50 protein-coding genes are annotated in these 49479 nt (G+C 53.9%); 3 read left to right on the top strand and 47 right to left on the bottom strand.

What is annotated here, in order from left to right:
- Window positions 1–689 precede the first annotated feature (689 nt).
- The 35 genes from lysS to metG all read right to left on the bottom strand — a co-directional run bounded on the left by lysS (window position 690) and on the right by metG (window position 36565).
- Window positions 690–2192, bottom strand: coding sequence for a lysine--tRNA ligase (gene lysS, locus C6I21_RS15045; protein WP_105960307.1), 1503 nt, complete (start codon window positions 2190–2192; stop codon window positions 690–692).
- 101 nt (window positions 2193–2293) lie between these two features.
- Window positions 2294–2803, bottom strand: a complete 510-nt coding sequence (folK, locus tag C6I21_RS15040; RefSeq protein ID WP_105960306.1) for a 2-amino-4-hydroxy-6-hydroxymethyldihydropteridine diphosphokinase — start codon at window positions 2801–2803, stop codon at window positions 2294–2296.
- Window positions 2800–3174, bottom strand: coding sequence for a dihydroneopterin aldolase (gene folB / locus C6I21_RS15035; RefSeq protein WP_105960305.1), 375 nt, complete (start codon window positions 3172–3174; stop codon window positions 2800–2802). Before folB ends, folK begins: the two co-directional genes overlap by 4 nt.
- Window positions 3167–4024, bottom strand: a complete 858-nt coding sequence (gene folP, locus C6I21_RS15030; RefSeq protein WP_105960304.1) for a dihydropteroate synthase — start codon at window positions 4022–4024, stop codon at window positions 3167–3169. The genes folB and folP overlap by 8 nt, the downstream gene beginning before the upstream one ends.
- Window positions 4021–4878, bottom strand: a complete 858-nt coding sequence (locus C6I21_RS15025) for an aminotransferase class IV (RefSeq protein ID WP_105960303.1) — start codon at window positions 4876–4878, stop codon at window positions 4021–4023. Before C6I21_RS15025 ends, folP begins: the two co-directional genes overlap by 4 nt.
- The gene (gene pabA, locus C6I21_RS15020; protein ID WP_105960302.1) at window positions 4863–5453 is read right to left on the bottom strand and encodes an aminodeoxychorismate/anthranilate synthase component II; all 591 of its coding nucleotides are present in this window, start codon (window positions 5451–5453) and stop codon (window positions 4863–4865) included. The genes C6I21_RS15025 and pabA overlap by 16 nt, the downstream gene beginning before the upstream one ends.
- Window positions 5450–6883 (bottom strand): anthranilate synthase component I family protein, encoded by a 1434-nt coding sequence (locus tag C6I21_RS15015; RefSeq protein WP_245411665.1) that lies wholly within the window; start codon window positions 6881–6883, stop codon window positions 5450–5452. Before C6I21_RS15015 ends, pabA begins: the two co-directional genes overlap by 4 nt.
- 182 nt (window positions 6884–7065) lie before the next feature.
- On the bottom strand, window positions 7066–7998 hold the full coding sequence (gene cysK / locus C6I21_RS15010; RefSeq protein ID WP_105960300.1) for a cysteine synthase A: 933 nt from the start codon (window positions 7996–7998) through the stop codon (window positions 7066–7068).
- A gap of 118 nt (window positions 7999–8116) precedes the next feature.
- Window positions 8117–9007, bottom strand: coding sequence for an Hsp33 family molecular chaperone HslO (hslO, locus tag C6I21_RS15005; RefSeq protein WP_105960299.1), 891 nt, complete (start codon window positions 9005–9007; stop codon window positions 8117–8119).
- Between the two features lie 30 nt (window positions 9008–9037).
- Window positions 9038–9811, bottom strand: coding sequence for a type III pantothenate kinase (locus C6I21_RS15000; protein WP_181186276.1), 774 nt, complete (start codon window positions 9809–9811; stop codon window positions 9038–9040).
- A gap of 229 nt (window positions 9812–10040) precedes the next feature.
- Window positions 10041–12038, bottom strand: a complete 1998-nt coding sequence (gene ftsH, locus C6I21_RS14995) for an ATP-dependent zinc metalloprotease FtsH (RefSeq protein WP_105960297.1) — start codon at window positions 12036–12038, stop codon at window positions 10041–10043.
- A 70-nt stretch (window positions 12039–12108) separates the two neighbouring features.
- Window positions 12109–12648: a hypoxanthine phosphoribosyltransferase gene (gene hpt, locus C6I21_RS14990; protein ID WP_105960296.1), complete on the bottom strand. Its 540-nt coding sequence runs from the start codon at window positions 12646–12648 to the stop codon at window positions 12109–12111.
- 16 nt (window positions 12649–12664) lie between these two features.
- On the bottom strand, window positions 12665–13972 hold the full coding sequence (tilS, locus tag C6I21_RS14985; protein WP_105960295.1) for a tRNA lysidine(34) synthetase TilS: 1308 nt from the start codon (window positions 13970–13972) through the stop codon (window positions 12665–12667).
- Complete coding sequence (locus tag C6I21_RS14980) at window positions 13953–14405, bottom strand: threonine/serine exporter family protein (protein ID WP_105960294.1); 453 nt, start codon at window positions 14403–14405, stop codon at window positions 13953–13955. The genes tilS and C6I21_RS14980 overlap by 20 nt, the downstream gene beginning before the upstream one ends.
- A 27-nt stretch (window positions 14406–14432) precedes the next feature.
- Window positions 14433–15224, bottom strand: a complete 792-nt coding sequence (locus C6I21_RS14975) for a threonine/serine exporter family protein (protein WP_105960293.1) — start codon at window positions 15222–15224, stop codon at window positions 14433–14435.
- An 81-nt stretch (window positions 15225–15305) separates the two neighbouring features.
- A complete protein-coding gene (locus C6I21_RS14970) occupies window positions 15306–15692 on the bottom strand; it encodes a S1 RNA-binding domain-containing protein (RefSeq protein WP_181186275.1) in 387 nt (128 codons plus the stop codon).
- A 57-nt stretch (window positions 15693–15749) separates the two neighbouring features.
- Entirely contained in the window at window positions 15750–16136 is a 387-nt protein-coding gene (locus C6I21_RS14965) for an FtsB family cell division protein (RefSeq protein WP_105960291.1), read from the bottom strand.
- A gap of 85 nt (window positions 16137–16221) precedes the next feature.
- Window positions 16222–16482 (bottom strand): RNA-binding S4 domain-containing protein, encoded by a 261-nt coding sequence (locus tag C6I21_RS14960; protein WP_105960290.1) that lies wholly within the window; start codon window positions 16480–16482, stop codon window positions 16222–16224.
- Between the two features lie 15 nt (window positions 16483–16497).
- Window positions 16498–17955 carry a bifunctional methyltransferase/pyrophosphohydrolase YabN gene (yabN, locus tag C6I21_RS14955; RefSeq protein WP_105960289.1) on the bottom strand — a complete coding sequence of 486 codons (1458 nt, stop codon included), beginning with the start codon at window positions 17953–17955 and terminating at the stop codon, window positions 16498–16500.
- Window positions 17956–19497: an oligosaccharide flippase family protein gene (locus C6I21_RS14950; RefSeq protein WP_105960288.1), complete on the bottom strand. Its 1542-nt coding sequence runs from the start codon at window positions 19495–19497 to the stop codon at window positions 17956–17958.
- Window positions 19494–23042 (bottom strand): transcription-repair coupling factor, encoded by a 3549-nt coding sequence (gene mfd / locus C6I21_RS14945; RefSeq protein WP_105960287.1) that lies wholly within the window; start codon window positions 23040–23042, stop codon window positions 19494–19496. The genes C6I21_RS14950 and mfd overlap by 4 nt, the downstream gene beginning before the upstream one ends.
- Before the next feature lie 109 nt (window positions 23043–23151).
- Window positions 23152–23712: an aminoacyl-tRNA hydrolase gene (gene pth, locus C6I21_RS14940; RefSeq protein WP_105960312.1), complete on the bottom strand. Its 561-nt coding sequence runs from the start codon at window positions 23710–23712 to the stop codon at window positions 23152–23154.
- A gap of 188 nt (window positions 23713–23900) precedes the next feature.
- Entirely contained in the window at window positions 23901–24554 is a 654-nt protein-coding gene (locus C6I21_RS14935) for a 50S ribosomal protein L25/general stress protein Ctc (RefSeq protein ID WP_105960286.1), read from the bottom strand.
- 115 nt (window positions 24555–24669) lie between these two features.
- Complete coding sequence (locus C6I21_RS14930) at window positions 24670–25620, bottom strand: ribose-phosphate diphosphokinase (RefSeq protein ID WP_105960285.1); 951 nt, start codon at window positions 25618–25620, stop codon at window positions 24670–24672.
- Between the two features lie 22 nt (window positions 25621–25642).
- The gene (gene glmU / locus C6I21_RS14925; protein WP_105960284.1) at window positions 25643–27007 is read right to left on the bottom strand and encodes a bifunctional UDP-N-acetylglucosamine diphosphorylase/glucosamine-1-phosphate N-acetyltransferase GlmU; all 1365 of its coding nucleotides are present in this window, start codon (window positions 27005–27007) and stop codon (window positions 25643–25645) included.
- 224 nt (window positions 27008–27231) lie between these two features.
- Window positions 27232–27522: a septation regulator SpoVG gene (gene spoVG / locus C6I21_RS14920; protein WP_105960311.1), complete on the bottom strand. Its 291-nt coding sequence runs from the start codon at window positions 27520–27522 to the stop codon at window positions 27232–27234.
- Between the two features lie 324 nt (window positions 27523–27846).
- On the bottom strand, window positions 27847–28680 hold the full coding sequence (gene purR / locus C6I21_RS14915) for a pur operon repressor (RefSeq protein WP_105960283.1): 834 nt from the start codon (window positions 28678–28680) through the stop codon (window positions 27847–27849).
- A gap of 124 nt (window positions 28681–28804) precedes the next feature.
- On the bottom strand, window positions 28805–29659 hold the full coding sequence (gene ispE, locus C6I21_RS14910; RefSeq protein ID WP_105960282.1) for a 4-(cytidine 5'-diphospho)-2-C-methyl-D-erythritol kinase: 855 nt from the start codon (window positions 29657–29659) through the stop codon (window positions 28805–28807).
- Between the two features lie 147 nt (window positions 29660–29806).
- Complete coding sequence (locus C6I21_RS14905) at window positions 29807–30070, bottom strand: Veg family protein (RefSeq protein WP_105960281.1); 264 nt, start codon at window positions 30068–30070, stop codon at window positions 29807–29809.
- 122 nt (window positions 30071–30192) lie between these two features.
- Complete coding sequence (rsmA, locus tag C6I21_RS14900) at window positions 30193–31074, bottom strand: 16S rRNA (adenine(1518)-N(6)/adenine(1519)-N(6))-dimethyltransferase RsmA (RefSeq protein ID WP_105960280.1); 882 nt, start codon at window positions 31072–31074, stop codon at window positions 30193–30195.
- Entirely contained in the window at window positions 31067–31630 is a 564-nt protein-coding gene (gene rnmV, locus C6I21_RS14895; protein WP_105960279.1) for a ribonuclease M5, read from the bottom strand. The genes rsmA and rnmV overlap by 8 nt, the downstream gene beginning before the upstream one ends.
- Window positions 31631–31757: 127 nt before the next feature.
- Entirely contained in the window at window positions 31758–33023 is a 1266-nt protein-coding gene (locus tag C6I21_RS14890; RefSeq protein WP_105960278.1) for a resuscitation-promoting factor, read from the bottom strand.
- Window positions 33024–33254: 231 nt separating this feature from the next.
- A complete protein-coding gene (locus tag C6I21_RS16225) occupies window positions 33255–33566 on the bottom strand; it encodes a hypothetical protein (protein ID WP_142393274.1) in 312 nt (103 codons plus the stop codon).
- Between the two features lie 209 nt (window positions 33567–33775).
- Complete coding sequence (locus tag C6I21_RS14885) at window positions 33776–34549, bottom strand: TatD family hydrolase (RefSeq protein WP_105960277.1); 774 nt, start codon at window positions 34547–34549, stop codon at window positions 33776–33778.
- Window positions 34550–34564: 15 nt separating this feature from the next.
- Window positions 34565–36565, bottom strand: a complete 2001-nt coding sequence (gene metG, locus C6I21_RS14880; RefSeq protein ID WP_105960276.1) for a methionine--tRNA ligase — start codon at window positions 36563–36565, stop codon at window positions 34565–34567.
- 785 nt (window positions 36566–37350) lie between these two features.
- Here metG and C6I21_RS14875 point away from each other — a divergent pair.
- The gene (locus tag C6I21_RS14875; protein ID WP_105960275.1) at window positions 37351–37638 is read left to right on the top strand and encodes a transition state genes transcriptional regulator AbrB; all 288 of its coding nucleotides are present in this window, start codon (window positions 37351–37353) and stop codon (window positions 37636–37638) included.
- Window positions 37639–37712: 74 nt separating this feature from the next.
- Here the strand turns inward: C6I21_RS14875 and rsmI are convergent, their stop codons facing one another.
- The 8 genes from rsmI to C6I21_RS14835 form a co-directional block, all read right to left on the bottom strand.
- Window positions 37713–38600, bottom strand: a complete 888-nt coding sequence (rsmI, locus tag C6I21_RS14870; protein WP_105960274.1) for a 16S rRNA (cytidine(1402)-2'-O)-methyltransferase — start codon at window positions 38598–38600, stop codon at window positions 37713–37715.
- Window positions 38593–39321, bottom strand: coding sequence for a tRNA1(Val) (adenine(37)-N6)-methyltransferase (locus C6I21_RS14865; protein ID WP_105960273.1), 729 nt, complete (start codon window positions 39319–39321; stop codon window positions 38593–38595). Before C6I21_RS14865 ends, rsmI begins: the two co-directional genes overlap by 8 nt.
- Window positions 39322–39419: 98 nt before the next feature.
- Entirely contained in the window at window positions 39420–39731 is a 312-nt protein-coding gene (yabA, locus tag C6I21_RS14860) for a DNA replication initiation control protein YabA (protein ID WP_105960310.1), read from the bottom strand.
- Between the two features lie 51 nt (window positions 39732–39782).
- A complete protein-coding gene (locus C6I21_RS14855) occupies window positions 39783–40610 on the bottom strand; it encodes a PSP1 domain-containing protein (RefSeq protein ID WP_105960272.1) in 828 nt (275 codons plus the stop codon).
- Entirely contained in the window at window positions 40610–41602 is a 993-nt protein-coding gene (holB, locus tag C6I21_RS14850) for a DNA polymerase III subunit delta' (RefSeq protein ID WP_105960271.1), read from the bottom strand. Before holB ends, C6I21_RS14855 begins: the two co-directional genes overlap by 1 nt.
- 21 nt (window positions 41603–41623) lie before the next feature.
- Complete coding sequence (locus C6I21_RS14845; protein WP_105960270.1) at window positions 41624–41953, bottom strand: cyclic-di-AMP receptor; 330 nt, start codon at window positions 41951–41953, stop codon at window positions 41624–41626.
- Window positions 41954–42046: 93 nt separating this feature from the next.
- Window positions 42047–42679 (bottom strand): dTMP kinase, encoded by a 633-nt coding sequence (tmk, locus tag C6I21_RS14840; protein ID WP_105960309.1) that lies wholly within the window; start codon window positions 42677–42679, stop codon window positions 42047–42049.
- A 19-nt stretch (window positions 42680–42698) separates the two neighbouring features.
- On the bottom strand, window positions 42699–44075 hold the full coding sequence (locus C6I21_RS14835; RefSeq protein ID WP_105960269.1) for an aminotransferase class I/II-fold pyridoxal phosphate-dependent enzyme: 1377 nt from the start codon (window positions 44073–44075) through the stop codon (window positions 42699–42701).
- A 102-nt stretch (window positions 44076–44177) separates the two neighbouring features.
- On the opposite strand from C6I21_RS14835, the gene C6I21_RS14830 reads away from it, so the two are divergent.
- Window positions 44178–44792: a hypothetical protein gene (locus C6I21_RS14830; RefSeq protein WP_105960268.1), complete on the top strand. Its 615-nt coding sequence runs from the start codon at window positions 44178–44180 to the stop codon at window positions 44790–44792.
- A 2-nt stretch (window positions 44793–44794) separates the two neighbouring features.
- Here the strand turns inward: C6I21_RS14830 and C6I21_RS16815 are convergent, their stop codons facing one another.
- The 4 genes from C6I21_RS16815 to C6I21_RS14810 form a co-directional block, all read right to left on the bottom strand.
- The gene (locus tag C6I21_RS16815; RefSeq protein ID WP_280953460.1) at window positions 44795–46279 is read right to left on the bottom strand and encodes a methyl-accepting chemotaxis protein; all 1485 of its coding nucleotides are present in this window, start codon (window positions 46277–46279) and stop codon (window positions 44795–44797) included.
- Window positions 46272–46553 (bottom strand): cache domain-containing protein, encoded by a 282-nt coding sequence (locus C6I21_RS16810; RefSeq protein WP_105960266.1) that lies wholly within the window; start codon window positions 46551–46553, stop codon window positions 46272–46274. Before C6I21_RS16810 ends, C6I21_RS16815 begins: the two co-directional genes overlap by 8 nt.
- A 246-nt stretch (window positions 46554–46799) precedes the next feature.
- A complete protein-coding gene (locus C6I21_RS14815) occupies window positions 46800–47555 on the bottom strand; it encodes a MerR family transcriptional regulator (RefSeq protein ID WP_105960265.1) in 756 nt (251 codons plus the stop codon).
- Between the two features lie 123 nt (window positions 47556–47678).
- Window positions 47679–48560 carry a DUF5996 family protein gene (locus C6I21_RS14810; protein ID WP_105960264.1) on the bottom strand — a complete coding sequence of 294 codons (882 nt, stop codon included), beginning with the start codon at window positions 48558–48560 and terminating at the stop codon, window positions 47679–47681.
- Window positions 48561–48683: 123 nt separating this feature from the next.
- Between C6I21_RS14810 and C6I21_RS14805 the strand changes: the two genes are divergently transcribed.
- Window positions 48684–49208, top strand: coding sequence for a dihydrofolate reductase family protein (locus C6I21_RS14805; protein WP_105960263.1), 525 nt, complete (start codon window positions 48684–48686; stop codon window positions 49206–49208).
- The last annotated feature ends 271 nt before the right edge of the window (window positions 49209–49479 follow it).

Raw genomic sequence — 49479 nt, 5'->3', positions numbered from 1 at the left:
CAGACGGAATCTGGCTTAGATTCCAAATTGAAATTGAACAGAGAATGTGTCATTCTCTTTCCTTCACTTTTGTCTTTTGTTTAGTTTTCAAAGGGCTTTTCGTTTCCGCCGCTCAATTTGGCGACTTAATTAATATACCATTTGAGCTTTTCTGAGTCAACAACTTTTTTGTTGTTTTTTTCAGAAGCGCTCTGCCGCTCTGCTTTCCGCGGCGACAGATAATAATATAGCACGTTCTGTTTTGCTTTGACAAGGATTTTCTAAAATCAAATTTATTTTTTTCGTTTCTTTTTTTCTTGTTCTATATGTAGTGTCCCGCCACTGTTTTTCCTTCTATATTTCGGTCCCGTTATTTTTTCCTTATCTGCCGCTTTTCTATTTTCTTTAAAGACATTGAACGGGCGGCTCGAGTAAGAAGATTCTGCTGCTGTGCACTTTTTCTTTAAATAGAAATGCAGGTGCGGACTTTCTTTCCTTCTATATAAATTTGCGTCCGTATGAAACCCCGCTCCACCTGCGAACAAACGCTCCGCCTCATCTGACTGCAGAACGCCGTGTGCACCTCTGCTTCGTTTTATACTGACGGAAGGGTTCCCAATCGAATGGTCTACTTTCTTACCTCCAATATAAAAGACTGCCCGCAGTGAATGTTCACTACAGGCAGTCTTTCGCTGTTTCTATTCTACTGCTTACTCTTCTTCTCCAGATTTTTCACGCATCTGCGGGAAGAGGAGAACGTCCCGGATCGAGTGGGAGTCTGTCAGCAGCATGACAAGACGGTCGATACCGATGCCGAGTCCTCCTGTCGGCGGCATGCCGTATTCGAGCGACTCGAGAAAGTCTTCATCCATGCGGTGGGCTTCGTCGTCCCCCTGCTCTCGTTCCAGCAGCTGCGCTTCGAACCGCTGACGCTGATCGACCGGATCGTTCAGCTCGGTGAAGGCATTGGCATGCTCCCGTCCCACGATGAACAGCTCAAAGCGGTCGGTAAACCGCGGATCCTCGGCATTTTTCTTTGCCAGTGGGGAAATATCAAGCGGGTGGCCGTACACAAACGTCGGCTGTACCAGCTTCTCTTCTACAAACGTTTCAAAGAATTCATTTACGACATGGCCGAACTTCATCGTATCTTTGACCGGAACCTTGTGCTCTTCTGCCAGCGCGCGGGCTTCCTCATCACTCATCTGCTGCCAGAAATCAACACCTGTATGCTCCTTGACGGCGTCAACAATATGAACTCTCTTCCATTGTGGCTCCAGGTCAATCTCGACCCCATCGTATTCCACCTTCGTCCCGCCGAGCACTTCACGCGCAATATGCGCGACTAATTCCTCGGTAAGTGCCATGATATCTTCGTAATCCGCATACGCTTCATACAGTTCAATCATCGTAAATTCCGGGTTGTGGCGTGTAGAAATTCCTTCATTCCGGAATACCCGGCCGATTTCGTATACTTTCTCCATGCCGCCGACAATGAGCCGCTTCAGATGCAGTTCGATGGCGATCCGCATATAAAGGGTCATATCAAGCGCATTGTGATGGGTCATAAACGGACGTGCCGAAGCACCGCCCGGAATAGAGTGCATCGTCGGCGTTTCGACTTCCAGAAAGCCCTGGTTATCCAGGTAGCGGCGCATGGACTGAAGAATACGGCTGCGGAGAACGAATGTATCGCGCACTTCCGGATTGACGATCAGATCCAGGTAGCGCTGGCGGTAGCGCTGCTCTACATCTTTTAACCCGTGATACTTGTCCGGAAGCGGACGGAGGGACTTCGATAAAAACACGAGATCCTGTGCTTTTACGGAAAGCTCTCCTACTTTTGTTTTAAAGATCGTGCCCCGGATGCCGAGCATGTCACCGATATCCGCTTTCGTGAACAGGTCGTACTGCTCTTCGCCCACCTGATCTTTACGGACGTACAGCTGGATCTGTCCGCTGAGGTCCTGAAGGTGTGCGAATCCGGCTTTTCCTTTTCCGCGCTTTGTCATCATTCTACCGGCAATCGTAACCGTTTCTTCTTTTTCTTCAAGCTCTTCTTTGGAGAATACGTCGTAGGCTTCATGGATCGTCTTTGCATCATGGGTCCGTTCAAATTTTCCACCGAACGGATCGATCCCCAGATCCAGCATATTCTCCAGCTTTTCCCGGCGTACCTGCATTTGATCCGACGCTTCAGTTTCGTGGCTCACAATATCCTCTCCTCTGCATGTTGCAGGGGTGTCTCCGGCGCTCCCGGACACACCCTCTGCCTAACTTCTGTTATAGGACCGGAACACGCTCCGGCTCCCGCTTACTCGTTCTCTATATCATCCTGCGGGCTTCGTTTTGTGATATCACCTGCATCGGGCAGCGTCTCTTTCCACTCCGCTGCCGTCTTCCCGTCCCGCACAACTATGTCCGGCGCAATTTCTGCGAGCGGAACGATTACGAACGCACGTTCGTGCATGCGTGGATGGGGAACGATGAGCGATTCCAACTTTATATTTTCTTCTCCAAAGAGCAAAATGTCAAGGTCCAGTGTGCGCGGGCCCCACCGCTTTTCACGGATCCTGCCGAGCTCCTGCTCCACTTCCTGCAGAAAGGAGAGAAGATCGAGCGGCTGAAGGGATGTCGAAATTTCGCAGCAGGCATTGGTGAAGTCCGGCTGGTCCAAGACGCCGACCGGGGCCGTCTGATAAAAAGAAGACACGCGGACAACATCGATGTCCGCGTGTTTATCGAGCAGTTCCAGGGCTTCCTCCAGCTGTGTCACTGGATCACCGATATTCGCCCCGAGACCGATAAATGCACGGACGGTCACTGCTTTTCAAATCCCCGTTCGCGCCGTATTTCGACCGCGACGCCATCGTAATGACCCGGAATCGGCGGATCCGGCTTCGTCACCTTGATCGTCACGGCTTTTACCAGCTCAAAACGTTCCAGAATTAGTACAGCCGTCCGGTGGGTTAACGTCTCCACCAGCTTTACCGGCTCTCCTTCCAGCACTTCTTTGGCGGTTTCATACACCTGGGCGTAATTAACGGTATCGTCCAGATCATCCGAGCGGCCCGGTGTTTCGGAGTCCATTTCCATAATGACATCACAGTAAAACCGCTGGCCCAGTTCGTTTTCTTCTTTAAATGCACCATGGTAGCCGTAGAACTTCATTCCCTGCACAAAAACTTTATCCATGTTTGACGCCTCCTGTAATCGATGAACCCTTTCCAAGCATGGCATCCATCATTTTCGTCATGCGGCTCATTTCCAGTACATCGTGGACACGCACGACCGCGCATCCTTCATCAATACCTCTGCAGACGGTGGCTCCCGTCCCTTCGACACGATCGTCCACCGGAAGGTCCAGCGTTTTTGCGATGAGCGATTTGCGCGAGGTGCCGAGAAGAACCGGGTAGCCCATGTCCGTAAATTCACGCAGGTTGCGCATCACGAGAAGATTCTCTTCATACGTCTTCGCGAAACCGACCCCCGGATCCACAAAGATGAGATCTTCCCGTACACCGGCACGCAGGCAGCGCTCAATGGATTCATACAGATCCGCCTTCATATCTTCGATCAGATCGAGATACTGCGCTTCTTTCCGGTTATGCATAATGACAATCGGCACCTCAGCAGCCGCGGCGGTCTGTGCCATACGGGGATCCGCTTTCGTCCCCCACACATCGTTAATAATATCCGCTCCGTTTGCCACAGCCTCTTCTGCCACCGATGCTTTATACGTATCGATGGAAATCGGCACGTCCACGGCTCCCCGGACTTCCCGGAGCGCCGGAATCAGCCGGCTCAGCTCTTCCTGTTCACCGATCGGTGTGGAGCCGGGGCGGGTGGACTCGGCGCCCATATCGATCAGGTCCGCTCCTTCCAGCACCATCTGCTGTGCCCGGGAGGCAACCATCGAATGATCGGAAAACTTCCCTCCATCAGAGAACGAGTCCGGCGTTACATTTAATATTCCCATAACATACGTCTTCTCTGAAAAATGAAGCGTATGGTTTTTCCACGTCATTTTTTCCTGCTGTCTCATGATGATATCACCCGTATCGTTCGATTTACGCCTTCGCGGTAGAGCGCACGCAGTACCTGTGCTGCTTTTCCGTCTTTCCCTGGAAAACGACGGCCGTTCCAGGAAGAGACCGGAACGATTTCCTGAATGGAGTTTGTAAGAAGCACTTCTTCTGCATGCAGCGCGGAGGCTTCGGAAAACCTTCCGGTAAACACACGGAGACCCGCTTCTCTGGCCAGCGATGCTGTATAGTGGGCGGTTACACCCGGAAGACAGCCGCAGGAATTATCCGGAAGATAAAGAGCCCCGTCTTTATACAGCAGCACATTGGATGTGATGCTTTCGCTGACAGCACCCGCTGCATCGAGAAAAATGCCTTCATCTGTACCGTGCTCTTTCAGTTCCCGTTTTGCCAGGATGTTATTCCCGTAGTGGTGGGATTTCCGCCGGACGGTCCCTTCCGGCGTACTTCTTCTCAGGCGGAGCGTGGCCGCCGTTTTTTCCGGTTTCATCTTTTCCGGGAGCGGCTTCACATAAAGGAGAAGAAGCGGCTCCGTATACATTCCTTCCGGCAGGCCGACGCCTTCATCGCCGCCGGAGAGGTTCAGGCGGAAATAACCGTCGGAAAGTCCGTTTACTTCCAGGAGCCGGGAAATGTTTTCGCGGATCCCGGCCATACGGCTTTCCGGAAATTCGATGCCGAACTCCTCTGCTCCCTCTCTCATCCGATCCAGATGATCCTCCAGCAGAAACGGACGGCCGTTATAGGTTCGGAACGTTTCAAATACGCCGGCACCGTATAAAAAGCCATGTTCGTACGGGGAAAGGAATGCTTCCCGGCTATGCCGGATTTCATCATTTACGAGAAGGTACATACGTGATCCTTATACGTATGAAGGAAATTCCGTAAAATCTGGCGGCCGGTGTCCGTCATAATGGATTCCGGATGGAACTGCACGCCTTCGACGGCAAGCTCCCGGTGCCTGAGGCCCATGATCTCTCCTTCTTTTGTTTCAGCTGTAATCACGAGCGATTCCGGCAGGGTCTCTCTTTTTACAATAAGGGAATGATAGCGCGTGGCCGTAAACGGATCCGGCAGCCCCTGAAATACGGTTTCGCCGTTATGGTACACGTCGGATGTTTTGCCGTGCATCAGCCGCTCCGCGCGAACAACATCGCCGCCGAATACCTGGGCGATGGACTGATGGCCGAGGCAGACGCCGAAAATCGGAATTTTGCCGGCGAAAGCACGGATGACATCCATGGAAATACCGGCTTCATCCGGTGAACACGGCCCCGGGGAAATCATCAAATAGTCCGGGCTCATTTTTTCAATCTCTTCGATCGTGATCTGATCATTTCTGCGGACTTCCAGTTCTTCGCCCATCTCTCCAAGGTACTGGACGAGATTGTACGTAAACGAATCATAGTTATCGATCATTAATATCATGTAGATATCCTCCTCTGCTCTTCCTGCTCTTCTTCACTCATCTCTTTGGCACGCCACAGTGCTTTGGCTTTTTTCAGCGATTCCTGGAATTCTGCCTCCGGAAGCGAATCAATAACGATACCCGCGCCGGCCTGTACGTGCAGTTCGCCGGCTTCAGCGATCATGGTGCGGATCGTGATATTGACTTCCATATCCCCGTCGAGGCCGATCCATCCCATGGCACCGGTGTAAGCACCGCGGCGGACCGGCTCCAGCTCTTCGATAATTTCCATCGTCCGGATCTTCGGAGCCCCGGTGATGGTTCCCCCCGGAAAGGCTGCGGCGAGTACATCGACCGCGTCATGCTCCGGTGCCTTTTCTCCGCGGACGTTGGAGACAATATGCTGCACGTGCGAATACTTTTCAATCACCATTAATTCATTTACTTCCACCGAGCCGTAGCGGCACACCCGTCCAAGGTCATTCCGCTCCAGGTCGACAAGCATGATGTGCTCCGCTCTCTCTTTTTCATTTTCCAAAAGCGTCGCGGCAAGCGCTGCATCCTCCGCTTCATCTTTTCCGCGGGAGCGGGTGCCGGCAATCGGCCTTGTGGAAACAACGCTTCCCTTCACTTTTACGAGAAGCTCCGGCGACGCGCCGATGTACGTGCGTTCCGGGGTGTGAAAATAGCTCATGTACGGAGACGGGTTCAGCCGTCTCAGGCACGAATAGATGTGCTCGGCGCTGGTCGTCTGCGGCCGCGTCTCCCGCACGGACAAGTTCACCTGGAACACGTCGCCCGCTGCGATGTATTCCTGTATTTTTTCTACGGCCCGGATAAACATTTTCTCTGAGAAGGAACGTGTGACCATTTCCGGGTCCTCCAGAATACGCACTTCCGGGAACGGCGGGGCTCCGGCATGTTCCGCCTGCTGCCACGCTTCTCTCATGCGGTCGAGCCGTGTGCCGGCACGGGAGGCCTCCGTTTCCAGGACGATGTGAAAACGCCGCTTTTCCTGCGTATCCAGCACGTACAGTTCATCGAATGCCGCCAGATCAATATCTGCTGTCAGCAGATCGTCTTCCGCCTTTTCCGGCAGCGATTCGATTTCACGTATCAGGTCATAGCTGAACTGACCGGCAAGGCCGCCCTGAAAGTCAGGCAGATTCGGATCCCGTACCGCCGGATGGGCGCTCAGCCAGTTCCGGAGGGATTCCAGAAGCGGCCCGTCCTTCGTATAAACCGTGCCGTTCTCCTCGATGGTCAGCCGGCGGTTTTTTCCGTACAGCCTGGCCCACGGGCGCACGCCGATAAAAATCCAGCGGCCGCCTCTGCCGCTTTCCATCAGGACATGCTGCGGTTCGTTTTCTGTCAGGCGGCGGTACGTATCGTACCAGTCGCGCTGTGGATATGAAAATGTCTCTGCAAAGGGGAATCGCTGGTCTGCCACGGGGCATCCTCCTGTCCACGTTGTATCTTTCCCCATTATAAGGGTGCACCTGTATCGGTGCAATCTTCACCACCTGATGGGAAAAACAGGATCAGACAAGCATTTGTTTTATTCTCCGGCAGAACGGCAGCAGCATATACAGAAAAGCAGCCGGAAGCAATGTGCCCCGGCTGCAAGCTTTTTTATTCGTTTTCTTCGAACTGGTAAAGTGGTGTACTCAGGTAGCGCTCCCCGTTACTTGGGATCACCGCGATCACTTTTTTGCCGCTTCCGAGACGCTTCGCAAGTTCCAGCGCTGCATAAATAGCGGACCCGGAGGACACGCCGCCGAGAATCCCTTCTTCGCGCGCAGCGCGGCGGGCATACTCGTAGGACTTGTCTGTAGATACCTGCATGACTTCGTCGTAAATGTCCGTATTCAGAATGTCCGGAACAAAGCCGGCACCGATGCCCTGAATTTTATGCGGACCGGGGCCTCCGCCGGACAGTACTGGAGAATCCTCCGGTTCGAGCGCTACGATGTGAAGCTCCGGGAACTTTTCTTTCAGTACTTCACCGGCACCCGTAATGGTTCCGCCTGTGCCGATACCGGAAACGAAACCGTCCAGCTGATCACCGGCCTGCTCCACGAGCTCTTTTCCGGTCGTTTCGCGGTGGATTTTCGGGTTTGCCGGATTTTCAAACTGCTGCGGCATAAAGTATCCGTGCTCTTTCTGCAGTTCTTCCGCCTTGGCAATAGCACCTTTCATTCCCTTCGGTCCGGGTGTAAGAACGAGGTCGGCACCGTAGGCGCGGAGAAGATTGCGGCGCTCCATGCTCATCGTATCCGGCATGACGAGAATACTCTTGTAGCCTTTCGCCGCTGCCACCATGGCAAGACCGATGCCGGTATTTCCGCTCGTCGGCTCCAGAATGGTATCGCCGGGCTTTAAATGACCCTGCTCTTCGGCAGATTCAATCATGGAAAGGGCGATACGGTCCTTTACACTGCTTCCCGGATTGGAATATTCCAGCTTCAGGTAGACATCCGCTGCATCTTCAGGTACCATCCGCTGCAGCTTAACCAGCGGTGTTTCACCGATAAGTTCTGTCACTGAGTTCACTACTTTTACCATGTTCGAGCGCCTCCTTGATTAATCCCTAGTATTTTAATAAGATTAATTGACTATATGCTCTACCATAGCAGAGAATTCTGGGAATTGCAACTTCTGACTTTTCAGGCAGCGCCCCTCTTTATCTGGAGGCAGACTGCTTTTCGGAAAGAATATTTTCGAGCTCCTCTTTCGAGATCCAGTACTGCTCCCGGCAGAAGTGACACGTCGTTTCCGCGCCGCCGTCCTCGTGGATCATGGCGGACAGCTCTTCATCATCCAGACTGTACAGCGCTGTTACGATTCGTTCCTTTGAACACTGGCACTCAAACCACGTATCTTTCGTTTCCAGAATGCGGTAGTTGCCGCTTCCGGCAAGCTGCTCCACAATCTGTTCCGGCGTGTCGCCGCGGCGGATCATCGACGATACCGGTGGCAGTGCCTGCAGTCGGCTCTCCACTTCATCCAGTATTTCATCATCCGCGCCCGGCATAATCTGGAGAATGAACCCGCCGGCTCCTTCGACGATATCCTCTTTTCCGATCACGACACCTAATCCGACCGATGACGGTGTCTGTTCCGACGTGGCGAAATAATACGTGAAGTCTTCGCCGAGCTCTCCGGACACAAGCGGCACGTTACCGGTAAAGTGATCACGCATGCCAAGATCCTTCACGACAGAAAGCGAACCTTCCGTACCGACCGCTGCAGCGACATTCAGCTTACCGCTGTCGTAGCGCTCCGGATCGACGTGACTGTTCGTGACGTAGCCGCGGGCCGACCCCTGCGCCTGGGCATCAACAATAATCGGGCTCGCCGGTCCGTTTCCTTCAATTTTGACCGTCAGTTTCTCGTCGCCTTTCAGCATGCAGCCCATCATCGTTCCGGCAGTGAGCGCACGCCCGAGAGCGGCCGTAACTGTTCTCCACGTATCGTGGCGTCGGGCGGCTTCCTTTACCATATCAGTCGACCGGATCGCATAAATCCGGATTTTGTCATCGTAGGCAAGTGCTTTTACAAGATAGTCTTTCATGCGTATTCCTCCTCTATAGTAAGACGGTTTTCACCCATCTGCTTCCTTATTATCGTAAATCAGCGACAGTCCTTCAAGTGTCAGGTGCGGACGGACATAATCAATCAGGCGGCTTTCCCGGGCGACTGCTTCTGCATTCATTCCGGTCAGTACAACCGGCGCTTCGGTCCCGGCCTCCCGGCGGATACGGTGGATCATCCCCTCCACCTGGGCGAGCAGACCGAAGTGGGCTCCGGACTGCAGTGCCTCCACCGTACTTCTTCCAATCACACGGCGGGGCCGCACCAGTTCCACCTGCGGCAGACGGGACGCTTTTTCCGCGAGTGTTTCCATCGCTTCCTCCATGCCGGGAAGAATTGCCCCTCCGCTGTACTGCCCCAGCTCATTAATGTAGCAGAACGTCACGGCCGTGCCGATATCACAGACAATGACCGGGTACCCGTATAGTTTTTTGGCCGCGCATGCATTTGTAATCCGGTCCGCCCCTGCATCCCGGGGGTTATCATACAAAATCTGCAGCCCCGTTTTCACGCCGGGCCCGACGAAAGCGGCGCTCAGCTGCAGATGATCCTCCAGCACTTCCGCAAACAACGTTTCTGCTCCCGATACCACCGAGCAGGCCATCGCTCCGGTCAGATCGGATACAGAAATGCCGCCCCGTTCCAGCATTTGTTCAAAGAGAAGCGCATATTCGTCACCCGGCCGGTGCCGGTCCATCTTTAAAGAAAATTCATATAGCAGCTCTTCCGCTTCATATACCCCGGCATGGATCGTTTTATTACCAATATCAAGGACAAGTTTCACGCTGTCCACCTCCTCTATTCACGGATAAAAAATTGGAGAAAGCTGCTGGAAGCAGCACAGACTGTAAACAAACTCCGTTTTCATGCATCGTTATAACGAATTGGTAGTAGAGCACTTCTGCGCACAGGCTGAAACCTGCCCTTCAGCCGTAGTGTAGGAACGGGCTCTGAAAGGCGAAAAAAGAGGGGTGCTTCCGGAAAATATCCGGGAAGCCCCCTCTCTGACTGCCTTAGTCGCGCTTTTGATCATCGTCTTTCTCATCGGTATCTTCTGCGGCGCGGCGGTCCTCTTCCGGAGAAGGTGTTTCTTCGCCTTCCGGTGCAGGTGCATCCGCATCATCCGCCGGTGCTTCGACCGATTCATACGCGTCGTTCTCTCTTGACGCATAGTGGTCGTCCGGCAGTCTGCCTTCATTGACGAGGGACTCGATCTGCTTCGCGTCGAGTGTTTCGTATTCCAGAAGGGTCTCTGCCACAAGCTCCAGGCTGGACTTGTTTTCCGTCAGAATTTCTTTACAGCGTGCATAGGCATTTTTCAGAATCGACTGGACTTCCAGATCGATTTCATGCGCGATCGCATCACTGTAGTTCTGTTCATTGTTAATATCGCGGCCGAGGAAGACTTCTCCCTGCGAGCTGCCGAACTGAACCGGGCCGAGCTTGTCGCTCATGCCGTACTCCATGACCATCTTCCGGGCAATGCCTGTGGCGCGCTGGAAGTCATTGTGGGCACCGGTGCTCACTTCGTTGAACATGATTTCCTCTGCCACACGTCCGCCGAGAAGGCCGATAATCTTATCGATCAGCTCCGGCTTTGTCATAAAGTAGCGGTCTTCTTTCGGAAGCATCATCGCATAGCCGCCGGCCTGTCCACGCGGAACAATCGTTACCTTGTGAACGATATCGGCATTTTCAAGCTTCACACCGACGACCGTATGTCCGGCTTCGTGGTGGGCGACAATGTTGCGTTCCTTCTTGGAGATCACACGGCTCTTCTTGGAAGGACCGGCGATCGTCCGGTCGATCGCTTCATCGATCGAAACCATATCGATCTTTTTCTTATCCGCACGGGCTGCGACGAGCGCTGCTTCGTTCAGCAGGTTCTCCAGGTCCGCCCCGGCAAAACCAGGTGTGCGCTGAGCGATGGCTTTCAAGTCGACATCGTCTGCAAGCGGCTTGTTTTTAGCGTGGACATGAAGCACCTGCTCGCGTCCTTTTACATCCGGACGGCCGACCGTGATCTGACGGTCAAAACGTCCCGGACGAAGAAGGGCAGGGTCCAGAATATCCGCACGGTTGGTTGCCGCGATCAGAATGATTCCCTCGTTGACACCAAAACCGTCCATCTCTACGAGAAGCTGGTTCAGTGTCTGCTCCCGCTCATCGTGTCCGCCGCCGAGTCCGGCGCCGCGGCGTCGTCCTACTGCGTCGATCTCATCAATAAAGATGATACACGGCGAGTTTTTCTTCGCATTTTCAAACAAGTCACGTACACGGGACGCACCGACACCGACGAACATCTCCACGAAGTCGGAACCACTGATGGAGAAGAACGGAACACCGGCTTCCCCTGCTACGGCACGGGCAATCAATGTTTTACCGGTACCCGGAGGGCCGACGAGCAGCACCCCTTTTGGAATACGTGCGCCGATTTCCGCGAACTTGCGCGGATCCTTCAGAAAGTCGACGACTTCTTCCAGTTCCTGCTTTTCTTCATCTGCACCGGCTACATCTTTAAACCGGGCTTTCTTCTTATCTTCACTCACGAGCTTCGCCTTGCTCTTACCGAAGTTCATGACACGGCTTCCGCCGCCCTGCGACTGGCTGAGAAGGAAGAAGAAGAGAATGAAGATAATAACGAATGGAATGATCGCGGTCAGGAAGTTGACCCATCCACTCGGCTCTTCGGCTTCTTCGACGACCAGTTCACTGATCCCCTCTTCACCTGCGCTGTTTACAATCTCCTCCAGGAATACCTGAAGATCCGGTACGTTGACCGTGAAATATTCATCTTCCGCTGCACCTTCGAGCTGTCCGCGTGCAGTATAGACATCCAGCGTCGGCTGGATGGTCAGTGATTCAATGTTTTCATTCTCCAGCTCCTGCTGGAATTCATTAAACGTCATCTCTTCTGTCTCATCGGTGTCCTGCTGAAAAATGCTGACTATCCCGATAATAACAAGGAAGATCATGACGTAGAATATCGTATTACGAAATATACGGTTCATCCTGGACCTCCTCCCACGTCAAATACACTTCACACATCGTACCACACTATGAAAACGTCCTACAACGAATTTACTTCTGGTATACTTCCGGCTTCAGTACTCCGATATAAGGGAGGTTTCTGTAGCGTTCAATATAGTCCAGACCGTAGCCGACAACAAACTTATCAGGCACTACAAAACCGGCGGTATCCGGATAGATATCCACCTGGCGTCCGTCCGGCTTATCCAGAAGCGTGACAATCTTTACGGAATTCGCCTTCCGGTATTTAAACAGATCCGTTAAGTATTTGAGCGTGTTGCCGCTGTCGATAATATCCTCGACAATAATAACATCTCTTCCCTCAATGGACGTGTTGAGGTCCTTGACGATCTTTACTTCCCCTGACGTTACCAGTTCACTGCCGTAGCTTGATACATCCATTACATCGTATTCCAGGTGGCCGTCGATCTTCTGCATCAGATCTCCCATAAACGGAAGAGATCCTTTCAGAATACCAATAACCAGCGGAAAACTTCCTTCATACTCTTTCGTGAGCTGCGTTCCAAGTTCCGCGATTTTGTCCTGAATTTCCTGTTCCGAAATCAAAACTTCCAGAATGTCCTCATGCATAGTTGACTGATTCCTCCTAAAAATTAGATCCTCTTGTATACGAAAGATAGAGCGGTGTTGTTTCCGTGTTTTCCACAGAATATGGAAGCGCCCTCTCCAAAAAAGGTATCTCTAATATTGTACCATGACTGTCCGTCACTATGGGCCATTCCTGCCTCACTTTTCGGGGAATTTTGTGATCAATGAAGATCTTTTTAATTTTCCTTGTCCCCGATAAAGTCACGATACGGTCCCCGGGACGGCGGCTGCGGACATAGAGGGGCAGAGAGGAATGAGGAACTTCCCAGAAGCTGCTCTGTTCACCGCAGGCGGACATCCCGGCTGTTACGGTGCCAAACGGCAGCTCCACGGTCTCCTCCGGATCAAGCGGAAGACAAAATGGATCGGCTTCTCCTTCCTCTTTCCCTATATAAACGTCGGAATAACGACTTTCTGCCGTCCAGTTTCCCGGAAGCGTCACGGAACCGGTTGTTGAACCGCTCCCGAACAGCCGAAGAACCGCTTCCAGATGCTCACGCCCCCAGGAAATGTCCGGGTCAAGGCGGGACAGCAGCAGGTGAAGGCAGCGGAACCTCAGCGCTGCCGGAATCTGCTCCCATTCTTCACAGGAGATAAGTACACCGCCTCCGCTCTGACGGACCTCCGGCAGCAATGCCGCTGCCTCTTTCTGAAGATACGCTTCCTCCTCCTGTGCACGCTCCGCCATCCACACTGCATTCTGCGAAAACGACGGGTTTTCTTCACGGACAGCCGGAAGAATCCGCTGTCTCAGACGGTTCCGCTGATACATACTGCTGTCATTGGACGCATCCCGGGAAAAGGAAATGCTGTTTTCCCGGGCATAGGTATAGATCTCTCCCTTCGTCCAGAACAGCAGCGGACGGATCAGCGTACCGCCGGGGACCGGCCGTTTCTCCGACATTCCCGCCGGTCGGAAAAGCACACCCCGGATCAGCTGCATAAGCATCGTCTCTGCCTGATCGTCGGCGTGGTGGGCCGTTGCAAGAAGCGGGAGACGGCGTTCTTTCATGACTTCGTAACAGGCTGCGTACCTTTTCCGGCGGTAATCGGCCTGATTTTTTCCCGGAGAAATATGTTTCACGTGAAACAGGCAGCCGGCATTCTCTGCCGTCTGCCGGATCTGTTCGATCTCCGCTTCTGCTTCCTTTCGGAGATGATGGTGGACGTACACGGCTTCGATGTGTCTGCCGCTGTTCAGCAGAAGATCCAAAAGCACCATGCTGTCCGGCCCGCCGGATACCGCTGCGAGAACCGGTTCACTGCCCGCGGGAAGCTGCAGCGGTTTATTCTTTGCCTGTTTCATAGCGGTTTCCTATTCCTTTCCGGAAGGAGAAGACAGACAGTGCAAGAACGAGACCGGCGGCAATCGCTCCTGCCTGGAGCATCGTCTGCACGCCGTATTCGAGCCCCTCAAGGTAATCCCCCTCGACAAACGAGAGCATGGTGAAATAGGCGAGACTTCCCGGCACCAGCGGCAGAATACCCGGGATGGAAAGTGCTGTAACAGGAATCTGAATCCGCCTTGCCTGAATATGGGCGATGACGGCGGCAGTGAGCGAGGCAAGCACCGTCGATACGACGTTTGTCAGGCCCGCCATCAGCCCTACCTGCAGAACGAACCACGTCCACACCCCGATGAGCGCTCCGATTACGAGCGCGCGTCTCGGCACACTAAGGATAATCCCGAAGCCGAGTATGGCGGCAAACGTAACCACCAGCTGCGTAAGAAGTACCACTGTCTTCCCCCCTTTCTTTTTTGAGCTTTATAAAAATATCGATACGGCAAGCGCCACGCCGCTCGCAATCGAAAGCGACGTTAACAGTGCCTCCACCCCGCGGCTGATGCCGGCGAGAAGATCACCGGAGAGGAGATCGCGCACGGCATTGGTAAGCGGGACGCCTGGAACGAGCGGCATGAGTGAGCCGATAATGACCTGATCCATGCTGCTGCCGAGACCGAGCGCTACAAAGGCGATCGCCGACGTGCTTCCGGCAAATGCGGCCGCAAGCTCCGAGGCGAAACGGACCTTCAAGTAACCTTCGATCTGCACGAGCGTCACGCTCGCAATAACCGCAGCAAAAAAAGCGGGGATTAAATCGAAGAGACCGCCGCCGAATAAGTACGAAAAGCCGCCGCCTGCGACACCGGAGCCGATGTGGATCAGCCAGATCGGATACTGGATTTTCGCTTCGATAATCTCCTCGAGGCGGCGCTCGGCTTCCTGTACGGTTAAAAAGCCGCCTGTAAACTCGCGGGATACCTGGTTGACTTCGGTTACCTTATTTAAATCCTGCATCCGGTCGTCGACACGAACCATCTGCATCAGATCCCCCTTGCCCTTCTCTTCTTCAAAGGACAGGAAAATCCCCGTCGTTGTGGAAAAGCAGTGGACATTCGTAAATCCTGCTGCCTCTGCCATCCGCTCGATCGTTTCCTCCACACGATACGTTTCAGCACCGTAGGTCAGCATAATCTCGCCGGCCAGAAGACAGACGTCCATCACTTTGTCCGCTTTCGCTCCAAGGGCGGTTTCTTTTGTCCATTCCGGGGTCATCCTCGGTCCCCTCCCTTCCTGTTCAGACTTCAGACACACAGAAAGGATGTCTGCCGGCCATTCGGCGGGACATCCTTTCTGTTATTCCTTTGTCTGCACCGCATCCGGCTGGTACAGCCGGAGTCTGTTCTCCTGCTCTTCCAGACGGACAGTGAGTGCTTCAAGTTTTTCTTCCGCGCGGGCGGCGGTTTCATAGGCGTGCGACTCGACTTCTTCCGGCGTCCGTTCCGGTGGTGCGGGGGAAGCCTGCCGCATGGAAAGACTGATGCGCTCCCCGTCATCCGAGAGAACACGCACCCGGACGGTATCTCCTTTGGAAGCCGCCTGTCTGACACTGCGGACAAATCCTTCCGCCGCTTCACTGATATGAACCAGTCCGTCCCTGCCGTCCGGAAGTTCGACAAAAAGTCCGAACTTTGCTGTGCCTGTCACCGTACCTGTGTAGGTGCGGCCTGTTTTGATCGTCATATCCTGTTTCCTCCAGTAAGGCATTCTCCTGCTGCCTAAAGCATACGGAGGAACCGGTTATTCGTCAACCATCTGGGACCGCGGCAGCTGGAACAGTGTCTCTCCCGGTCTCGAGAGCATATAATCCCTCCGCGCCAGTTCTCCTATGTATTCATTGTCATGCAGAAGTTCAATTTCATTTTTCAGATCTGCTTCGTCTGCCTCCAGCTGTGCGAGCTGTTCTTCGAGCTGGAGCTGTTCCTGCTCACTCTGATTCAGCGTCTGATGCTGCTGAAATAAAATGACGGACGTACTGATGAGCACGAAGGCCATCACAACAGCGAACGCCGTCAGCCTCCGCTTTAACCCGCGCATCCGCCGGCGCTGGTGCTCTTCCTGCTCTTCTTTCCGCTCGACATACTCGGTTGTCAGCCGGCGCACCTGTGATGATGGTTTCTCCTTCATGCGTCATCCTCCTCCGCTCTGTCTCGTTCTGACTATCTGCATATATCCTTTATCATACCCTTTGCAGCCGTGCCGCGGCAAGAGACTATTCGCCTGCACGCTCTTCGGAAATAATTTCGTAGAATGTGGCAGCTTCCTCTTTTTTCGCCGCTCCTTCTGTCCGGAGGACGCGTGCTGTGACCGTCTTCTGGCCGAATTGGATTGTCAGCTCGTCCCCGGGGGATACTTCGCTCCCTGCTTTTGCTTTATTTCCGTTAATGAGCACGCGGCCCTGTCCTGCTACTTCTTTCGCCATCGTCCGGCGTTTGATGAGCCGGGACACCTTCAAATATTTATCGAGTCTCATGATGATTTCACCTGCTTATTCTTCAGTTTTCGCTTTTTCCCAGAGCTGGTCGAGGTCGTCAAGTGTCTCTTCTTCCATGGTCCGCCCTTCGCTATCCAGACTGGATTCGATATAACGGAACCTCCTGGAAAACTTGCGGTTCGTCTGCTGCAGCGCTTCCTCCGGATCGATGCCGCGGCTTCTGGCTACATTGACCAGTGCAAAAAGCACGTCTCCTAATTCTTCGGCAGCTGCCTGCTCATTTCCTGCTTTTTCTTCTTCTTTCCATTCCGCAATTTCTTCTTCGACTTTCTGCCACATCGGCCCTTCGTCGCCCCAGTCAAAGCCTGCCTTCGCCGCTTTCTTCTGGATTTTCAGCGCACGGAGCAGTCCCGGAAGTGCCTGCGGAATTCCATCGAGACGGGATTCCCGTTTCCCGCCCTGCTTCTCCTGCTGCTTGATCGCCTCCCAGTTCTGAAGCACCTTCTCCGCATCTTCCGCCTTCTCTTCACCGAAAACGTGCGGATGACGCCGAATCATCTTTTCTGTCACATGTTCGATGACATCCGATACGTCAAAGTAGCCGTTGTCCTCTCCGATCTGCGCGTGGAGCATGACCTGCAGCAGCACATCGCCGAGCTCTTCGACAATATGATCGTCATCCTGCTCATCGATTGCCTCCAGAAGCTCGTATACTTCTTCCACCGCATAGCGCTTCAGCGATTCATGCGTCTGTTTCCGGTCCCACGGGCACCCTTCCGGACTGCGCAGAATGCGGATGACATCCCGGAGCATCGGGAAATCGCGGTAGCGGATCGTTTCATCCTCCACCGGCGGTACATAGACCGCTGTCAGATTATTCTGCGTCACCGCCCGGTCGAGCTCATACAGCGGCACCTGAAGAATCGACTCCTCCCGGGATCCCGCCGCGGTCACGATCGTCACCGGGTAATCATCCGGATACGTTTCCATGAGCTGCAGCTTCACCCCGGAGGCACTCTGTTCATCGTACACCTGACTGATAATTAGATGGGACAGTTTATCAAGCGATTCCGCGGAAAACGACGTTCCGTCAACGAGCTGAAACCCGTCGTTCGGGTCCACGCCGAGCGCCTGAAACATTGGGTCCAGAAAGCTCTGGCCGCCGGCAATCTCCACCGGCACGGCCGGCTGGCGCAGCAGAAGCTGCACGGTCATTTCCGCTGTCAGCGGATGTCCGGGAACGGCATAGACGATGGAACCGTGTTTCTCTGCTTCCTTCATCACGCTCTCTGCAACCGCCGGATACACCTCTTCAAACGAGACGGCGTTTTCGTACAGGCTGTCGTAGGAGGTAAACGTCATCCCCTCCGCTTCCAGCTCACGCGCTGCCGGGTGATGAGCCGTGCGGAAATACCGGTGCCCGGCCTGCTCAAGAAGACGGTACGTCCCGAGGGACAGCTGATCCATTCCGCCGGGTCCGAGCCCGACGATCGTAATATGTGGTTGATTCATTCATCTCTCTCCTTTAGTCCGCGCACTGCGGTATGGAAGCAGCGACGGCAGTTTCGGCAGTGCCTGCCATTCTTCTTCTGTAAATACACGCAGGTACCAGAGCAGGACAATGTAAAGACATGCGCCCACTGCTGACGCAAGAACCGCCGCAGCGAGATCCGGCAGCACCGATGCAGTGGCCGAAGCTGTCACCCGTGCTCCGGCACCCATGCCTGCAAGAGACGCTGCTGCCATCATGGCGCGCTTTCCAGCCACTCCGGGGAGCTTTCTCCACAAAAGAAGAAGTCCTCCGGCACCTGCAGCGGACGCGGCAAGTGTCGTTGCCCAGGCCGCTCCCATGACTCCGTATACGGGAACGAGAGCGTACTGCAGCACACCCTTTACAGCAAGCGCTGCACCAAGCACAGCAGCTGCCTCCAGGGTGCGCCCGGCTGCATGAAGCAGCGCAGCGGAAGTCATAAATACAGCTGCCGGAAGAACGGAAAGCGACAGCACCGTAAGCTCCTGCTGCGCGGCTGCCGTCTGAAACAGCCCCGGGTTCAGCCACGGCATAATCACTGCCAGTCCGGCTGAAGCGGCGCTTCCGAACACAACGGCAAATTTGACAGCGCGGGCCGACTCCACCCACGCACGCGGATCACCTGCTGCCGCGTAAAAGGCGACGACCGGAACAGCAGCATAGGAAAAAACCGTCGTTACCACCGCACCGGTCTGAATCAGCGGCCAGCCGCGGTCATAGGTACCTTTTGCAATGACCGCATCCGGCACGGCAAGCAGGTTCACGAGCGTGAATGCATCCACGAGCTGAAGCAGGACAAGAAGCAGTGCACCGGCAGACACGAGAAAACCGTGCCAGAGAAGTTTCCCTGCTTCTCTGGCTGCATGCGGCGGAAGCGGCTCCCGCCTAGTGAGACTCCCGGAGAAAGCACTGCTCCGCTTTAGTACGATCAGGGAGACGGCTCCCCCTGCAGCGGCACCGATACCGGCGGATAACCCGGCGGCATACGGGCCTGCGACAGCCATCGCCGTCCAGGCAGCCGCCAGAATGACGATCACCCGTACGAGCTGCTCGCTCACCTGGGACAGTGCCGTCGGCATCGTCCGTCCCTCCCCCTGGGCCATGCCGCGCCATACGGCCTGGGCCGGCAGAAAGAAGAAAGGCAGCCCCATCAGTCGGAGTGCCGGCGTCAGCCTGTCATCTCCCATCCAGCCGGCAAGCACCGGCGCCTGCACAAGAAGCAGGATGCCAAGAGCGGCAAAAAGGAGGAAGAGAATCCGGAAATAAAACGGCGCAAGCAGATGGGCGCTGTCTTTTTTCTGCTGCACAGCAGATGCGATAACAAGCGGAATGCCGTACGTGCCGATGACGAGCACCAGCCCGTACAGCGGGTACACCTGCTGATAGACATAAAAGCCGAGATCGCCGGTGAGCTGCTGGTACGGTACTTTATATACGGCACTTAATCCCTTGGCGGCAAGCGCGGCGGCAGAAAGGACCGCGGCGGAGGCGAGCCATCCTCCGGCCCGTTTCTGCTCTGTCATGCGTTGACCGGCTCGTCTTTCCGTACGTCCGGAAGCTGCTCGAGCACGCGGACGAGAAGGGACAGGTACGTCCCGTCATCGAGCGGCTTCGTTTTCAAGTGGACGGTTATCTGCTTCCCTTCCATCGCAAGCGACAGATGACGGGACAGTTTATTGACGAGTGTAAACAGCTTGGAACCATCAATCCGTGACGTCATCTCCTCGCTGATCGACATGCGGCACACCTGCTGCTTTTCACTAACCTTCTCCACACCGTAATCCCGGGCAAGAAGCTTAATTTTGGAGACGGAGAATAAATAATCTACTTCATCCGGGTACTCCCCGAAGCGGTCGATCATTTCATCCTGCAGATCCCGGAGCTCTTCCATCGTCTGCAGCCCGCGGAACCGTTTATACATGTCGATTTTCTGACGCGAATCCGGAATATAGCTCTCCGGCAGGTAGGCATCGACCTGAATATCAAGCTCCAGCTCCGGCGCTTTCGGCTGTTCCGGTTCTTTTCCGGCTTTCCGGTCGATTTCTTCCTTCCGCTCATCAATCGCTTCTTTCAGCATCTGCGAGTAAAGGTCGAACCCGACAGAGGCAATAAATCCGTGCTGCTCTGCGCCGAGAAGGTTGCCGGCACCTCGGATCGACAAATCGCGCATGGCGATTTTGAAGCCGGAGCCTAGCTCGGTAAATTCTTTCATCGACTGAAGCCGGTGTTCCGCTACTTCCGACAGCACTTTGTCCCGCTGGTGGGTGAAGTAAGCATACGCAATCCGGCTCGAGCGGCCGACCCGTCCGCGCAGCTGGTACAGCTGGGAGAGACCCATCCGGTCGGCATTATGAATAATGAGCGTATTCACGTTCGGAATATCGACGCCGGTTTCGATGATGGTCGTCGTCACGAGTACATCCGCTTCCCCTTCCAGAAAGTCGACCATGACCGACTCCAGTTCGGTTTCCGTCATCCGGCCGTGCGCGAAACGCACCGACGCATCCGGAACGAGCATGGAAATGCGGTCGGCGACCGATTCAATATCCTCCACCCGGTTGTAGAGCAGGAATACCTGCCCGCCGCGCGCAAGTTCCCGCTCGATCGCCTCCCGCGTCAGGGCATCGTTGTATTCCACCACGTACGTCTGCACCGGGAAACGGTTTTCCGGCGGTGTTTCAATAACGGAAAGATCACGCACGCCGAGCATCGACATGTGCAGCGTCCGTGGAATCGGCGTCGCGGTAAGCGTCAGCACGTCGACGTTTGCTTTCAGCTGTTTGATCTTTTCTTTATGCGTGACACCAAACCGCTGCTCCTCATCGACGACGAGCAGACCGAGTTCGTTAAATTCAATGTCTTTCGATAACAGGCGGTGGGTGCCGACAACGATATCGATGCTGCCTTTTTTCAGCCCCTCCGAGGTTTCTTTTATCTGTTTTCTCGTGCGGAAGCGGCTGAGAAGCGCTGTGTTTACCGGGAAGTCCTGGAACCGCTCCCGGATCGTTTCATAGTGCTGCTGGGCAAGAATCGTCGTCGGGACGAGAATCGCCACCTGCTTGCCGTCCATCAATGCTTTAAACGCAGCACGCAGAGCCACTTCTGTTTTCCCGTAGCCGACATCCCCGCAGAGAAGGCGGTCCATCGGACGGCCGCGTTCCATGTCTTCTTTGATTTCTCCAATCGCCCGGATCTGGTCTTCCGTTTCCTGATATGGAAAGGCCGCTTCAAATTCCTGCTGCTCGATGCTGTCCCGGGAAAAAGCATGGCCGCGGGACTGCTCGCGCTCGGCGTACAGCTTAATCAGATCATCGGCGATATCCTGAACCGAATTCCGGACGCGCGACTTCACTTTCTTCCATTCGCTGCCTCCGAGCGAGTACAGCTTCGGCTCTTTTTCATCGGATCCGACATATTTCTGCACCTGATCGATCTGCTCGACCGGAACGTAAAGCTTGTCGTTTCCTGCATAGGAAATGTGCATATAGTCTTTGTGCACGTCACCAACCTGAAGTGTTTCGATGCCGAGATATTTCCCGATCCCGTGATTGACATGCACGACCCAGTCGCCGACATTCAGTTCGGAATAGCTTTTAATCCGCTCGGCGTTGGAAAGCTTCTGCGTGCGCCGCTTCGGCTTCTTCGGCGTTTTCTTCGTAAACACTTCCTCTTCGGTAATGAGCACCAGTTTCTCAAGCGGCAGTTCAAAACCGCTGCCGACGACCGACGGGACGATCTGTGCCTGGCCGTAGGCAGGGGGCGTATCCGGCTTCACGACAGCTGCCTCCATATCGTAATCATGCAGCACCCGCTGCAGGCGCTCGGCACGCTCTTCATCTGCGCAGGCAAAAATGACAGCACTTTGATTTTCCTTCCACCGCTTCAGCTCCGGCTGCAGGACATTCATCTGGCCATGAAACTGCTGCATGGATTTGGTCTGCAGGTTCGTGTTCCGCTCGATCGTCGTCCCCGGAATCTGGCGGACGAACAGCGAGAAGTACACTTTCCGCATCTTCGCGTGCATGACATCATCCCAGGAAATCGACATCGTTATTTCCCGGGGAATATGTCCCTGGGAAAGCATCGTTGTCTGCCAGTCTGCTTCTTCTCTTTCCAGGTTCTCAATGACTTCAAGCACCCGGCTCGGTTCATCGACGATCAGGGAAGCATCCTCCGGGAAATAGTCCAGTAATGTATACGTTTTTTCGTAAAACAGCGACATATATTTGTACATGGAATCAAACGTCTGCTTTTGGCGCAGCTGCTCGATTTCACCGCGGACATACTCGGAGAGCTGTTCGTTGAGCGTGTCATCACTCCCTGTTTTCAGGCTGTCCGAAAGCTTTTTCTCCAATTCTCCGGCTCCCCGCTCAAAATCCTTTTCTTCCAGAAGAATCTCACGGGCCGGACCGATGACGATCTCCTCGATTTGTTCGAGTGAGCGCTGCGACTCCACATCAAAATAGCGGAGGGAGTCGACTTCGGTATCAAACAGCTCAATCCGTACCGGGTGGGATTCGGTCAGCGGGTAAATATCGATAATCCCCCCGCGGACGCTGAATTCCCCCGGAGCGCCGACCATATCGTTCCGGTGGAATCCGGAGGCTGCGAGAGAAGCAAATAAATGATCCGTGTCGAGATCTTTCCCCTGTTCAATCGTCACCTGCGCTGTTTTCCACTTTTCAGGTGGAGGAAGCAGGCGCCGCATACCGGCAGCCGGTGTGACGAGAATGCCATTCTTTCCGGCGGCCCAGTGATTCAGTGCCTCAATACGCTGTCCTCTCAGTTCGGGGCTGGCAACAGCCACTTCTGCTGAAATCAATTCGTTGACCGGATAGAGAAAGACGTGCTCCTCTCCGAGAAGAGTTGCCAGATCGTCGTGCATTTTCTGTGCCTGCAGCAGGTTGTGTGCCACGACAAGCTGGGACCGCCCGGTTTTCTCATATGCTGCAGCCGCCAGAAAGGCCCTGGCCGAACCGGTTACTCCGCTGATCAGCTGGTCACCGCTTTCCGACAGGGCTGTTTGAATATCCTCTGCTTCTTTGACTTGTTCGAGAAGGCCTCTCACCGTCCCGTTCACCCTTTCTGTTTACCGACGGGTACAGAGGGTCGATCGGTCTGCCGTCTGTGCGGCATCGATCCACCCTTCTCGTCCCCGTTCCGGTTTCATTCCATTTTTATCCGTTAAATTCATTCATCACCTGGAGAAACGGTTTATCCTTCCAGGCGTCGACTGCTTCTGCAGCACGCACTTCGGCCTCATCAACGTCCGGACGTTCATCCGGCGGGAAGGTGCCGAGCACGTAGTCCGGCACCGGTTTTCCCGGCTCCGGCCGGCCGACGCCGATGCGGATCCGGTTGAAGTGCTCGGTGCCGAGGTGTTTAATAATGGATTTCATACCATTATGACCTCCGGCACTGCCTTTCTGCCGCAGCCGGATGCGCCCTGGTTCAAGATCGAGATCGTCGTAAATGACGAGCAGATCTTCGGGTTCCACGTTGTAATAGTTCATCAATGCACTGACTGATTCCCCGGAAAGGTTCATGTACGTCATCGGCTTTAAAAGGACGATTTTCTCTGTACCGTTCCTTTCCACGCCGTACACCCCTTTAAACTTCTCTTCTTTCACCGGGGTATTCCACTTTTTCTCCAGAAGGTCAATTGTTTCAAAACCGACATTATGCCGGGTGCGTTCATACTTGCGGCCCGGATTCCCGAGCCCGACAACCACTTTCATGCTCTCCGCTCCTTCAATATCGGGAGCGCGGTGCTTTCGAAATGGATTCCACACAGCTGCTCCTCCTCTTCCGGTCTTCCCGCCCTACGACACAAGCCCGTTAGAAGGTAGCTTCCAACGGGCTTTCGCATGCATCGCTGTCCGCAGATGCGGAAACGGGCGCATTTCTCATGAATCCTTGTGTCTGATTATTCGTTTGACTCTTCGGAGTCTGTCTGCTCTTCGCCGTCGCCGCTCTCTTCATCCACGAGTTCCGGCTCTTCGTCTGTTTCCACTTCCGGCTCTTCCGGCTCTTCGTCCGGAGGCGTGATGGAAACAACGACTTCTTCCGGATCGTTGTTGAACTCGTAGTTCGCGCCTGATTTCAGGTCTTTTACGAGAATAGAGCCGTTCATTTCGAGCTCTTCAACGTTCACGTTGATCTGGTCCGGAAGCTGCTGTGGAAGGGCGCGTACAGAAAGCTCGTATACTGCCTGCTGAAGGACGCCGCCTTCTTTCACACCCGGCGCTTCGCCGTCTACGTGTACTGGTACGTCTGCGTCCATTTCCACGTTCATGTCCGCTGCGTAGAAGTCCACGTGGACAACTTCGTTTTTCATTGTGTCAAACTGGTAGTCGTAGATCATGACATCTGTCTGCTGACCGTCGATTTCCAGCTTGAATACGCCGGTCTTTCCTTCTTCACGCATCGTTTTGATGAAATCAATCTCATCTACCGCGATCGCTTTGCTTTCCATCTTTTTACCATAAACAACAGCCGGGATATTTCCCTGCTGGCGCGTTTTTGTCAGTCGGGATTTTTTAAAATCTTCCCGTACAGCTGCTTTCAACACTGTAACCATAACTTCTAATCACCTCATCGATTTTTTCAGATCCTAAATGCACCTTCCCCCATTATAATTCAATAAAACATCTTTTTTCAAGGGGAACCTTCTTTTTTTCCTCTGCCGCTCCAGATCAGTCAAACAGACGGCTGACGGAACGCTGCTCGTGGACGTGGATAATGGCCTTGGCAATTAAAGGAGCCACGGACAGCTGTTTAATCTTTGGAATGTTTTTATCTTCCGGGAGTGGAATGGAGTTCGTGATGACAAGCTCTTCCAGCTTGGAATTCTGGATCCGCTCCACGGCCGGTCCGGAAAGAACCGGATGCGTGCTGCAGGCGTAGACGGCTTTCGCACCGTTTTCCACCATGGCGTTTGCCGCAAGCGACATCGTGCCGGCAGTATCAATAATATCATCGATAATAATCGCCGTGCGCCCTTCAATATTCCCGACGATATTCATCACTTCGGCCATGTTCGGCTTCGGCCGGCGCTTATCGATGATCGCAATCGGAGCCTTCAGGCGGTCGGCAAGCTTTCTCGCACGGACTACCCCGCCGTGGTCCGGGGAAACGACGACGATGTCTTCGAGTTCCTTCTCTTCAAAGTACTCCGCAAGAATCGGCACACCGACGAGCTGATCCACTGGAATATCGAAAAAGCCCTGAATCTGGGTGGCATGCAGATCCAGCGTAATCACACGCGTTGCACCCGCAGTCTCGAGCAGGTTCGCTACAAGCTTGGCTGTAATCGGCTCGCGGGAGCGTGCTTTCCGGTCCTGACGGGCATAGCCGTAATAGGGAAGCACAATGTTAATCGTCCGGGCGGAAGCACGTTTTAAGGCGTCGATCATGATCAACAGCTCCATAATGTGCTCATTTGCCGGCGAAGACGTAGACTGAATGACGTAGATGTCACAGCCGCGGATGCTTTCTTCAATATTAATCTGGATTTCGCCGTCACTGAAACGCTGCACAGAGCTTTTCCCCATCGGCACACCGATTTCTTTTGTAATTTCATAAGCGAGATCCGGATTGGAGCTCAGCGTGAATACTTTCAGATTGCTGTCCTGATACTGGGCCATGACGATGCCTCCAATTATAATATTAGTCGTTTTTCCGGGCGTATCCTTCTTTGTTGGTCTGACGCTCTCTCGCAATTCCCAGTGCCTCTTTCGGCACATCATCGGTAATGGTGGATCCGGCTGCGATATACGCGCCGCTTCCGACAGTAACCGGTGCAATCAGATTGGAATTGCAGCCGATAAAGGCATCATCTTCAATCGTCGTTTTGAATTTATTTTTTCCATCATAATTCACGGTAATCGAACCGCAGCCGACATTCACGCCGGAGCCGATCTCTGCATCGCCGAGATAGCTTAAGTGGGAGGCTTTGCTCTTGTTCCCCATCGTCATTTTTTTCAGCTCGACGAAGTTGCCGACGCGCACGTCGTCGCCAAGGGACGTTTCCGGACGGAGGTGTGCGAACGGGCCGATAGATACGCGGCGGCCTACATCGCTGTCGTGTACGACGGACTGGCGGATGACGCTGTCGTCCTGGATGCGGCTGTTTTTAATTTCGGTATGCGGGCCGATCCGGCATCCACTGCCGATCTCCACGCTGCCGCTTAAGATGGTTCCCGGCTCGAGTACCGTGTCCCGGCCGATGCGTACGTCTGCGCCGATGTAGGTCTGCTCTGGGTCGATGAGCGTTACTCCCTCGCGCATCCAGTAGGTGTTCGTACGTTTTTTAAACCATTTTTCCGCTTCGGAAAGCGCGACGCGGTCGTTGACGCCCATTGTTTCATGGAAATCGTCACTCTGCCACGCAGCGACGATCTCGCCCTGTTTCTGCAGAATTTCGATCACATCCGGCAGGTAATATTCCCCCTGGGAGTTGTCATTGCCGACCTGCTGCAGGGCGGTGAAAAGGGCTTCGTTATCAAAGCAGTACGTTCCGGTGTTGATTTCCTGCACGCGCTTCTCCTCGTCTGAGGCATCTTTCTGCTCGACGATTTTCTCCACCTGGCCGCCATCTCCTCGGAGGACCCGGCCGTATCCGGAAGGATCGTCTGCATGGGCGGTAAGAATCGTCGCCTTCGCTCCGGATTGTTCGTGGTGGACGAGGACGGACTCAAGTGTTTCTGCCGTCAGAAGCGGAGTGTCCCCGCAGACGACGAGCGTGGTGCCGCTCCGGCCGCTTAATACCGATTCCGCCTGCATGACGGCATGGCCTGTCCCGAGCTGCTCTGCCTGAAGGGCGTAGCTGCTTTTCTCTCCGAGCTGGTCTTTTACCCGCTCTGCCCCGTGCCCGACGATCGTGACAATATCATCCACGCTGCAGTTCTGAAGCTGATCAACGACATGTTCGACCATCGGCTTGCCGCCGACGGGATGAAGCACTTTGTAAAGTTCCGATTTCATACGTGTTCCTTTACCCGCAGCCAGAACTACGGCGAATCGATTTGTCATATAGATACCCTCCACGGCCTGATTTTCCTCTATGAATATATCTTATATCCGCCTTTATTTCAAGGCGTCAGCGGCAGAACAGGGCGGATTCCCTGTGATGCTTTCCTGGGCCCCGCCGCGCCGGGGTAACGCCCGGAGCCGGTCACAGAACGATGAAAATATCTCCCAAAGCAAAAAAGCCCGACCATTCAGCCGGACTGCAGACGTCTAGGGATACATGTGGATTACGTTGTGCTGGCTCCCTCATATTCATTCGGAGACGCTTCTGCTTCTTCATAAGCATGCAGTACCGCACCTTGTATTTTTTCGCGTGACCTGGACGATATCGGATGAGCAATATCGCGGAACTCCCCGTCCGGCGTCCGCTTACTCGGCATTGCGACAAACATCCCATTATTCCCGTCAATGACACGGATATCGTGCACGACAAATTCATCATCGAGCGTGATCGAAGCGATTGCGCGCATGCGCCCCTCTGTCTGGACCCGCCGAAGTCTTACGTCCGTTACTTCCATGTCTCCCACCACCTTTTCTATGAAAGAATAAACTGCACCGTTCTTTATAAAATTCGATACAAAGTGACAGATTCCTGCTTCCTTACCTAAAAAATCATTATTTTTTATACTTTTTTTGGTTTTTACGTCTTCAACCGGAAAATAACGCTCCGCATTTCCCGCCCGTTGGAGAGTTCTGGACATCGGCTGTCCGTTTCCGGGCGTGCCCGCGTTCTCGTTTTAAACCTGTGACAGCCGTACGTTTCCGGTCATTTTATTCGAAGTACTGCTTCCTGATATAAAAAAACCCGCAGGCACAGCCGGCCGGCAGGTTCCTATTTTCTCTTATTCGTACTGTGCTGCGTGATGAAACATGGAGCCCGGACCGACGTCAATGCGGCGTCCCCGCGCGTCCACGCCGGACAGCTGCATCAGTGAGACATAGTCCTCAACGAGTTTCTCGTGCTCGTGCACAGCCTCCATGAGAACCCCTGCGCCGACAACGCTGGACTGGAACTCCTCGGTCAGATCCATCATGCCGCGGATCGTGCCGCCGGCTTTCATAAAGTCGTCGATGATCAGTACGCGTGATCCTTCCTTCAAGCTCCGTTTGGAAAGAGACATCGTCTGAATTCTCCGGGAGGATCCGGACACGTAATTAATGCTGACGAGCGATCCTTCTGTCACCCGCTGCTCGTGGCGGACGATGGCGACGGGAAGATGGAGCTGGGAAGCGACTGCGTATGCCAGCGGAATCCCCTTTGTCGCCATCGTCATCACGACGTCGGCTCCGGAGCCGTGGAAATAAGAAGCAAAAATACGGCCGAGCTGCTGCATCCGCTCCGGGTCTCCGATAATATCCATCATATATAAATAGCCGCCCGGCAGGACACGGGATGGCTCCTCCAGCTGGCGGCAGATATCCTGAACGAGCGCCTCCGATGCCTCATCTGTCATCGTCGGCACGAAAAGAACTCCTCCGGTCACCCCGGCGGACGTCGCAAGCCTGCCAATTCCCTTCTGCTCAAATACTTCTTTAATAATACCGATATCTTCACTCACCGATGACTTCGCTGCTCCATAACGTTCGGAAAAAAACGTTAACGATACCGACTGATGCGGATGCCGGAGCAGGTATTCGGTCATATCTATTAATCGTCCGCTGCGGCGGTATTTCATCTGCACTCCTCCTGCAAAATCCGAATGTTTTACGAGTAATATACCATTTATATCCGTGTTTCACAAGGAGGCATGCAGAAAAAACAACCCGGAAGCGATCTGTTCCGTATATTTCGGCTGTACGTCAGCCGAGCATCCGCACGACGTGCACGTTATCCATAAAGCCTTTCAGGCCGTTGTACAGCCGCTCTGCCCGCGACTGGGAGCGGCTCAGCGCAAACACTGTCGGGCCGCTGCCGCTCATGACCACGCCTTCTGCGCCATACTGCTGAAGGCGGCGCTTGATTACTTCCACTTCCGGCTCCAATGCAAACGTCGCTTCTTCCATCACGTTTTCCAGACGTCGGCAGATACCGGAGAAATCTCCGCGTTCAATGGATCGGATCATCCCATCCGTATCGGGATGTTTCATTGTCTCCAGCTGCAGCCGTTGATAAATCGATTTTGTCGAAACGCCGGCAGCAGGTTTCGCTAAAACGACCCAGCATGGAGGCGGCGCCGGAAGAAAGGTCAGCTTCTCCCCGCGGCCCCGGGCAACAGCCGTTTTTCCGTATACGCAGAACGGCACGTCCGACCCGATGACGGCTCCGTGATCAGCGAGCGTTCCGGTGGAAAGGCCGAGATGCCAGAGGTCATTCAATCCGCGGAGAACCGCTGCGGCATCTGTGCTGCCTCCTGCAAGCCCGGCGGAGACCGGAATCTTTTTTTCAATGTAAATATCTACACCCATTTCCGGTGCATACGTCTGCTGCAGTACGGAAGCCGCCTGGTAGGCCAGATTCGTTTTATCCACCGGAAGAAATCCATTGTCCGACCGGACGGTGATCCGGCTGTCTTTTCGTTTTTTTAATTCCACACGGTCTGCCAGATCAACCGTCGTCATCACCATCTCTACTTCGTGAAAGCCGTCGGCACGCTTATGCTGGACATCAAGCGTCAAATTTATTTTAGCCGGTGCCTTCACCGTTCTGCTCTCCACTTCTGATCACCTTCTCCAAGTTCTTGTGCTTTAGCTATTCTATCACTAACAAAGACGCTGCTCCATACCTAATGCAGAGAAAGCGCCGCGGCACACAGAAGCGCGCAGCCGGTCATGCCGGCTGCGCGCTTCTGGTGACGAATCATATTAGACGGTGGACTGTGGTTCTGCTGCGTCTTCAGGAACGGATAATTTCACGGTCTCTGTTAGCACATCGGTGTAACTGTAAGACAGACGTTCAATGGAATACTCGTCCTTATCCAGTTTTACAGTGAAAACGGACGGATAGATGTTTTCCAGCAGGCCGGAGCGCTCAATCATTTTCTTACGCCCTCCATTTGCCTGAATCGTGACTTTCTTGCCTACGTTCGCTTCCAGAGCCTGTTTGATTTCGGCCAGCGTTTTTGCCATCCACGACACCTCACTTACCATGATTATACAACGGCAGTGCGGTTTAGTCAAATAAAATTTAAATTCTATCACCGGGAAAAGCCGGTGTCAATAAGATTGTTCGCAAAAATGTAAAGAAAGCACTAGTCGGATGTCAATGTATTCCAGAAAACATGACTTAATGCGGCGAACTCTTCCATAGACACTGATTCCGCACGCCGCGAAGGGGCTACTCCCTCCGCTTCCAGAAGCGCCTGGGCCTCAGGTTTTGTCATCCGGTGCTGCCACGCCTTCGAAATGTTGTTTCCGATCGTTTTCCGACGCTGTGTGAATGCCTCCTGCACGAACTGAAAGAAGAATGCTTCGTCCGGCACATCGACCGGCGGTTTCTCCCGGCGCGTCATGCGGAGAATGGCAGAGTCTACATTCGGCTGCGGCACAAATGCCGTTTTCGGCACCCGGAACAATGTCTCGGCCTCTGCATAGTACTGTGCGGCAATAGAGAGCGATCCGTATGCCTTCGACCCCGGCACAGCGGCGATCCGCTCTGCTACTTCCAGCTGCATCATCATGACCATGACGCGCACCGGGAGCTTCTCTTCCAGCAGTTTCATGAGAATCGGTGTCGTTACATAGTAGGGCAGATTGGCAATCACGGCCAGATCCTGTCCCGGTGTGAAAAATGCGTCGATTTCTGCATGAAGATCCGCTTTTAATACGTCCTGGCTGCGGATGCTTACATGAGGATACGGTGCCATCGTCTCTTTTAAGATCGGCAGAAGACGCTGATCGATTTCAAAAGCAAGGACGCTTCCCGCTTCTTTGGCCGACTGTTCAGTAAGTGCCCCGATCCCCGGGCCGATTTCGATGACGCCGCTCTCTTTTGTCACTTCCGCTCCGGCGACGATGTTTCGTAATATGTTGGAATCCGTTAAAAAATTCTGTCCCAGGCTTTTTTTGAAACGGAATCCGTGCTTTTCCAGGATCGCCTGCGTCCGTTTTGGTGACGCGATATCTTTAGTCATTCTCTTCCTCCATTATGCGTACTGCATCGTAAAATTCCTCCCGGCTGACCTGGAACTGCTCCATGCGCCGGACAAGCTGTTTGCCATTTGTATAACCGATATGAAGAAGCTCCCCGAGCCGTTCACGACGTTTTCTCGCTCCCGGGCCTGCAAGAAACCCTGCTTCATGCAGCTCCTGCCAGGAAGGCACTTCCTTTTTGACTGATTCCGGCAGAGCCTTCTTTACGCCGGCGACCGCCCGCTGTAAATCTTCGACCGACGCATGTTCAATGCCGACCTTTCTCCGGCGCGTATCCACGGCCTGGTATTTCGGCAGAAACGCATGGCTGCAGCCGGGCACGGCCTGATCGATTCGGTGCCGGATCTGCTGACCGGGAAAATCCGGGTCGGTGAAAATAATGACCCCCCGGCGCTCTTTTGCCCGGCGGATCGATTCGATCACATCCTGACGGAGCCCGGAGCCGCTCGTTTCAATCGTATCGCAGTCAAATGCGCGCTTCAGCGCGTGCGTATCGTTTTTTCCTTCCACGACAATCATTTCGTGAATACGCTCCATCGGCACTCCTCCTGACTTTCTATTAGTTTAGCAGAGATTTCTTTCCGGGATAAGCACCAGCGGAAAAGAGCTTTCACGTCATAAAAAAGCCCGCGGAGGCGGCCCGCGGACTTGCTTCGTTCAGCTTTTAATCGAGAATACGAACCTGCACGCTCCGGCGTCCAAAGCTCTGCGCTTCTCCTTTTCCAGGCATAAAAATGTCGATTTTATTCCCGTTAATGGCGCCGCCGGTGTCAGCAGCTGTATACGTGCCGTAGCCTTTAACTTCCACACGGGAGCCGAGCGGAATCACGCCGGGATCCACTGCAATGACTCTGGCGCCGGGGTTCGCTTTCAGGTTTACACCCGTTGCTGTCACGCCGGAGCACCCGGTGCAGTTTGCTGTATAGGCGGTGGCGGACATCGTTTTCCAGCTTCCTCCAGAGTTCGATGTGGAGTTGTCGGCGCTGGAAGATTCATTGGATCCAGCAGATCCGGAAGACGAAGCTGCTGTTGCTGTTTCTGAAGACGGCTCCGGTTCTGGTTCTGGCTCTTTCGTTCCTACAGCGACGAGATGATCCCGGCTGTTTTCCACCGTCGTCTCCTCCGTCAGTTCACGGGAGACTTCCTCCCCGTTCTCCAATACAACTTCGTACTTCTTTTCAAGCGTTCCTTCTTTCCCTTTTTGTTCCACGCGTTCCTTTCCCTTCTGCAGGGAGCCGTCCTCCGTCGAAACAGTTTCATACGGGATGCTTTCTGTTTCGGTTTCGGTTACTGTCTGTACGCGTGTAATATGAATCTCGCTTTCTTCTGTAAGAACTTCCTCACGCTCTGGTTCGACACGGTCCGATTTGTTCAGACTGATTCCCGCGTGATGCAGGACGCTCTGCACGTCGGTTTCCGTCACCCAGACATCGCGTTCGCTGTTCTGGCCGTAAACCGTAACAGGGAAGGCCTCTTCAAATTCGATTTCCAGACCGTCTTCCACCGGGGCATCCGGATCCGGCTCGAGTTCGTCCCGGTTTCCGATTTCAACGTTTACTTCTTCCAGGACACCTTCAACGGTTTCTTCTGTCGTCCAGTGAAGCTGATTTTCGCCGTTTACCATAAGTGTAACTTGACGTGCAGGAATATAATCTATGGATAAATTCTCTTCCACGGGCGTATCCAGTGACGGTTCAACAACATCGTGCTCACTTACATCGATATCCTGCTCATCCAGGACATCGCCGACGGTTTCTGCGTGCGTAGAGACGGTAACTTCCTTCTCCTGCGCATAAACTGTAACCTCATACTTGGATACTTCATAAAAAACGAATCCGAGGACACCGGCAGTAAGCAGCACACTAAGGGCAGACAATGCAGCTTTTTTGGCATTAAATGCCTGTAAAAAGCGTCGTAATCCCTCCATCATGGGCAAATCCCTCCTTCAAGAACGGAATTATACGCACGCCCGTATACCGTGTCAAACGAAAAAAGGGACTTTTATGCCAGGAAGAATGCTCCCCTCCTCTTATACACCACGAAATTCCGCGTCAGTCCTGAATCCGACGGCGCACATTACATTTTATTTACAAGTATGTAACAGGTCATTTCCCGGGAAATAATTGCCGGAAATACGCAATAAAAATGACATTAATTGGATTTAAAAGAGGTTTTTTTCTATTTGCCGGGCGGCACGGTCGATCGATTCGGGGAAGGTCTTACTGGTGACTGAAACGTTTCTCACATAACCGCGGGCAAAGCCCGCCCGCCAGCTGCCCGGAGCAGAGGGGGCGCAGCGAATTAGTGCGGCCGGTATCCGCTGTATTTTGGGAAGATCGCCACGCCGGCTGATGAGACCGCAACGGGAATGGAGAAGATCGCCATGGCCGCAGCGAAGACCGCCACACAAAGAGTGGATCGCCATAAAAGAGCCGGAAACCGCCATACCGGTACGAAAGATCGCAACAGTCACCCTCAAGACCGCCACACAGGTATCGAACACCGCAACGAAAGTGCCGGCTGTCGTTCGTCCACCCGAACCCGGCTGAAACGTTTCACAACTAACCGCGGGCGAAGAGCTGTTCCTCGTCTGAAATTATGCAGAAGTGGTCCGCATTTTCTCACCTACCGCAGCCAACGAAAAGAGCGCTCCTAAAAAGAAGCGCTCTTCGCTGTATCATGCTATTTTTCTGTAAGTGCAAACAGCCGCTCGGCGTTTTTCGTCGTCTGGGACGCCAGTTCGTCATAGCTGACGCCGCGGAGTTCTGCAAGCTTTTCGGCGACGAGTGTTACGTAGGCCGGCTCATTCCGCTTTCCGCGGTACGGATGCGGAGCGAGAAACGGAGCGTCGGTTTCCACGAGCAGACGATCGTCCGGGATCGTGACGGCCACTTCTTTCGGCAGCTTGGCATTCTTAAACGTGACCGGCCCGCCGAACGAAATATAAAAATTCATGTCCAGGCAGCGCGCCGCCATCGCTTCATCTCCCTGGAAGCAGTGCATGATCCCGCCGATTTCACCGGCGTTCTCCTCTTCGAGAATATCCACGATATCTTCATGCGCTTCCCGGTCATGAATAATGATCGGGAGCTTTACTTTTTTCGCAATGGCAATCTGCCGGCGGAAAACGTCCTTCTGGACATCTGCCGGCGATTTGTCCCAGTGATAGTCGAGACCGGTCTCTCCGATGGCAACGACTTTCGGGTGCGCTGCAAGCTCTTCGATCCAGGCCGCTTTTTCTTCATCGAAGTCGACTGCATCGACAGGATGCCAGCCGACAGCCGCATACAGAAAGCTGTACTGTTCGATCAGCTCCATCGCCAGGTTGATCGTTTTCGTATCAAATCCGACGACCACCATCCGGCGGACGCCCGCTTCACGTGCACGGGCGATGGTTTCATCCACGTCGTCCTGAAACTGATCTGCGTTTAAGTGAACATGCGTGTCAATCAGCATCGTACGCTTCCTCCTTTATTTCACCTGAGCGCCGTTCGGCAGCTGTTCGGCAACCGTCGTGAGCGCGAGCGAGCCGTCATGGGACGCAGCGAGAATCATCCCCTGGGAAAGCTCTCCGCGGAGTTTCACCGGTTTCAGGTTGGATACGCAGACGACTTTTCTGCCGACAAGGGCGTCCGGCTCGTAGTATTTCGCAATGCCCGAGACGACCTGACGCTTTTCGTAGCCGAGATCCAGCTGAATTTTCAGCAGCTTATCCGCTTTTTTCACCTTCTCTGCAGAAAGCACTTCTGCAACGCGGAGATCTACTTTGGAAAAATCATCGATCGTAATTTCGTCGACTTCCGGCGCCTCCACTTCCGAAACTGCCTCGGTTTCTTCCGTCTCTGCCGGTTTCGCACCGCCCATCATCTCCACAATTGCTTCGACTTCCTCCTGCGTGTCCAGGCGTGGGAAAATCGGTTCGCCTTTGGAAATGATTTCGGTTCCTTCCTGCAGCTTTCCTGCCTGCTTCAGGGACTCCCACGTCTGCAGGTTTTCCGGAAAGGCAAGCTGGCGCGCGATTTTATCCGGCGTTTCCGTCATGAATGGCCGGAGCATAACGGAAATCTGACGGATCGATTCAACGAGATGATGAAGCACCGAACCGAGCTGTTCTTTCGCTTCCGGATCTTTGGCCAGAATCCACGGCTGTGTTTCATCAATATATTTGTTCGTCCGGCTGATCAGCTGACCGACCGCCGTAAGCGCGACGGAAAACTGCATCTCTTCCATGGCATCTTCGGTTTTATCCACGGTCGCATCGATCAGATCAAGAAGCGGCGCATCAAACGTTGTCGCATCTTTCACGTAGGCAGGCAGATGACCGCCGAAGTATTTATTAATCATGGCAATCGTCCGGTTGACGAGGTTGCCGAGGTCGTTGGCAAGATCGTAGTTTATCCGGTCGACGAACGCCTCCGGTGTAAACACTCCGTCGGAACCAAACGGCACCTCCCGCAGCAGGTAGTAGCGCACAGCATCGAGACCATAGCGGTCAATGAGCGGTACGGGGTCGACGACATTGCCCTTGGACTTCGACATTTTGCCGTCTTTCATCAGAAGCCATCCGTGGCCGAATACTTTTTTCGGCAGCGGCAGATCCAGAGCCATCAGCATAATCGGCCAGTAAATCGTATGAAAACGGACGATTTCTTTTCCGACAAGGTGCACATCCGCGGGCCAGAAGCGGTTGTAGAGCTCTTCATCCTCTGTACCGTACCCGAGCGCCGTAATGTAGTTGGACAGCGCATCAATCCATACATAAACGACATGCTCCGGATTTTTATTGACCCGCACACCCCAGTCAAACGACGTTCTGGACACAGCCAGATCTTCGAGACCAGGCTTGATGAAATTATTGATCATTTCATTCTTACGGGACTCCGGCTGAATGAATTCCGGATTTTCTTCATAATACTTCAGCAGGCGGTCTGCATAGCGGCTCATCCGGAAGAAATAGGATTCTTCACGGACTTTCTCTACAGGATGTCCGCTGTCCGGACTTTTTCCGCCGGTCACATTACCGTCCGCATCGTATTCTTTGTCTTCCAGCTGCAGCTCTGTGTAGAATGTTTCATCCGAAATGGAATACCAGCCTTCGTATTCATCCAGGTAAATATCGCCCTGCTCCAGAAGCTGGTCAAAAACCTTCTGAACGACTTTCTTGTGACGGTCCTCGGTCGTCCGGATAAAATCATCGTAGGAAATGTCGAGTTTTTTCCAGAGCTGTTGAATATCTTTTACAATATCATCGACAAACGCCTGCGGAGAAACGCCGTTTTCCTTCGCTTTCGTTTCAATCTTTTGTCCGTGCTCGTCGGTTCCGGTCAGGTAGCGCACGTCATAGCCTCGCAGCCGTTTGTAGCGGGCCATGGCATCCCCCGCTACAGTCGTGTAGGCGTGGCCGATATGGAGCTTCGCGCTCGGGTAATAAATGGGCGTTGTGATATAAAACGTATTTTTTTCTTCTGCCATCCTTGATCCTCCTCTATTCATTTGACAAAGCGTACAAAAAAAGACTCCTCTCCCAGCCTGCCGGGACGGGGATTCACTCCACGCGGTACCACCCGGCTTTGCTGAAAAAACAGCCATCTTTCTGCTGCGTAACGGGCAGCGGCCGTGAAAGCTTTGCATACAGCTCAGCTTTCTGCTTCTCCAGGACCATGTTCAGGCTCGGTTTCCCGCCGGTTCTCAGCTTATCCGGCTCTCTGTGCAGCTCCGCGTGCCCTACTCATCCCTTCTATGAAGACCTGTCGTTATAATGAGCATCCATTAGAAAATATACCTTCCTCTGCGCCTTCTGTCAACGCAGAAGAAGCGTGCATGACGATGCGATCCTGAATGATCCATTATTAGATTTTTATTCCTTATTTACATGCCCTTCGATTCATTCTCTCTCTTTCGACATCCGAAACAATTGTACAAAATCTATACATTCATTAATAATTTATGAAATATCTTGTATTTCTGTTACTTCCATCCCGTATTTGGGTATAATAAAAGTATAACCGCGAGTTTGTCGTTTTTTGTCGATAAGAAATTCAGGGAGGTGGAAATCTCTGCTCTGGATCCGCTGTTAAAACATCTTTTCTTCCGCGCTGCTGAGCCGTTTGTCGATATATCTTCCAAAAATTTGTGTTTTTTAATTGACTTCATTTGGAAGTATTGGTATTATACTATTAACAGAAATTTGTCGAATCTTGGCGCTTCGAAACTTCTGCCAAAAATACACTTTGACTCACAGAGAGGAGATTATTCTTATGAAATCTACAGGTATTGTAAGAAAAGTTGATGAACTGGGCCGTGTGGTTATTCCAATCGAGCTCCGCCGTACACTCGACATTGCAGAGAAGGATGCCCTTGAAATTTATGTGGACGATGACCGGATCGTACTGAAAAAGTACAAGCCGAACATGACGTGCCAGGTAACTGGAGAAGTATCCGACGACAACCTTTCCCTTGCGAATGGTAAAATCATTCTCAGCCCGATGGGTGCAAAAGAAATCGTTAAAGAACTGGAAGCGTATATTTCCAAGCAGGAAAGCTGATCCGCATGAAAAAAGAGGACGATCTCCATGTCGATTTATCGACCGGGGATCGTCCTCTTTTTTTATCCGCATTTTCAATCGTCCGTATCCACATGGTACGCCTGATACACGTCCCGCTTCGGTACGCCGCGTTCTTTCGCAGCAAGCTTTACCGCATCCTTTGGCTTCATGCCTTCTTTTTCCACATAATGTGCCGCATGCGCCGCCGGAGTAAGCTCCTCCCACCAAGCAGAAGGCTCAAGAGAGGCAGCCGTTTCGTCATCGGCGCCTTCAATTAAGACAACGCATTCGCCGCGGATCTCCGTGTCGCCGCTCCACGCGGCAAGCTCCTCGATCGTACCGCTGATGATCGTTTCATATTGTTTTGTCATTTCCCGGGCAATAACCGCCCGGCGTGTGCCATATACTTCCAGCGCTGCCTGGAGAAAAGCAGCCACCCGGTGGGGCGATTCATAAAAAAGAAGCGTCGCCTGCACCGGTTTCCACTGCTCCAGCTCCTCGATGCGCTTTTTCTTCTGCCTCGACACGAACCCCGCAAAAAGAAAAGCTTCTGTCGGGAGGCCCGATGCCGTCAGGGCCGTCAGCGCTGCGTTGGCTCCCGGCAGTGCAGTCACCGTCAGCTGCTCCGCTTTCGCCTCCTGTGTTAAGCGTGCTCCCGGATCGGAAATCGCCGGCGTGCCGGCATCGGAAACGAGGGCGACGTGCTCCCCGCTGCGGATCCGTTCAAGAAGTTCCGGTCCGCGCGTATGCATATTGTGCTCATGGTAGCTGATCAGCGGCGTCTGGATCTCAAACGCATGGCACAGCTTTTTCGTATGACGCGTATCTTCCGCGGCAATCACGTCCGCCGCCTGCAGCACCGACACCGCCCGGTACGTCATATCCTCCAGATTGCCGATCGGTGTCGGCACCAGCGTCAGCATGCCTCGTTCTTCTCCGCGGTAGCTCTGCTGCTCATGCATACGGATCCTCCCCTTCAAAATAACGTTCTTTAAACGATGGCTCGTACGCCCCGTCCTCCCCATAGACAAGCAGTGGACATTCCACCGTCATGCCGCTGCCGCCGTCCTTGACCGCTTCCAACAGCACCATGTTCGCTTCTTTTGCCGCCGATGGATGAACGAACTGAAGACGCTTCGGCTGCAGGCCGTTTGCCTCACAGGCCTGCATCAGCTCCGTAAGCCGCTCCGGCCGGTGTATAAATGCTGCCCTGCCGCGGGAGCGGACCATCCGGGCTGCCGTTTTTACGACATCCTCCAGCGTGCACGCTACTTCATGCCGGGCCAGCGTCCTGGCTTCAGTTTCATTCACACCCTTTTCCGCTGTTACCGGAAAATACGGCGGATTGCATGTCACGACATCGTATACGCCCCAGTCCTGGGGATGCATCGTACGGAGATCCGCCTCATGCACGTGAATCTGCTCCTCCAGCCCATTTTCTGAAACCGACGCCTCCATCAGACGGCAGAGAGGCTCCTGCAGTTCGACGGCATCGATCAGCGCCGTGGTCCGCACACTGAGGGCAAGAGGGACGGCTCCGGTTCCGGCACATAAATCAAGCAGACGCTTTCCGCCCCGCAGCGTCACAAACCGCCCGAGCAGAATCGAGTCCATGGAATACGTAAAGAAGTCGGGGCGCTGATATATTGTCCGTTTTTTTCCCGGCAGAAAATCAAGCCGCATACCGGATGTTCCTCCTTTTATTTCCCGGGAAATGATTCATTCCGGGCCGGCACAACGAAGCGATGATGACCAGGTCCGTCATCACCGCCTTATGCTGCTTATTCAGATCGATTCAGAAACGAGAGACAGAAAAGGCAGTCGCCTTCTTTCCGGATGCTGCCGTAGTGCAGGTTGCAGATATGGAAGCCTTCCTGGTACAGGCGGGCCAGGTTATCATATCCTTCACCGAAACCTGCTTTCACACGGCTTTCTCCCGGTTCTTCTTCCGTTTCTTCCTCCCATGCGGAGTTCATCCGCTCGCGCAGATTGTCGTTTTCCATCTGCAGATGGGTGTTTTCCTCCAGCAGCTGGGCCAGCTGGTCCTTCAGTTCCCCGAGCTCATGATGCAGCCCGCCGATCCTTTCTTCCATCTGGCTGACGCGGGAAAACAATTCATTTTTGTTCACGATGCCTCCACCTCATTATTTCGTGGTTTTTGCGGCGATCGCTCCTTCTTCCAGGAGTTCGTCCAGTGTAAATTCAACGACCTGCTTGGACTCAAAGATCTCCACCTGAACGAGGCGCTCCAGCATATTCAGTCCGACGACTTTTCCACGTCCATAGCTGGTGTTCAGTTTCTTATAAAGATCCGGCAGTTCCTTTTTGGCCTGCTCATACTCGTCGTTTTCGTACTTCAGGCAGCACATCAGCCGGCCGCACAGTCCGGAAATTTTCGTCGGATTCAGCGACAGGTTCTGATCTTTTGCCATTTTAATAGAGACCGGCTCAAAGTCTCCTAAAAAGGTGGAGCAGCAGAGCATCCGCCCGCACGGTCCGATACCGCCAAGCATCTTCGCTTCGTCGCGGACGCCGATCTGGCGCAGTTCAATCCGTGTACGGAAAACCGATGCCAGGTCTTTGACGAGTGTACGGAAATCGATCCGTCCATCTGCGGTAAAGTAAAATAATACTTTGCTCCGGTCAAACGTATATTCCACGTCCACCAGCTTCATCTCCAGCTTATGCTCGTTAATCTTCTTCAGGCAGACATCGAACGCTTTTTCCGCTTCTTGTTTATTTTCTTCCACGGTACGCTTGTCTTTATCTGTTGCCAGTCGCAGTACTTTCTTCAACGGCAGCACGACATCCTGCTCATCGACTTCCTTCGTCCCGATCACGGCTTTTCCAAACTCCGTGCCGCGTGCGGTTTCGACGATGACATAATCATCTTTCTCTATGTGTAAGTCCCCCGGTGAAAAATAATAAATTTTTCCCGTCTTTTTGAATCGGACACCTATCACTTGATGCACTATGATCCCTCCTGTAAGCGGAGCAGCAGCTGTTCTACCAGCAGCTGCGGGGGCACGTTGGCTCCAGCCCGCCGTTTTGCGTCCATCACTGCCTGGAGGTTCTTTCCGAGCTTCTGCTGAGAGAGCTGAAACGCCTGTTTCGTCAGGGTATCTTCCTGATCTATATAAACGACTGCATCCGACTGCCCGACCTGCATACGAAGCACATCCCGGTACCAGATCATCATCAGATCGAGCGCTGTCTGTATCTGCTGACGGTCGGTAAAAAACGGCATGATCGTCTCATGGACGGTAATGTATGCATCCTGCGGGCGTGAAATGAGATCGTTCATTAATTGTACCACTTTCTCCCGTCCCTGTGAAATCCATTCCTCGTCAAACATGCGCTCGGCTTCTTCTAAATCGGAGGTCAGAGAAGCAGCCGTTCTTGCTTCTTTTTCCCGGAAACCCCGCTCCACAAGTGCTTTGGTTACGCGGTCCGGTGGAAGAGGGGAAAAACTCATCACCTGCGCACGGGAAAGAATCGTCGGAAGAATCTGTCCGGCACTCGCCGTAATCAGGACGGCCAGCGCCTCCCCTTCCGGTTCCTCAAGAAATTTCAGCAGGCTGTTGGCCGCTGCCGCAGACATCGTTTCCGTTTCTTCAATGATGTATACTTTTTTCGCCGACTCCATTCCGCGCATGCTGAACTCTTTTTTCAGCGCACGGATCTGATCGACCTTGATCGTCTGGCCGTCGGGCTGAATCCGATGCACGTCCGGATGATTCCCGGATTCGGCACGCCGGCATTCCCGGCAGACAAGACACGGCTCGGCATCCACGGTTTTTTCGCATAAAAAGGCACGGGCCAGCAGAAGAGCCGCTGCCCGTCTGCCGGTCCCGCGTCCGCCTTCAAACAAATAGGCATGTGCAAGACGTCCACGGCGGACACTGTTCTGCAGCACCCGCGCGATTGTCGGCTGTGTTTCAGATAATTCCGACCATGTCTGCATGATAGTTATCTCTCCTGCCTTCTAAAACTTTTCAAACTGATCGACCGGCATGATAAACACGGTGGCTCCTCCGACCTGCACTTCCACCGGGTAGGGGACGTAGGAATCGGCATTGCCGCCCATCGGGGAAATCGGCGCGACGAGCTGTTCCCGGGATTTGCAGTTTTCCTTGATGACTTCGAGTACCGGTGTCACTTCCTCATCTTTTACACCGATGAGAAACGTCGTGTTTCCAGACTTCAAAAATCCGCCTGTACTTGCAAGCTTCGTTGCCTGAAAGTCATGCTCCACCAACGCATCTGAAAGTCTTCCGCTGTCTTTATCCTGAATGACCGCTACGATCAGTTTCATCGTTCATCTCCTCCACTTATGGGGTTATATGTATTATAACAAGAAACGCGTGACAAGTCGCCCGTTTTTCCAGATCCAGGCCGGCTGCTGAGGTTACTTTTTCAGCGACGGATGGGAAAGAATCGTTTCCACTGCCTGCTCAACAACTGCCTCCAGCGGACGTGCTGCATCGATCAGCTGGATCCGCTCCGGGGCTTCCTGCTGCAGCGTCAAGTACTGTTTTCGGACATCCTCATGAAAGGAAAGTGCCTCCTGATCCAGACGGTTGAATTCCCGGTTGTCTCCGTCCATTATCCGCTTCAGGCCGGTTTCCGGGTCGATGTCAAAGTAGAGCGTCAAATCCGGGCTCAGACCGCCTGTGGCAAACATATTCAAGTCCCACACTTCCTTCACCCCGATGCCGCGTGCGTACCCCTGGTACACGAGACTGCTGTCGACAAACCGGTCGCAGAAAACGATCGTTCCTTTTTCCAGTGCCGGCAGTACTTTTTCCACCAGGTGCTGGCGCCTTGCCGCTGCGTAAAGAAGCGCTTCGGTCCGCGCATCCATTTCGGTGTGCCCGGGATCTAAAATAATCGTACGGATTTTTTCAGCAATCCGGCTTCCGCCCGGCTCTCTCGTTGTCATTACATCATATCCGAGGTGCCGGAGCCTCTCCGCCGCTTCATGAAGCACGGTCGTTTTGCCGGCCCCTTCGCCGCCTTCGACTGTCATAAACATACACATTCGTCCTTTCAGTGATTCTTTATTCTTTGTAGACCCGGAGTTCCGGACCATTTCCTTTCACACGCACGCCCTGGCCGCCTAGACGGCGGAGCGCTTCCAGATGGGCTTCCATGATCCGCTCTCCCTGCAGCACGAGCGGAATGCCCGGCGGATAGGGGATGAGGGAACGGGCAGCCGTGTGCCCCGCTGCCTCTTCGAACGGCACGGCTTCCACCGGATAAGTGCGCTGCTGGCGGGTCGTCAGCGCGGGAACAGTCCACCCGGTACCGGCGGTTTCCTGAAACGAGGTGCCGGCGGCTCTGTGTGGTATGACGGTTTTTAGTTCCCGCAGCAGTTCCGTCGCTGCTTCAGTATGAAGCGGCAGCGTGACGAGCAGCACCCGGCCGAGCCGGAGCTCCGGATACATGTCCTGGTCGTGCATCGCTTTCTCCCACTGCTGTGCCTCCTCCGCGGAACCGGCCAGAAGCGGCAGCTTTAATGGGTCGCGGCGCCAGATGCCGGCCGATTCCGGCATGACCGGGAGGTGCCGGCTTTCCTGTTCAATCGTATCCGCCAGCGCCTCCCAGTCCGTAAACCGGCCGAGATACGACCTTCCTGCATCCAGCGAACCGAGCAGGATATAGGACGGGCTGCTGGACTGCACCATCTGAAGCGCCTGCTGCACCGCTTCGGTGTCTACGCGGGAAGAGCCTGCATGCATCCACGCCCCCATCGTCATGACCGGAAGCGTTTTGTGCGCCGATTGAATCACGAGATCGGCCCCTGCCTGAACCGCCCCTTCCGGAAAACGTCCGGCTCCGGGAAGCAGGTGGGCTCCGTGCGCTTCGTCGACAAGGAGACAGACGCCGTACTTCCGGCAGAGTGATACGTGCTCCGTCAGAGGCTGCGCGTATCCTTCATACGTCGGCGAGGTTAATAAAACGGCGGCTGTATCCGGGTAGGCGCGCAGTGTTTTCTCAAGCAGTGCCGGGGAAATGCCGAGCGGGAGGCCGGATATGGTTTCGGTGGATGGGTTCATGTACACCGGCTCCGCACCGGCGAGTGTTACGGCGGCGTGGGCGGACTGGTGGGCGCTCCGCTGGAGGAGGAGGCGCTCTCCAGGCCGGACGGCGGCGATGACAGCAGCCAGAATACCGGAGGTGGATCCGCCGGTGAGAAACCAGCTTTTCGCTGCGCCGAACAGAGAGGCCGTCATATCCTGAGCTTCTTTGATCACGCCATCTGCGTCGTGCAGGTCGTCGAGGCCGTCGATTTCTGTCTGGTCGGCGGGGAGGATTGACTGCAGTCGTTCCCATGGCGGGGGAACACGGCCGTTTTTATGACCGGGGACGTGAAAGGAGCGGGCCTGCTGCTTTTGTTCCAGGGCGTTTATAAGCGGGGTGTAGGTGTGATCCATCGGCGCGGCTCCTTTCTGCTTCCTACATTATAACGGAAGAGGACGCCGCTTGCATTTCCGGATTTACTCTGATTTACTGAAGAAAATGGGTGGGGGGATTATGTGAAAAAACGATACGGAATTGTGTTTCTGCTGTTAACGATCTACGCCCTTCTCGCTCCTGGTGCCGGTGCTGGAAATGACCCTTATCTGGCTTCGCTTGCGACAGGCCGGTTTGAGGAAGTGGACCCGCTTGTGACGGCTGTCTTTTCCATGCTCGGGGTATACCCGCTTCTGTTTGCAGCACTGCTTCTGCCAAAAGACCAGTACCGCCTTCCTGCCTGGCCGTTCGTGCTGGCTTCGTTTGTAACCGGGGCTTTTGCCATTCTTCCTTATTTATTTCTGCGCGGAAAAAAAGCGCGGGAAGTCCCGCGCGGTCCCGGCTTTTTGCAGCGTGCCTTTTCCAGCCGGCTGTATCTGCTGCTCATTCTGCTGTTAAGCCTTGCTGCCTACATTGCAGCCGGAAATGGCAGTGGTTCTGCCTATGCCGAGGCGTATACAGCATCCAGTCTCGTCAGTGTCATGAGCGTCGATTTCCTCGTCGTCATCTGGCTTGCCCGGGATATTCTCCGCACCGACTGGCAGCCACCGAGACTCTGGGCCTCATGGATTCCTGGAATCGGTCCGGCGCTCGTCCTTCTCGGCCGGTCCATTGCTCCAGCGGACAAATCGGACTGAGCCTACGTTTTGAACGTCTGAATCTGCTCCTGCAGATCGACGGCAATCCGGCTCAGCTCCTCCGATGTCCGGGCAATTTCATTCATGGAGGCGAGCGACTCCTCCGAGGTTGCCGCTACGGTGCTGGAGCGCTCATTCAGTTCTTCGGCGTACTGCTTAAAGGCCGTCATACTGCTCTGAATACCGTTTCCTGACGACTCAATCTGCTCCACCGCTGTGCGGAGAACGGCCACCTGGCTGTCCACGTCGTTGTTCAATCCGGCAACGCGGCCGAAGTCTTCCTCCATGCCGCGCACGGCACGGCTGCCTTCCTCTGAGCGTGTGGATACCGCCGTGATGGCCTCAACGGAAGCTTCCGTATCCTGCTGCACCGCCGTAATCATCTCCCGGATCCTCGATGCAGAGGCTCCGGACTGCTCCGCAAGCTTTCTTACTTCATCCGCCACGACAGCAAATCCTTTGCCATGCTCTCCTGCACGTGCGGCTTCAATGGAGGCGTTCAGCGCGAGCAGGTTCGTCTGCTCGCTGATATCCGTCATCGTCCGGATAATGTCATCAATATCGCTCGAACGCTCCGCCAGCCGCTCGATTACTGTTTTCGTCTCGCCCATGCGTGCCGTGACCTCATCAATCGTACTCGTCACCTCACGGCTGGACGTACGTCCTTCTTCGGAAATCGACGCTGCTTCTTTGGACAGCTGCTCCAGTTCTGCAAGCGCTTTTTCCGCCTGCTCCAGACGGCGGCTGTTGTTCTCCACATCGTCGTTTGTTTCCACCGTCTTTTCCTGAATCTGTTCGGACATATCGGCAAGCTTCTGAATTTCATACGCGGTATGTTCACTCGAAGCGCTGTTTTCCTGTGCCCCGGCAGTCAGTTCTTCTGAAGAAGCGGCCGTCTGACCGGCGGTTTCACTCATCCGTTCGATCATTTCTTTTAACTTCCGCTGCATGTCTGCAACCGATCCAGCAAGCAGTGCCACTTCGGTGCGGCCGGAAATCTTCCGCGGCGGGCGGCTTAAGTCCCCCGATGCCACAGCCTCCGCTTCCCGGCGCACGCTGTTTAACTCGCGGCTGAACCGGGTCATGATGAGATAGAAAAGAAGGGAGGCGGCGAGTGCCGCAGCGCCTCCGATCAACACCGCCATCCAGCCGATTTCTGCGGCATCTTCATAAAATTCCTCGGTGTAGGCAGCAAGCCCGAAATGCCAGTCCCACGGCTCAAATGTCGTAACGTAAGCCATCTTCTCCCGTGCTTCGGTTTCTCCACTGTTCAGCCACATGTATGTATAAAAGCGGTCCTCCGCTTCCTCCTGCTGCGCTGCGTCGATCAGACCGCGGATCATGTACGTGCCGTCATCACTCTGCAGATCGTACAGATTATCTCCTTCGCGCCCCATCGGATGCGCTGCGGTCGTGCCGTCGCTTAGAAATGCATAGACGTACCCTTCGTCTCCATATGTCCATGGCGATTCTTCGAAACTACGCAGCGGAGAGCCATTTTCTGCTGTGCCGCTCTCTCGCTTCCTCCTGTGCTTCCTCCTCGGTGAGACTGCCTGCCTCCACCTGCGTCTGCAGGGAATCCAGCAGTTCCGCCGCTCCTTCCACTCTCGTCTCCAGATCCTGCCTGCCGGCGTCTGTCAGCGCACTTTTCGCGATAAAATAGCTGCTGCTGCCGATAATGACAGCGGTTGCAGTAATTAATACAGCTGCAAGTAGAAAAAAACGATTTGCCAGTCGATCCACCCATCTCATTGCATTCATCCCCCTGAAAAACTACGTCTTTTTTCTTATATAATATCATTGATTTTTGAAAATTCCTATTACTTATACAAAAATAGGCTTATTATCTATGGAATAAAGTAGGTCTTTCGGCGATTATGGAAAAGAAAGGGATATAAAACAGCCACAGCCGGATCGTTAGAGATGAGATGCATACAGTCCGCCTGTTTCAGCTTCCATTTTCATTAAAAAATATAAAAAGCCGGCACATGGCCGGCTCTCGAATGTTCAATCTTTCTGCTGATTTGTCCAGGCTGTCACGGCATCCCGCAGATAAACAGCTGCACCTTCTGCACAGGCGTCATAATAAGCTTGAAACCGCTCATCGGCTGTGTACATATGCACAAGGCCGGCATGCGCTTCAGGCGAATAATGGTCCCAGCTGAACTCCAGCCATTTCCGGTGCAGCATCGCTGCCTGTCTCCCTGCTTCTGCGTGCGGGTCTCCGCCCGCTGCCTCTCTCGCTAAAATGGCGAACAGCTCTTCTTCTGTTTTCTGCATCTGTTCGTAATCCTGTTGACTCATCTGTCTCCATGCTTCGTTCGCCTGCTCCACCGCCGCTTCCCCATATTTTTCTCTTGCTTCTTCGCCGTAGGCGGCTTCGTTCTCCGCTATCTTTCGATTTTTAAATCCTTCAAACCGTTCCTCTGCAGTCATATGAGACTTCCCCTCCAGTTCGTTCCGCATGGTGTCGAGCACGTTTTCCAAACGCTCTTTTTCAGCCTGCAGGTACTCCATGTGGCTTATTAAAGCCTGCCGCTGCACGGCTTCTGTCTGATCAAGAATGCGCCTGATTTCTGCTATGGACAGATCCAGCTCGCGGAAGAATAAAATACGCTGCAGCCGTGTCACATCGTTTTCGTCGAACTGACGATAGCCATTGCTCCGCCGCTTCGGACTCAGAAGTCCTTTCTGTTCGTAAAACCGCAGTGCGCGCGGACTTGCTCCCGACAGCGCGGCCAGCTGCTGAATCGTCCAGCTCATGTTATACCCCTCCCTTCTTCCTTCAGTGTGTGGTATAACGTTAGGTCAAGGTCAACCATGAAGCAGCAGCTTCTTTTCATGGAGCGTGGTATTTTTTTGAATGGACCTGTATAGAGGAGGGGATCAGCGCCGATTTTTCTGGAATGGCATGGTCAGCTGCCGGAAGGTGTGATCGGTTTTCTCCCAGCCCAGCTCCTCTGCCAGCAGCGTAAAAGAGCTTTTTAAAAACGTCTGCACGTCGTCCCCTCTGTAAAATGCCTCACTCAAGGAAGCATCATACCAGGCATCCTGAGGCTCCAGGGCGCCGGTGGTCAGCTCCTGAAATAAAAACGGATAGGGGAGCACAAAATAGGTGGGCTCGTTCACCTGACCATCGCCTGTCCAGAAACCAAATTCAATAAACTGCTCATCAAAGGCGCCTTTTTCGATAACTTTGTCTTCCGGGAACGGTTCATACCGGTCACTGACGATCAGCCCTGACACATCAAATGTTCCCCAGAAAAGCGCCGGCATGATTTTCCTCGTGCGGAGAGGCGCAAGAAATGCAGCCAGCTCCCGCTCTGCCTGCTGAAACAGGCGGAAGCCGGAAGCAGCGAGCTCCGGATCATACGTGAACACGTCGGTACATAATTCAAATGGAGTGACATAGGTCATTTCCTGCGGCTTTGTGAAGATAGATACGGGACAGCTCAGCTGCTCCAGTGCAGCGGTAAGCTGCCGGTAATAGGACTGAATGGTCGTCCCGTCCTCCAGTGGAATGACCGCGTGCTCCCCTTCGCATGTAACGATGATTTTGTGCTCCAGAACGTTGAGCTCAATCGAAAAGCAGCGATCATTGTGATACAGCCTGCCAGTCGTAAAGCCGCCCGGCGTCAGCGGCAGCATGACGTGGGCCCACTGGGGCTGCTGCTCCGCCATTTCCAGGCGGACTTTCCCCAGAATCTGCGACAGCAGATGCAGCGTCATTTTGGTGTCCTTCCAGTCTTCGTGCTTCATTTGATGCATTCTCTTACCTCCTCATGATTTTTCCGCGTCTGTCCGCTCCCGCTGTCTGCTGAACTGTTTCGAGATCTGTCCGCCGTTTTCCTGCTCCGACCGCGTATAATAGAGGGTAAAGGAGGTGTTCGTATGCAGGCAGAGGTTCATGTCTTTATTGCGGTCAGTCTGGACGGCTACATTGCATCGGAAGAAGATTCGCTCGAGTGGCTGTTTCGACAGGAGCAGGGCGGTGACACGGGATATGAGGCATTTTATGAAACGATTGGAACGGTAGTGATGGGCCGCCGCACGTATGAATGGATCAAACAGGAGATGACAGAAGGGTTTCCCTATGCGGATAAGCCATGCTGGGTTCTTTCCAGAACGATTCAGCATATACCGGATGCGGAAGTGTCCCGGCAGTCTCCCGCCGATCTTGTTAACGAACTGAAACAGTCGGCAGAAAAACCGATCTGGATCGTCGGCGGCGGAGAAGTGATCCGGGAACTGCTGGAAGCCGATCTGATTGACCGGTTTCAAATTGCCATCGCACCTGTGCTCATCGGCCGCGGCGTCCGGCTGTTTCCGGAAGGCGGTTACGAGCATGATCTGGTGTTGGAAGGCACCCGCCAGTTTGATGAATTCGTCGAGCTGACGTACCGCCGAAAGCGGTAGAACGCTGTACTCCGGCATCCGTACTGGCATCAGTCCAGCGGCAGTGGAAACTTCTTTGTATGAAAAACTCAGGCAGAGCCCGCCTGGGTTTAAAAGAAAAGGGAGGTTTATTGTATGGGCGTCCGCTTTCTGTCTGCACCTCTGGCCGTACGCGTTCCGGAGGGAACGGGCTCAACTAATTCCTTCCTCCTTCCGTCTGAAGGAATGGATTTTCGCCTCGTTCGGATCCTCCCGGAGTCGACGGCCTCCGGTTTCGGCAGGTAGAAAAAAA

Source organism: Alkalicoccus urumqiensis (assembly GCF_002993335.1).
GTDB classification, from domain to species: domain Bacteria; phylum Bacillota; class Bacilli; order Bacillales; family Salisediminibacteriaceae; genus Alkalicoccus; species Alkalicoccus urumqiensis.
Note: the sequence above shows the minus strand (reverse complement) of the source record. Positions and strands in the feature narration are given on the sequence as shown.

Excerpts from the sequence above, each read along its gene's own strand:
- C6I21_RS14815 (WP_105960265.1), bottom strand. The coding sequence starts at position 47,555 with ATGAGCTGGACGATTCAGCAGCTGGCCGCGCTGTCGGGAGCAAGTCCG.
- C6I21_RS14960 (WP_105960290.1), bottom strand. The coding sequence starts at position 16,482 with ATGAGACTCGATAAATATTTGAAGGTGTCCCGGCTCATCAAACGCCGG.
- rsmI (WP_105960274.1), bottom strand. The coding sequence starts at position 38,600 with ATGCATGAGCAGCAGAGCTACCGCGGAGAAGAACGAGGCATGCTGACG.
- folB (WP_105960305.1), bottom strand. The coding sequence starts at position 3,174 with ATGGATAAAGTTTTTGTGCAGGGAATGAAGTTCTACGGCTACCATGGT.
- tmk (WP_105960309.1), bottom strand. The coding sequence starts at position 42,679 with ATGTGTATGTTTATGACAGTCGAAGGCGGCGAAGGGGCCGGCAAAACG.
- C6I21_RS14810 (WP_105960264.1), bottom strand. The coding sequence starts at position 48,560 with ATGCATCAAATGAAGCACGAAGACTGGAAGGACACCAAAATGACGCTG.
- ftsH (WP_105960297.1), bottom strand. The coding sequence starts at position 12,038 with ATGAACCGTATATTTCGTAATACGATATTCTACGTCATGATCTTCCTT.
- C6I21_RS14950 (WP_105960288.1), bottom strand. The coding sequence starts at position 19,497 with ATGACAGAGCAGAAACGGGCCGGAGGATGGCTCGCCTCCGCCGCGGTC.
- hpt (WP_105960296.1), bottom strand. The coding sequence starts at position 12,648 with ATGCATGAGGACATTCTGGAAGTTTTGATTTCGGAACAGGAAATTCAG.
- C6I21_RS14835 (WP_105960269.1), bottom strand. The coding sequence starts at position 44,075 with ATGGATCACACCTACACCCCGCTTATAAACGCCCTGGAACAAAAGCAG.
- spoVG (WP_105960311.1), bottom strand. The coding sequence starts at position 27,522 with ATGGAAGTAACGGACGTAAGACTTCGGCGGGTCCAGACAGAGGGGCGC.
- C6I21_RS14965 (WP_105960291.1), bottom strand. The coding sequence starts at position 16,136 with ATGAAGGAGAAACCATCATCACAGGTGCGCCGGCTGACAACCGAGTAT.
- C6I21_RS14885 (WP_105960277.1), bottom strand. The coding sequence starts at position 34,549 with ATGCTGATTGACACGCATGTTCACTTAAACGCAGATCAGTTTCAGGAC.
- C6I21_RS16810 (WP_105960266.1), bottom strand. The coding sequence starts at position 46,553 with ATGAATGCAATGAGATGGGTGGATCGACTGGCAAATCGTTTTTTTCTA.
- hslO (WP_105960299.1), bottom strand. The coding sequence starts at position 9,007 with ATGAAAGACTATCTTGTAAAAGCACTTGCCTACGATGACAAAATCCGG.
- folP (WP_105960304.1), bottom strand. The coding sequence starts at position 4,024 with ATGAGACAGCAGGAAAAAATGACGTGGAAAAACCATACGCTTCATTTT.
- C6I21_RS14975 (WP_105960293.1), bottom strand. The coding sequence starts at position 15,224 with ATGACCCCGGAATGGACAAAAGAAACCGCCCTTGGAGCGAAAGCGGAC.
- C6I21_RS14970 (WP_181186275.1), bottom strand. The coding sequence starts at position 15,692 with ATGACGATCAAAACAGGCCGCACCTACACAGGTACGGTGACAGGCACA.
- purR (WP_105960283.1), bottom strand. The coding sequence starts at position 28,680 with ATGAAATACCGCCGCAGCGGACGATTAATAGATATGACCGAATACCTG.
- C6I21_RS14875 (WP_105960275.1), top strand. The coding sequence starts at position 37,351 with ATGAAATCTACAGGTATTGTAAGAAAAGTTGATGAACTGGGCCGTGTG.
- C6I21_RS15025 (WP_105960303.1), bottom strand. The coding sequence starts at position 4,878 with ATGTACCTTCTCGTAAATGATGAAATCCGGCATAGCCGGGAAGCATTC.
- yabA (WP_105960310.1), bottom strand. The coding sequence starts at position 39,731 with ATGGAAGAAAGGATCGGCGGGCTGCATCATGAGCTCGGGGAACTGAAG.
- pth (WP_105960312.1), bottom strand. The coding sequence starts at position 23,712 with ATGAAAGTGGTTGTCGGGCTCGGGAATCCGGGCCGCAAGTATGAACGC.
- C6I21_RS14805 (WP_105960263.1), top strand. The coding sequence starts at position 48,684 with ATGCAGGCAGAGGTTCATGTCTTTATTGCGGTCAGTCTGGACGGCTAC.
- C6I21_RS14935 (WP_105960286.1), bottom strand. The coding sequence starts at position 24,554 with ATGGTTACAGTGTTGAAAGCAGCTGTACGGGAAGATTTTAAAAAATCC.
- tilS (WP_105960295.1), bottom strand. The coding sequence starts at position 13,972 with ATGAAACAGGCAAAGAATAAACCGCTGCAGCTTCCCGCGGGCAGTGAA.
- pabA (WP_105960302.1), bottom strand. The coding sequence starts at position 5,453 with ATGATATTAATGATCGATAACTATGATTCGTTTACGTACAATCTCGTC.
- rnmV (WP_105960279.1), bottom strand. The coding sequence starts at position 31,630 with ATGGAGCGTATTCACGAAATGATTGTCGTGGAAGGAAAAAACGATACG.
- C6I21_RS14930 (WP_105960285.1), bottom strand. The coding sequence starts at position 25,620 with ATGGCCCAGTATCAGGACAGCAATCTGAAAGTATTCACGCTGAGCTCC.
- holB (WP_105960271.1), bottom strand. The coding sequence starts at position 41,602 with ATGCAGACATGGTCGGAATTATCTGAAACACAGCCGACAATCGCGCGG.
- C6I21_RS14865 (WP_105960273.1), bottom strand. The coding sequence starts at position 39,321 with ATGCGGCTTGATTTTCTGCCGGGAAAAAAACGGACAATATATCAGCGC.
- rsmA (WP_105960280.1), bottom strand. The coding sequence starts at position 31,074 with ATGACTAAAGATATCGCGTCACCAAAACGGACGCAGGCGATCCTGGAA.
- C6I21_RS14905 (WP_105960281.1), bottom strand. The coding sequence starts at position 30,070 with ATGGCAAAAACGCTGGCCGAAATCAAACAGGCTCTGGAAGCGAACGTA.
- cysK (WP_105960300.1), bottom strand. The coding sequence starts at position 7,998 with ATGGTAAAAGTAGTGAACTCAGTGACAGAACTTATCGGTGAAACACCG.
- C6I21_RS14890 (WP_105960278.1), bottom strand. The coding sequence starts at position 33,023 with ATGATGGAGGGATTACGACGCTTTTTACAGGCATTTAATGCCAAAAAA.
- glmU (WP_105960284.1), bottom strand. The coding sequence starts at position 27,007 with ATGACAAATCGATTCGCCGTAGTTCTGGCTGCGGGTAAAGGAACACGT.
- metG (WP_105960276.1), bottom strand. The coding sequence starts at position 36,565 with ATGGCAGAAGAAAAAAATACGTTTTATATCACAACGCCCATTTATTAC.
- C6I21_RS14845 (WP_105960270.1), bottom strand. The coding sequence starts at position 41,953 with ATGAAACTGATCGTAGCGGTCATTCAGGATAAAGACAGCGGAAGACTT.
- yabN (WP_105960289.1), bottom strand. The coding sequence starts at position 17,955 with ATGAATCAACCACATATTACGATCGTCGGGCTCGGACCCGGCGGAATG.